General features: G+C 37.2%; 59 protein-coding genes and 3 pseudogenes. 46 read left to right on the top strand and 16 right to left on the bottom strand.

Features of this window, described 5'->3' with window-relative positions:
• The 3 genes and pseudogenes from BAU27_RS13295 to BAU27_RS13280 form a co-directional block, all read left to right on the top strand.
• Positions 1 to 1,209: pseudogene (locus tag BAU27_RS13295) on the top strand (BclA-related collagen-like exosporium protein); the annotation flags it as partial.
• A gap of 201 nt (positions 1,210 to 1,410) precedes the next feature.
• A complete protein-coding gene (gene moaA / locus BAU27_RS13285) occupies positions 1,411 to 2,424 on the top strand; it encodes a GTP 3',8-cyclase MoaA (protein WP_071748384.1) in 1,014 nt (337 codons plus the stop codon).
• 16 nt (positions 2,425 to 2,440) lie between these two features.
• Positions 2,441 to 3,454 carry a molybdopterin-synthase adenylyltransferase MoeB gene (locus BAU27_RS13280; protein WP_071771080.1) on the top strand — a complete coding sequence of 338 codons (1,014 nt, stop codon included), beginning with the start codon at positions 2,441 to 2,443 and terminating at the stop codon, positions 3,452 to 3,454.
• Positions 3,455 to 3,496: 42 nt separating this feature from the next.
• Here the strand turns inward: BAU27_RS13280 and moaC are convergent, their stop codons facing one another.
• Positions 3,497 to 3,982 carry a cyclic pyranopterin monophosphate synthase MoaC gene (gene moaC, locus BAU27_RS13275; RefSeq protein ID WP_000094156.1) on the bottom strand — a complete coding sequence of 162 codons (486 nt, stop codon included), beginning with the start codon at positions 3,980 to 3,982 and terminating at the stop codon, positions 3,497 to 3,499.
• An 83-nt stretch (positions 3,983 to 4,065) separates the two neighbouring features.
• Between moaC and BAU27_RS13270 the strand changes: the two genes are divergently transcribed.
• The 7 genes from BAU27_RS13270 to BAU27_RS13240 all read left to right on the top strand — a co-directional run bounded on the left by BAU27_RS13270 (position 4,066) and on the right by BAU27_RS13240 (position 8,748).
• The gene (locus tag BAU27_RS13270; protein ID WP_071771079.1) at positions 4,066 to 5,355 is read left to right on the top strand and encodes a molybdopterin molybdotransferase MoeA; all 1,290 of its coding nucleotides are present in this window, start codon (positions 4,066 to 4,068) and stop codon (positions 5,353 to 5,355) included.
• Positions 5,319 to 5,840 (top strand): molybdopterin-guanine dinucleotide biosynthesis protein B, encoded by a 522-nt coding sequence (mobB, locus tag BAU27_RS13265; protein WP_002094381.1) that lies wholly within the window; start codon positions 5,319 to 5,321, stop codon positions 5,838 to 5,840. The genes BAU27_RS13270 and mobB overlap by 37 nt, the downstream gene beginning before the upstream one ends.
• Positions 5,837 to 6,301 carry a molybdopterin synthase catalytic subunit MoaE gene (moaE, locus tag BAU27_RS13260; RefSeq protein WP_071748380.1) on the top strand — a complete coding sequence of 155 codons (465 nt, stop codon included), beginning with the start codon at positions 5,837 to 5,839 and terminating at the stop codon, positions 6,299 to 6,301. Before mobB ends, moaE begins: the two co-directional genes overlap by 4 nt.
• 2 nt (positions 6,302 to 6,303) lie before the next feature.
• Entirely contained in the window at positions 6,304 to 6,537 is a 234-nt protein-coding gene (gene moaD / locus BAU27_RS13255) for a molybdopterin converting factor subunit 1 (protein WP_000621795.1), read from the top strand.
• A gap of 99 nt (positions 6,538 to 6,636) precedes the next feature.
• The gene (locus tag BAU27_RS13250; RefSeq protein ID WP_071748379.1) at positions 6,637 to 7,059 is read left to right on the top strand and encodes a DUF3888 domain-containing protein; all 423 of its coding nucleotides are present in this window, start codon (positions 6,637 to 6,639) and stop codon (positions 7,057 to 7,059) included.
• A gap of 33 nt (positions 7,060 to 7,092) precedes the next feature.
• Entirely contained in the window at positions 7,093 to 7,950 is an 858-nt protein-coding gene (glcU, locus tag BAU27_RS13245) for a glucose uptake protein GlcU (RefSeq protein ID WP_071748378.1), read from the top strand.
• Positions 7,951 to 7,962: 12 nt separating this feature from the next.
• Positions 7,963 to 8,748 (top strand): glucose 1-dehydrogenase, encoded by a 786-nt coding sequence (locus BAU27_RS13240; protein ID WP_071748377.1) that lies wholly within the window; start codon positions 7,963 to 7,965, stop codon positions 8,746 to 8,748.
• Between the two features lie 75 nt (positions 8,749 to 8,823).
• On the opposite strand, the gene BAU27_RS13235 is transcribed toward BAU27_RS13240, so the two are convergent.
• Positions 8,824 to 9,318, bottom strand: a complete 495-nt coding sequence (locus BAU27_RS13235) for a CarD family transcriptional regulator (RefSeq protein ID WP_083595994.1) — start codon at positions 9,316 to 9,318, stop codon at positions 8,824 to 8,826.
• A 267-nt stretch (positions 9,319 to 9,585) separates the two neighbouring features.
• On the opposite strand from BAU27_RS13235, the gene BAU27_RS13230 reads away from it, so the two are divergent.
• Together BAU27_RS13230 and BAU27_RS13225 are read left to right on the top strand one after the other, a co-directional pair.
• Complete coding sequence (locus BAU27_RS13230) at positions 9,586 to 9,822, top strand: DUF2553 family protein (RefSeq protein ID WP_071748375.1); 237 nt, start codon at positions 9,586 to 9,588, stop codon at positions 9,820 to 9,822.
• Position 9,823: 1 nt separating this feature from the next.
• On the top strand, positions 9,824 to 10,006 hold the full coding sequence (locus BAU27_RS13225) for a sporulation protein Cse60 (RefSeq protein WP_000621746.1): 183 nt from the start codon (positions 9,824 to 9,826) through the stop codon (positions 10,004 to 10,006).
• Positions 10,007 to 10,039: 33 nt separating this feature from the next.
• Here the strand turns inward: BAU27_RS13225 and BAU27_RS13220 are convergent, their stop codons facing one another.
• The gene (locus tag BAU27_RS13220) at positions 10,040 to 10,267 is read right to left on the bottom strand and encodes a DUF3973 domain-containing protein (protein WP_000498999.1); all 228 of its coding nucleotides are present in this window, start codon (positions 10,265 to 10,267) and stop codon (positions 10,040 to 10,042) included.
• Positions 10,268 to 10,689: 422 nt separating this feature from the next.
• Here BAU27_RS13220 and BAU27_RS13210 point away from each other — a divergent pair, with 422 nt between their 5' ends.
• Entirely contained in the window at positions 10,690 to 11,121 is a 432-nt protein-coding gene (locus BAU27_RS13210; protein WP_071748374.1) for an SRPBCC family protein, read from the top strand.
• Positions 11,122 to 11,445, top strand: coding sequence for an ArsR/SmtB family transcription factor (locus BAU27_RS13205; RefSeq protein WP_071748373.1), 324 nt, complete (start codon positions 11,122 to 11,124; stop codon positions 11,443 to 11,445).
• Positions 11,446 to 11,476: 31 nt separating this feature from the next.
• Here BAU27_RS13205 and BAU27_RS13200 read toward each other — a convergent pair whose 3' ends face one another.
• A complete protein-coding gene (locus tag BAU27_RS13200; RefSeq protein ID WP_071771077.1) occupies positions 11,477 to 12,916 on the bottom strand; it encodes an MDR family MFS transporter in 1,440 nt (479 codons plus the stop codon).
• 221 nt (positions 12,917 to 13,137) lie between these two features.
• On the bottom strand, positions 13,138 to 14,409 hold the full coding sequence (locus BAU27_RS13190; RefSeq protein WP_071771076.1) for a BaiN/RdsA family NAD(P)/FAD-dependent oxidoreductase: 1,272 nt from the start codon (positions 14,407 to 14,409) through the stop codon (positions 13,138 to 13,140).
• A gap of 294 nt (positions 14,410 to 14,703) precedes the next feature.
• On the opposite strand from BAU27_RS13190, the gene BAU27_RS13185 reads away from it, so the two are divergent.
• On the top strand, positions 14,704 to 16,356 hold the full coding sequence (locus BAU27_RS13185) for a putative polysaccharide biosynthesis protein (RefSeq protein ID WP_071748370.1): 1,653 nt from the start codon (positions 14,704 to 14,706) through the stop codon (positions 16,354 to 16,356).
• 42 nt (positions 16,357 to 16,398) lie between these two features.
• The gene (locus tag BAU27_RS13180; RefSeq protein WP_001234930.1) at positions 16,399 to 17,127 is read left to right on the top strand and encodes a pseudouridine synthase; all 729 of its coding nucleotides are present in this window, start codon (positions 16,399 to 16,401) and stop codon (positions 17,125 to 17,127) included.
• An 83-nt stretch (positions 17,128 to 17,210) separates the two neighbouring features.
• Here the strand turns inward: BAU27_RS13180 and BAU27_RS13175 are convergent, their stop codons facing one another.
• The gene (locus BAU27_RS13175) at positions 17,211 to 17,432 is read right to left on the bottom strand and encodes a DeoR family transcriptional regulator (RefSeq protein ID WP_000805512.1); all 222 of its coding nucleotides are present in this window, start codon (positions 17,430 to 17,432) and stop codon (positions 17,211 to 17,213) included.
• A 357-nt stretch (positions 17,433 to 17,789) separates the two neighbouring features.
• Here BAU27_RS13175 and pepV point away from each other — a divergent pair, with 357 nt between their 5' ends.
• The 4 genes from pepV (at position 17,790) to BAU27_RS13155 (ending at position 23,218) form a co-directional block, all read left to right on the top strand.
• A complete protein-coding gene (gene pepV / locus BAU27_RS13170; RefSeq protein ID WP_071748369.1) occupies positions 17,790 to 19,196 on the top strand; it encodes a dipeptidase PepV in 1,407 nt (468 codons plus the stop codon).
• Between the two features lie 103 nt (positions 19,197 to 19,299).
• On the top strand, positions 19,300 to 19,845 hold the full coding sequence (gene thpR / locus BAU27_RS13165; protein ID WP_071748368.1) for an RNA 2',3'-cyclic phosphodiesterase: 546 nt from the start codon (positions 19,300 to 19,302) through the stop codon (positions 19,843 to 19,845).
• 185 nt (positions 19,846 to 20,030) lie between these two features.
• A complete protein-coding gene (pulA, locus tag BAU27_RS13160) occupies positions 20,031 to 22,172 on the top strand; it encodes a type I pullulanase (protein ID WP_071771075.1) in 2,142 nt (713 codons plus the stop codon).
• Between the two features lie 248 nt (positions 22,173 to 22,420).
• Positions 22,421 to 23,218, top strand: a complete 798-nt coding sequence (locus BAU27_RS13155; protein WP_002077574.1) for a phosphotransferase family protein — start codon at positions 22,421 to 22,423, stop codon at positions 23,216 to 23,218.
• A gap of 3 nt (positions 23,219 to 23,221) precedes the next feature.
• On the opposite strand, the gene BAU27_RS13150 is transcribed toward BAU27_RS13155, so the two are convergent.
• Positions 23,222 to 23,500, bottom strand: coding sequence for a YtzH-like family protein (locus tag BAU27_RS13150; RefSeq protein ID WP_001122236.1), 279 nt, complete (start codon positions 23,498 to 23,500; stop codon positions 23,222 to 23,224).
• A gap of 232 nt (positions 23,501 to 23,732) precedes the next feature.
• Here BAU27_RS13150 and trmB point away from each other — a divergent pair, with 232 nt between their 5' ends.
• Positions 23,733 to 24,386 (top strand): tRNA (guanosine(46)-N7)-methyltransferase TrmB, encoded by a 654-nt coding sequence (gene trmB, locus BAU27_RS13145; protein WP_071748366.1) that lies wholly within the window; start codon positions 23,733 to 23,735, stop codon positions 24,384 to 24,386.
• A 70-nt stretch (positions 24,387 to 24,456) separates the two neighbouring features.
• Positions 24,457 to 25,311 carry a YtnP family quorum-quenching lactonase gene (locus BAU27_RS13140; RefSeq protein WP_071771074.1) on the top strand — a complete coding sequence of 285 codons (855 nt, stop codon included), beginning with the start codon at positions 24,457 to 24,459 and terminating at the stop codon, positions 25,309 to 25,311.
• 198 nt (positions 25,312 to 25,509) lie between these two features.
• Here BAU27_RS13140 and BAU27_RS13135 read toward each other — a convergent pair whose 3' ends face one another.
• Positions 25,510 to 25,821, bottom strand: coding sequence for a PepSY domain-containing protein (locus BAU27_RS13135; protein ID WP_000118537.1), 312 nt, complete (start codon positions 25,819 to 25,821; stop codon positions 25,510 to 25,512).
• A gap of 148 nt (positions 25,822 to 25,969) precedes the next feature.
• Here BAU27_RS13135 and BAU27_RS13130 point away from each other — a divergent pair, with 148 nt between their 5' ends.
• The 15 genes from BAU27_RS13130 (at position 25,970) to BAU27_RS13060 (ending at position 40,300) form a co-directional block, all read left to right on the top strand.
• Entirely contained in the window at positions 25,970 to 27,043 is a 1,074-nt protein-coding gene (locus tag BAU27_RS13130; protein WP_071748390.1) for a M42 family metallopeptidase, read from the top strand.
• A 149-nt stretch (positions 27,044 to 27,192) separates the two neighbouring features.
• Positions 27,193 to 27,702: a DUF84 family protein gene (locus BAU27_RS13125; RefSeq protein WP_071748364.1), complete on the top strand. Its 510-nt coding sequence runs from the start codon at positions 27,193 to 27,195 to the stop codon at positions 27,700 to 27,702.
• An 83-nt stretch (positions 27,703 to 27,785) separates the two neighbouring features.
• Complete coding sequence (locus tag BAU27_RS13120) at positions 27,786 to 28,100, top strand: thioredoxin family protein (protein ID WP_070806984.1); 315 nt, start codon at positions 27,786 to 27,788, stop codon at positions 28,098 to 28,100.
• A 79-nt stretch (positions 28,101 to 28,179) separates the two neighbouring features.
• On the top strand, positions 28,180 to 28,992 hold the full coding sequence (locus BAU27_RS13115) for a DUF1444 domain-containing protein (RefSeq protein WP_071748363.1): 813 nt from the start codon (positions 28,180 to 28,182) through the stop codon (positions 28,990 to 28,992).
• Positions 28,989 to 29,603: a YtpR family tRNA-binding protein gene (ytpR, locus tag BAU27_RS13110; protein ID WP_001006779.1), complete on the top strand. Its 615-nt coding sequence runs from the start codon at positions 28,989 to 28,991 to the stop codon at positions 29,601 to 29,603. The genes BAU27_RS13115 and ytpR overlap by 4 nt, the downstream gene beginning before the upstream one ends.
• A gap of 144 nt (positions 29,604 to 29,747) precedes the next feature.
• Positions 29,748 to 30,098: a thiamine transporter gene (locus BAU27_RS13105; protein WP_071748362.1), complete on the top strand. Its 351-nt coding sequence runs from the start codon at positions 29,748 to 29,750 to the stop codon at positions 30,096 to 30,098.
• Positions 30,099 to 30,138: 40 nt separating this feature from the next.
• On the top strand, positions 30,139 to 31,077 hold the full coding sequence (locus tag BAU27_RS13100; protein WP_071771073.1) for an N-acetylmuramoyl-L-alanine amidase: 939 nt from the start codon (positions 30,139 to 30,141) through the stop codon (positions 31,075 to 31,077).
• Positions 31,078 to 31,232: 155 nt separating this feature from the next.
• A complete protein-coding gene (locus tag BAU27_RS13095) occupies positions 31,233 to 35,207 on the top strand; it encodes a DNA translocase FtsK (RefSeq protein WP_071771072.1) in 3,975 nt (1,324 codons plus the stop codon).
• Positions 35,208 to 35,268: 61 nt separating this feature from the next.
• The gene (locus BAU27_RS13090) at positions 35,269 to 36,387 is read left to right on the top strand and encodes a nicotinate phosphoribosyltransferase (RefSeq protein ID WP_000658379.1); all 1,119 of its coding nucleotides are present in this window, start codon (positions 35,269 to 35,271) and stop codon (positions 36,385 to 36,387) included.
• A gap of 252 nt (positions 36,388 to 36,639) precedes the next feature.
• Entirely contained in the window at positions 36,640 to 37,950 is a 1,311-nt protein-coding gene (gene murC / locus BAU27_RS13085; RefSeq protein ID WP_071748359.1) for a UDP-N-acetylmuramate--L-alanine ligase, read from the top strand.
• A gap of 192 nt (positions 37,951 to 38,142) precedes the next feature.
• Positions 38,143 to 38,691, top strand: a complete 549-nt coding sequence (locus BAU27_RS13080) for a GNAT family N-acetyltransferase (RefSeq protein WP_071748358.1) — start codon at positions 38,143 to 38,145, stop codon at positions 38,689 to 38,691.
• On the top strand, positions 38,688 to 39,179 hold the full coding sequence (locus tag BAU27_RS13075) for a GNAT family N-acetyltransferase (RefSeq protein ID WP_071748357.1): 492 nt from the start codon (positions 38,688 to 38,690) through the stop codon (positions 39,177 to 39,179). Before BAU27_RS13080 ends, BAU27_RS13075 begins: the two co-directional genes overlap by 4 nt.
• A 74-nt stretch (positions 39,180 to 39,253) precedes the next feature.
• On the top strand, positions 39,254 to 39,658 hold the full coding sequence (locus BAU27_RS13070) for a PH domain-containing protein (RefSeq protein ID WP_071748356.1): 405 nt from the start codon (positions 39,254 to 39,256) through the stop codon (positions 39,656 to 39,658).
• A complete protein-coding gene (locus BAU27_RS32890) occupies positions 39,655 to 39,837 on the top strand; it encodes a hypothetical protein (protein WP_071748355.1) in 183 nt (60 codons plus the stop codon). The genes BAU27_RS13070 and BAU27_RS32890 overlap by 4 nt, the downstream gene beginning before the upstream one ends.
• A gap of 16 nt (positions 39,838 to 39,853) precedes the next feature.
• Entirely contained in the window at positions 39,854 to 40,300 is a 447-nt protein-coding gene (locus BAU27_RS13060; protein WP_071771071.1) for a hypothetical protein, read from the top strand.
• Positions 40,301 to 40,339: 39 nt separating this feature from the next.
• On the opposite strand, the gene BAU27_RS13055 is transcribed toward BAU27_RS13060, so the two are convergent.
• The gene (locus BAU27_RS13055; RefSeq protein WP_070180572.1) at positions 40,340 to 41,455 is read right to left on the bottom strand and encodes an aminopeptidase; all 1,116 of its coding nucleotides are present in this window, start codon (positions 41,453 to 41,455) and stop codon (positions 40,340 to 40,342) included.
• A gap of 187 nt (positions 41,456 to 41,642) precedes the next feature.
• Here BAU27_RS13055 and BAU27_RS13050 point away from each other — a divergent pair, with 187 nt between their 5' ends.
• The 5 genes from BAU27_RS13050 to ccpA all read left to right on the top strand — a co-directional run bounded on the left by BAU27_RS13050 (position 41,643) and on the right by ccpA (position 46,194).
• Complete coding sequence (locus tag BAU27_RS13050; protein WP_083595995.1) at positions 41,643 to 42,152, top strand: DUF948 domain-containing protein; 510 nt, start codon at positions 41,643 to 41,645, stop codon at positions 42,150 to 42,152.
• A 2-nt stretch (positions 42,153 to 42,154) separates the two neighbouring features.
• Positions 42,155 to 42,481: a bacillithiol system redox-active protein YtxJ gene (gene ytxJ, locus BAU27_RS13045; protein ID WP_071748352.1), complete on the top strand. Its 327-nt coding sequence runs from the start codon at positions 42,155 to 42,157 to the stop codon at positions 42,479 to 42,481.
• 112 nt (positions 42,482 to 42,593) lie between these two features.
• Positions 42,594 to 43,610, top strand: a complete 1,017-nt coding sequence (locus BAU27_RS13040; protein WP_071748351.1) for a CamS family sex pheromone protein — start codon at positions 42,594 to 42,596, stop codon at positions 43,608 to 43,610.
• Between the two features lie 235 nt (positions 43,611 to 43,845).
• Positions 43,846 to 44,919, top strand: a complete 1,074-nt coding sequence (locus tag BAU27_RS13035; protein WP_071748350.1) for a bifunctional 3-deoxy-7-phosphoheptulonate synthase/chorismate mutase — start codon at positions 43,846 to 43,848, stop codon at positions 44,917 to 44,919.
• A 276-nt stretch (positions 44,920 to 45,195) separates the two neighbouring features.
• Positions 45,196 to 46,194 carry a catabolite control protein A gene (ccpA, locus tag BAU27_RS13030; protein WP_071748349.1) on the top strand — a complete coding sequence of 333 codons (999 nt, stop codon included), beginning with the start codon at positions 45,196 to 45,198 and terminating at the stop codon, positions 46,192 to 46,194.
• 34 nt (positions 46,195 to 46,228) lie between these two features.
• Here the strand turns inward: ccpA and BAU27_RS13025 are convergent, their stop codons facing one another.
• Both BAU27_RS13025 and BAU27_RS13020 read right to left on the bottom strand, forming a co-directional pair.
• The gene (locus BAU27_RS13025) at positions 46,229 to 46,591 is read right to left on the bottom strand and encodes a DUF4288 domain-containing protein (RefSeq protein WP_071771081.1); all 363 of its coding nucleotides are present in this window, start codon (positions 46,589 to 46,591) and stop codon (positions 46,229 to 46,231) included.
• Position 46,592: 1 nt separating this feature from the next.
• Positions 46,593 to 46,829, bottom strand: coding sequence for a DUF3949 domain-containing protein (locus tag BAU27_RS13020; protein ID WP_071771082.1), 237 nt, complete (start codon positions 46,827 to 46,829; stop codon positions 46,593 to 46,595).
• Positions 46,830 to 46,985: 156 nt separating this feature from the next.
• Here BAU27_RS13020 and BAU27_RS13015 point away from each other — a divergent pair, with 156 nt between their 5' ends.
• The gene (locus tag BAU27_RS13015; protein ID WP_071748348.1) at positions 46,986 to 47,258 is read left to right on the top strand and encodes a DUF3917 domain-containing protein; all 273 of its coding nucleotides are present in this window, start codon (positions 46,986 to 46,988) and stop codon (positions 47,256 to 47,258) included.
• Between the two features lie 47 nt (positions 47,259 to 47,305).
• On the opposite strand, the gene mscL is transcribed toward BAU27_RS13015, so the two are convergent.
• From mscL to BAU27_RS13000, 3 genes are all read right to left on the bottom strand, one after another.
• The gene (gene mscL, locus BAU27_RS13010) at positions 47,306 to 47,707 is read right to left on the bottom strand and encodes a large-conductance mechanosensitive channel protein MscL (protein WP_071771070.1); all 402 of its coding nucleotides are present in this window, start codon (positions 47,705 to 47,707) and stop codon (positions 47,306 to 47,308) included.
• A 128-nt stretch (positions 47,708 to 47,835) separates the two neighbouring features.
• The gene (locus BAU27_RS13005; protein ID WP_071771069.1) at positions 47,836 to 48,762 is read right to left on the bottom strand and encodes a Gfo/Idh/MocA family protein; all 927 of its coding nucleotides are present in this window, start codon (positions 48,760 to 48,762) and stop codon (positions 47,836 to 47,838) included.
• Between the two features lie 77 nt (positions 48,763 to 48,839).
• Complete coding sequence (locus tag BAU27_RS13000) at positions 48,840 to 49,520, bottom strand: ankyrin repeat domain-containing protein (RefSeq protein ID WP_071771068.1); 681 nt, start codon at positions 49,518 to 49,520, stop codon at positions 48,840 to 48,842.
• Positions 49,521 to 49,753: 233 nt separating this feature from the next.
• On the opposite strand from BAU27_RS13000, the gene BAU27_RS12995 reads away from it, so the two are divergent.
• The 3 genes from BAU27_RS12995 (at position 49,754) to BAU27_RS12985 (ending at position 52,313) form a co-directional block, all read left to right on the top strand.
• Complete coding sequence (locus BAU27_RS12995) at positions 49,754 to 51,208, top strand: sensor histidine kinase (RefSeq protein WP_071771067.1); 1,455 nt, start codon at positions 49,754 to 49,756, stop codon at positions 51,206 to 51,208.
• A gap of 1 nt (position 51,209) precedes the next feature.
• Complete coding sequence (locus tag BAU27_RS12990; RefSeq protein WP_071748343.1) at positions 51,210 to 51,899, top strand: response regulator transcription factor; 690 nt, start codon at positions 51,210 to 51,212, stop codon at positions 51,897 to 51,899.
• A gap of 126 nt (positions 51,900 to 52,025) precedes the next feature.
• Positions 52,026 to 52,313, top strand: a complete 288-nt coding sequence (locus tag BAU27_RS12985) for a hypothetical protein (RefSeq protein ID WP_071748342.1) — start codon at positions 52,026 to 52,028, stop codon at positions 52,311 to 52,313.
• A 69-nt stretch (positions 52,314 to 52,382) separates the two neighbouring features.
• Here BAU27_RS12985 and BAU27_RS31820 read toward each other — a convergent pair.
• Positions 52,383 to 52,526 (bottom strand): annotated as a pseudogene (locus tag BAU27_RS31820) (alpha/beta fold hydrolase); the annotation flags it as partial.
• A gap of 193 nt (positions 52,527 to 52,719) precedes the next feature.
• Positions 52,720 to 52,972, bottom strand: a pseudogene (locus BAU27_RS12975) (acetoin utilization protein AcuC); the annotation flags it as partial.

Here is a 52,972-nt window from a genome sequence, read left to right as displayed (position 1 = left end):
GGTCCAACAGGGCTATCAGGCCCGACAGGAGTGACCGGTCCATCCGGTGGACCACCAGGCCCGACAGGAGAAACAGGAGATACCGGTGCGACAGGTTCAACTGGAGTGCCAGGAGCGACAGGAGCGACAGGAGAAACAGGGGCAACCGGAGTGACGGGTTTACAGGGTCCACAAGGAATACAAGGTGTGCAAGGAGAAATAGGTCCAACAGGCCCACAAGGAATTCAAGGTCCACAAGGAATACAAGGTGTAACAGGAGCAACAGGAATTCAAGGTCCACAAGGGATACAAGGTCCACAAGGAATTCAAGGCCCAACCGGTCCACAAGGAATTCAAGGAGCACAAGGCCCACAAGGGATACAAGGAGCAACCGGAGCAACCGGAGCACAGGGCCCACAGGGAATTCAAGGGATACAAGGAATCCAAGGTCCGACTGGTCCACAAGGCCCAACTGGCATTCAAGGTGTGCAAGGGGAAATAGGTCCAACAGGTCCACAAGGTGTGCAAGGCTTGCAAGGCCCACAAGGCCCGACAGGGGATACGGGAGCTACTGGTTCACAAGGACCGCAAGGAATCCAAGGTCCACAAGGCCCAATGGGAGCCACTGGAGCAACCGGAGCGACAGGTCCACAAGGAATTCAAGGCCCGCAAGGAATCCAAGGTCCAACGGGGGCTACTGGAGCAACCGGTTCGCAAGGTCCAACTGGAGATACCGGTCCAACAGGTTCACAAGGAATCCAAGGTCCAACTGGCCCAACAGGAGCTGGAGCCACTGGAGCGACCGGAGTGACTGGAGTTAGTACAACTGCAACGTATGCATTTGCGAATAATACATCAGGAACAGCTATTTCCGTTTTATTAGGTGGTACGAATATCCCATTACCGAACAATCAAAATATTGGACCAGGAATAACCGTTAGTGGTGGAAATACTGTATTTACAGTTGCGAATGCAGGGAATTATTATATAGCCTATACAATTAATCTAACGGCAGGATTAATTGTAAGTTCTCGTATAACTGTAAATGGCAGTCCGCTTGCGGGAACGATAAACTCTCCGGTAGTGGCTACTGGTTCATTTAGTGCACCAATAATTGCTAACTTGCCTGCTGGAGCTGCTGTTAGTTTGCAATTATTTGGATTAGTTGCAATAGCTACATTATCTACGACAACGCCAGGAGCTACTCTAACTATTATTAGATTAAGTTAATAAGTAGAAAACCTTGGAACTTTTATGTTTCAAGGTTTTTTTATCCCGGTATTTGAGAGTCATCTTCGCTAATCAGAGGGGAATTGATAACTTTCTATTATTTAAAGTTTCACTTTATTCACGTGAGCAAAAACATCGCAGTTCGAAAATATATTATAATAGAATGAAAAGAGAGAAATTTGGCAGAAAGGGAGGGTGGCGATGCAGGAGATGGTTAAAGACTTTTTTGGACGCCCACTTCAAGATTTACGCATATCTGTCATTGATCGTTGCAATTTTAGATGTACATATTGTATGCCAGCGGAAGTATTTGGGCCTGATTATGCTTTTTTGAAAGATGAGTTTTTACTAACGTTTGATGAAATCGAACGTTTGGCAAAAGTGTTCGTTAGCATCGGTGTACGAAAAATTAGACTTACTGGTGGTGAACCACTGCTTCGTAAAGATTTAACAAAACTTATTGCACGTCTCGTGAAAATTGACGGGCTAGTAGATATAGGATTAACGACAAATGCTATTCATTTAACGAAACAAGCAAAGGCATTAAAAGAAGCTGGATTACATAGAGTAAATGTTAGTTTAGATGCAATAGATGACGATACATTTAGGGACATTAATGGTAGAAATATTAATACGAAACCTGTGATTAAGGGAATTAAAGCAGCAAAAGAGGCAGGGCTTGAAGTGAAAGTAAATATGGTTGTGAAAAAAGGGATGAACGATCATCAAGTACTTCCGATGGCTGCGTATTTTAAAGAGCGAGGAATCACGCTTAGGTTTATTGAGTTTATGGATGTTGGTAGTACGAATGGATGGAATTTCGATCAAGTGGTTACAAAGCGAGAATTGATCGAGATGATTCATAAAGTGTATCCGCTTGAGCCAGCTGAAGCGCATTATTTCGGTGAAGTTGCGAAGCGATATCGGTACGTTGGAACAAATGTTGAAGTCGGTTTTATTACTTCTGTTTCTGAGTCATTTTGTTCCTCTTGTACGAGAGCGAGAATTTCAGCAGATGGAAAGTTTTATACTTGCTTATTTGCGACAGAAGGATTGGATGTAAGGAAACTTCTTAGAGGAAACCTTTCGGATGATGAGTTATTAAGCGTTATACAAGATGTGTGGATGAATAGAAAAGATAGGTATTCGGATGAACGGACAGAAGAAAGTGCAAAGAATCGTCCGAAAATTGAAATGTCTTATATAGGAGGATAAGAAAGGAGGCTATCGTATGCAGGAGCGATATTCAAGACAAATATTATTTTCTGGTGTTGGAGAAGAAGGGCAGCGAAAAATAAGAGGGAAGCATGTGCTTATTATCGGCGCTGGTGCTCTCGGCGCAGCGAATGCAGAAGCAATTGTTAGAGCAGGTGTTGGTAAAATAACGATTGCTGATCGTGATTATGTAGAATGGAGCAATTTACAAAGGCAACAATTATATACAGAGGAAGATGCGAAACATTATAAGCCGAAAGCGATAGCGGCAGCAGAACATTTAAAAGCGATTAATTCTGAAGTGGAAATTATCCCGGTTGTGACCGATGTAACGGTTCAAGAAATGGAAGAGTTAATTAAAGGTGTAGATTTAATATTAGACGCGACGGATAATTTTGAAACGCGCCTTCTTATTAATGATATATCTCAAATGTATAACGTTCCGTGGATATATGGGGGATGCGTTGGAAGCTACGGAGTAACTTATACAATCTTGCCAGGAAAAACGCCATGTTTTCGATGTTTAATGGAGCATCCAGCGAGCGGAGCGACATGTGATACGGCCGGTATTATACAGCCAGCAGTGCAATTAGTAGTTGCGCATCAAATAACGGAAGCTTTAAAAATATTAGTAGAAGATTTTGAGGCACTTCGTGAAACGATGCTATCATTTGATCTTTGGAATAATCAACAGATGGCATTTAAAGTGAATAGACAGAAAAAGGATACATGTTTATCTTGTGGAAAGCTACGTACATATCCGAGTTTAACATTTGAAGCACAAACGAAAACAGAAGTATTATGTGGACGAAATACAGTTCAAATCCGTCCAGGTGTGCGACAGGGGTTTAATTTAGAAGAAATTAAAAAGCGCTTACAAAAAAGTGTGGATGTAAAGGAAACACCTTATTTATTATCATTTCCGGTGGGAAAATATCGTTTTGTTTTATTTACAGATGGTAGAGCATTTATTCATGGGACGAATGATATGAATGTGGCGAAACGCTTATATGCAAGATATATAGGGTGAACCTAAAGGAGAGTCCTTTAGGTTCAAAGGGAAAAGGTAGTATTAAGAATTTCTAATATAATCTCCATTTTTTCCGCCTGTTTTTTCAAGTAAGTACGTTTCACCAATAATCATGCCTTTATCAACAGCTTTACACATATCGTACACGGTAAGAGCGGTAGCGGAAGCAGCTGTTAAAGCTTCCATTTCAACGCCGGTACTACCTTCTGTTTTAACTTTTACTTCAATAAGTAGTCGATATTGTTCTTCTGACTGTTTCCAATCGAAAGAAACATCAACACCTTTTAACAATAAAGGATGGCACATTGGGATAATATCAGAAGTGCGTTTTGCAGCCATAATGCCTGCGATTTGTGCAACAGCCAATACATCACCTTTACCAATTTCATTGTGAGAGATTTTGTCGAAAATTTCTTTCGTAACGAGAATGCTAGAGCATGCAATTGCTGTTCGAACAGTTACTTTTTTGTCGCTTATATCAACCATTTTAGCACGCCCTTGGTCATTGAAATGTGTGAATGAAGACATGGAATTCCTCCTTGAAGTAATTACGATTTAATATATAAAGTGTAATCGAGATTAGATATTTTGCAAATATGAGGTGAGAAACAATGGTAGAAAAACGAATCCCGATTCAAGTTGCTGAGGCAGTAGAGCGGGTGATGAAATACGCTAAGCATGGTGAAGTTGAAGAAGTTTTTATTACAGAAAGTTATGGGAGGATTCTTGGGGAGGATGTTGTCTCAGATCACGACGTTCCTCACTTTGATCGTTCTCCTTACGACGGTTTCGCAATTCGAGCAGAAGATACGAAAGAAGCGAGTCAAGAGCACCCGGTTGAATTTGAAGTAATAGGAGAAATCGGAGCAGGTTCTGTTTTTTTAGAAGAAGTAGGAGCTTTTCAGGCGGTTCGTATTATGACAGGAGCAGCTATCCCAGAAGATTGCAATGCAGTCGTAATGCTAGAGTTGACGGAAGGATTCGAGAAGAACGAAAGTACATATATGAAGTTGAAACGTTCTTTCCAAAATGGTGACAATGTGTCATTTAAAGGAGAAGATATAAAACAAAATCAAGTCCTTGTTAACAAAGGTGTTGTAATCAATCCAGGTGTTGCCGCACTGTTAGCGACGTTTGGATATAGCACTGTGAAAGTTGTAAAACAGCCTGTTGTCGGTATTGTAACGACAGGAAGCGAATTACTTGAAGTGCATGAGTCGCTAGAGCCAGGCAAAATTAGAAATAGTAACTCTTATATGATTGCAGCTCAAATTATAAAAGCTGGCGGGAAAGTGCGTTACTATGGACAACTTGCCGATGAGTTAGATGCATGTTTTACAGCTGTTAAATCAGCGATGGATGAGGTTGATATTTTAATTACAACGGGCGGTGTTTCAGTAGGAGATTACGACTACTTACCGGCTATTTATGAAAAGTTACAGGCAAATGTGCTTTTTAATAAAATAGCGATGAGACCCGGAAGTGTAACGACAGTAGCTGAAGTTGATGGAAAGTTACTTTTCGGTTTATCAGGTAATCCATCAGCTTGTTATGTAGGTTTCGAATTGTTTGTGCATCCGGTTATAAAAACGTATTTGTATGCGAAGGAGCCTCACATATATAGGGCAGACGCTATTTTGCAAAAAGACTTTCCGAAACCAAATCCGTTTACTCGTTTTGTAAGAGCGAAAGCGAGCATTGTTAATGGGGCACTACAAGTGACGCCGGTCGGTTTAGATAAATCGAGTGCGGTATCTTCACTCGCAGATGCGAATGCTTTTATCGTGTTGCCCGGAGGAACGAGAGGATTTGAAGCAGGGATGAAAGTATCTGTATTATTGTTAGAGCACTCCGAGGGATGTGATTGGCCATGGGCAACGCCCCTTCAATCTTACAAATAGTAGGGTATCAAAATAGCGGGAAAACAACACTTGTAGAGAAAATTGTGCATGCATTAGCTGAAAGTGAAATGAAAGTTGCTACAATTAAGCATCATGGTCATGGTGGTTTTCCTGAAGTAGCGCAAAAAGATAGTGAAAGGCATCGGAAAGCTGGTGCTGTCGTAAGTAGTGTAGAAGGCGCTGGATTACTATCTCTGTCTTCATTACGAGATGAATGGTCCTTGCAAGAAATTATCCGCTTGTACGAATTTTTTGAAGTGGATACGATTTTAATAGAGGGCTATAAAGCTGAGAAATATCCAAAAGTAGTTTTACTTCGTTCTGCGGAAGACATTGAACTTTTACATAAGGTAGAAAACGTAGTAGCAATTATTACGTGGGATAATGTCCTGTCAAATTTAAGAGAAGACTATAAAGTATTTCATATAACAGAAGAAAAATTGTATGTAGACTGGTTTTTACAAACGGTTAGGAGTGCAAAATGATAAATACGTATTATGAAGTAATTGATACAGAAATCCAAATTGAAGAGGTGGCAAAGAAAGTAATTCGACGTGAATGTGGTGCTGTTACAACATTTATTGGAACGGTTAGGGAGTTTACGAAAGGGCGTCGTACATTATACTTAGAGTATGTTGCTTATAAGTCGATGGCAGAAAAGATGCTACAGAAAATCGGCACAGAAGTGAAGGAAAAATGGCCTGGTACACATGTTGCGATTACACATCGCATTGGCACGTTGCAAATTTCTGATATAGCGGTTGTTGTTGCTGTATCAACGCCACATCGTAAAGAGGCCTATGAAGCAAATGAATATATTATGGAGCGTATTAAGCAAATTGTTCCGATTTGGAAAAAGGAGTTTTGGGAAGATGGCGACTCGTGGATTGGTGATCAATTAGAAAAGACACCATATCCAGCAGGAGAGCCTGGGAAGGAGCTATAAATATGATTCGAGTATTGTTATTTGCGAACTTGCAAGAAGAAGCAGGAACAAGTGAATTACAAATAGAGAAAGAAAATATTACGGTTGCAGAGTTAAAAGATATTGTCGCGAAGGAATATAATGTACCAGTATCAGCGCCAATTATGGTTGCGATTAATGAAGAATATGCAAATGAAGATGATACGATACAATCTGGTGATGTAGTTGCACTCATACCACCGGTGAGCGGTGGTTAATATTGGATTTGTACTAGAAAAAACGACTTTCCTAAATAGGAAAAGTCGTTTTTTTATGGGCATTTTGAGAACACTAACTTATAGAACAAGGAGGGAATTATGAAAAAGATATGTGTAATGATTACAATGATATGTTCTATTTTTTTCTCTTCTCCAAGCTATTCTTGGGCGAAAGAATCGAAGGAACAACTTTTAGAGAGTGCACTACTTAATCGATATTACTCAGTTATAAGGCAAGCGACAGAAGATCAGTATGAATGTGATTCAGTTACAAATATAAAGCGTCTAGGCAAGAAAGATGAATTTGTTCCTAGATTTGAAGTGACGCTACAATTTCTTACATTTCAAGGGGCGCATAATCCGCCGAATGACAAAGTTACACTTACTTTGGAAGACAATTTAGATCACATTAAGATAAAGAAAGTAGAGCGAGAAAAAAATGTGTCTAGTGCGATTGCAGAAAAGGTTTGCGCACGAGCGAAGGAAAAAATGAAAGCACACTCTAATGGTGTAGAGCGATAACTGATGATATTTAGTAAAGAAAGGTAATGAGCGATGGATATACTTTTAGCGATTTTACCAGCTATATTTTGGGGGAGTATTGTGCTATTTAACGTGAAACTCGGCGGAGGACCGTATAGTCAAACGCTCGGTACAACATTTGGTGCACTTATTTTCTCGATTGTTGTTTATATTTTTGTGAAGCCAGTATTAACTCCTACTGTTATTGGAGTTGGAATTGTATCAGGTTTATTTTGGGCACTTGGTCAGGCGAATCAATTAAAAAGTATTGATTTAATGGGTGTTTCGAGGACGATGCCAATTTCAACAGGACTTCAATTAGTTGCGACGACTTTATTTGGAGTCATCGTATTTCATGAGTGGTCCACGACAATATCAGTCGTCCTTGGAGTTTTGGCGCTCGGTTGTATTATTATCGGTGTTATTTTAACATCACTTCAAAATGAAGAAGAAAAAAATGCAGAGCAAGCAGCAAATTTTAAAAGGGGCATCATAATTTTATTAATTTCAACAGTCGGTTATTTAGTTTACGTAGTAGTTATTAGGCTATTTAACGTAGATGGTTGGTCTGCTTTATTACCACAAGCAGTTGGTATGGTGTTAGGAGGCATTTTACTTACGTTTAAACATCATCCATTTAATAAATATGCGATACGAAATATTATTCCAGGATTAATTTGGGCAGCTGGAAATATGTTTTTATTTATTTCACAGCCGCGTGTCGGAGTTGCAACAAGCTTTTCACTATCACAAATGGGAATTATTATTTCGACGCTTGGCGGGATTCTTATATTAGGTGAAAAGAAAACGAAACGTCAATTAACAGGTATCGTTGTTGGTATCGTTTTTATTATCGCAGCCGGAATTATGTTAGGGATTGCAAAAGGATAAGGAGGCATTGAAATGTATAGTGATTTAGAAGGGAAAGTCGTCGTTATTACAGGATCAGCAACTGGTTTAGGTAGAGCGATGGGAGTACGATTTGCTAAGGAGAAAGCGAAAGTGGTTATTAACTATCGCTCACGAGAGTCAGAAGCGAATGATGTGTTAGAAGAAATTAAAAGAGTAGGTGGAGAAGCGATTGCTGTAAAAGGTGATGTGACGGCAGAGGCAGATGTTGTGAATCTCATTCAATCTGCTGTGAAAGAGTTTGGTACGCTCGACGTTATGATTAATAATGCAGGGATAGAAAACGCGGTACCGTCGCATGAAATGCCGTTAGAAGATTGGAATAAAGTAATCAATACAAATTTAACAGGCGCTTTTTTAGGAAGTCGTGAAGCGATTAAATATTTTGTGGAACACGACATTAAAGGATCTGTCATTAATATGTCTAGTGTTCATGAGAAAATTCCGTGGCCACTATTCGTGCACTATGCAGCAAGTAAGGGCGGTATTAAACTTATGACAGAAACGTTAGCGTTAGAATATGCGCCAAAAGGTATTCGAGTAAATAATATTGGACCAGGTGCAATTAATACGCCGATTAATGCCGAAAAGTTTGCTGATCCAAAGCAGCGTTCTGACGTAGAAAGTATGATACCAATGGGCTACATTGGAAAACCTGAAGAAATCGCAGCAGTAGCAACTTGGCTCGCTTCATCAGAGGCGAGTTACGTAACTGGAATTACGTTATTTGCAGATGGTGGAATGACTTTATACCCATCGTTTCAAGCTGGGCGTGGATAATATGAAAAGGCCAAAGAGATAAATCTCTTTGGCCTTTTTAAGCAAAAAAAAAATAGCGGTCAGCTATTTTTAAAATTAATGATTGATTGTATCTTGAAGAAATTCTGTTGCTTGATGTTCTGAAACATTCTGTACGAGCGCAACTTCGCTAATAACCATTTTGCGCGCATTATCTAGCATTTGTTTTTCGCTCGCATTTAATGCTCTTTCTTTATTGCGACGAAGTAAATCACGAACAACTTCTGCACTATCTTGAAGATTGCCGTTCTTCATTTTTTCCATATTCATTGTATATCTTTGTTTCCAGGAAAGTGAGGGGTCTGATTCCCCATGATGAAATTCAAGAAGTATACCATCTAACGTACCTTTATCGACGATATAACGTATACCTGATTTTTGTAATTGATCCATCGGAAGCATTACTTGCATATCTTTACTAAGGATGCGTATCACACAATATTGACGCGAAGTACCTAATATTTCTTTCTCCTCAATCGCTTCGACGATCCCTGCACCGTGCATTGGATAAACGATTTTATCACCAATTTGAAACAAATCATCCACCTCCATATGTGGTAACCATCTTTAATGATAACACACTTAGATAAAAATGTCAAATTTTATATAATACCACATTGAATACATTCGAGTCAATATGGTAAAGGTCTTTTTTTTTATGTATTTTTTTGCGCTTTTATGTGAAATAAATATAGGTGACTTTTTTAGAAAAATAGTACAGGCGCAGAAAGAAGGCATATCCACTTATTTTTAAGCATAAAATGTAAAATCGCTAATACAATATACCTAAATCCGTTCTTTGCAAAGGAGGGAGAGAAGGTGGGACACACAATAAAAATTGATATTACAAATAAAGTTGTAGCTAAATTTAGATCAAATTATTTGGAATTATATACGAGTAAATTTATGATAGGTAAGTTTTATGTCTATACTGAAGATAAACAATATGTGTTAGAAGACGGATATATACATGAAAATGGAAAGTTTTATCGCATCATAGATACGCACCGTGGCAATAATCAAGCGGCGGAGGGCTGCGATCTAGGATGGTGTTAACATGATTCGTGTGAAAGTGTTTGATGAAAGTCACGAAAAAGACTTAGAAGACGCTGTAAATGTGTTTTTAAAAAAAATTGATGATGGAAATTTTGTAGATATAAAGTATCAAGTTGGTGTTTCGATTAATGATGATGAAAATCAAATTTATTGTTTTTCAGCGATGATTGTTTATAAAGCATAAAAAAGAGCTGGGGAGCCAGCTCTTTTTTATGCTTTATGTTGGGACAACATGTGTCGGTAAAATATTCATAATAGATTGTGTTGCGCCTGTTTTCTTTGCTGTTAAAAGAATTTCTCCTGTTTCATGCTCCTGAGCATCAGTACACATACCGAGGTGATAACGATCACCTAAAAATGGATCAATATAAAAACCGTTTTTGAATACTTTATCATTCGGATGTTTTTCATGGTGAATTTCAGAACAATTAATGCAATAGAACATAGCTTACATCCCCTTTTTATTTTTGTTTAAAAAAGTGAGTCGGTAGTCATTTCGCTCCTAAGGAAATGTTGAGGAGAAGAGAAATAACTACCTACTCAAATGGTGGGCATATTCCTTCTGATTTTTCATATCTCACGTATTGTCCCTGAGGGAAGGAGGCGAGACACAGTACGCGTGATATAAGTAAGGCACTTCTTTCAATATGAATGATGGAGTTTCATATTGAGAGAAGTTTTTATTTTTTATTGCCTTTGTGAGTATATTATGAGGGAATGCTGAGAGGGTGTTTGTCCTGTTGAAAAAATGTTGAGAATTTCTCAACAGTGAACATAGCCTTCCTTGACATGTAACCAAATGGTGTTATATTATCGAAAATGAAACTAAAAGGTGTTATTTTTTGCGCCGAATAGAGGAGAATGAAAATGGAACAACAAAATACATTAAATGATATTAAACAAACAATCGTTTTTAACGCGTCTATTCAAAAAGTATGGAATATAGTATCAACTGCAGAAGGGATTGCATCATGGTTTATGCCAAATAATTTCGAATTAGAGGTAGGTCATGAATTTCATGTGCAATCACCATTTGGACCATCACCATGTAAAGTGTTAGAAATTGATGAGCCAAACCATTTATCTTTCTCATGGGATACAGATGGCTGGGTTGTATCATTTGATTTGAAGGACTTAGGAGATAACAAAACAGAATTTACGTTAATTCACGGTGGCTGGAAACATCCTGATGAAATCCTTCCGAAAGCGAATGCGAAGAGCTCTATTATTCGCGATAGAATGCATGGGGGATGGGTAGCGATTGTAAATGAAAAACTGAAAAAGGTTGTTGAAGGTTAAATGTCTTCGTCAGCAGCGAAATATGATGTATTTCAAGCAATTGCTGATCCAACCCGCCGAGAAGTATTACGGTTATTAAGTGATAGAGAGTTACCAATTTCTAAAATAACAGACCATTTTCCAATGAGCCGTACTGCAGTTGTAAAGCATCTTCATATCCTTTCAGAAGCGAATTTAGTGAGTGGAAGAAAAAACGGGAGAGAGAAGATATATCGTTTGCAACCGGAGCCGTTAGAGGAATTACAGCAGTGGCTCTCGTATTATGAACGATTTTGGGATAATAAATTGTCCATGCTTAAGCATATTGTGGAGAATGAAAAATAAAAGAGGATGACCAAAATGGTCATCCTTTTTATTATTGCTCACTTGTTTGTTTAGCTGGCTTTAATAAGAGCCAAGCAATAATTAAAGTTAATACTGCTAATACGAAAGTACTCATATAAATAACGTGTACACTTGCTGCTAGTGCGGATTGCGATTCGGTTGCTACGTTTGCTGTAGCTCCCCCATGTCCGCTAGAAGATACAAGATCAAGATTTTTAATACCACGTGCATGAATCATCGTATTGAAGACTGTGCCGAAAATTGCAGCGCCTAGCGTTTGACTAAATGTACTAATAAATGTGTTTAAACCGACTGCCGTTCCGCGTGAATGAGCTGGTACAGCTGCTTGGATTGTGACCATGTAAATTGGTGTAACAAGCCCCATTCCTAAGCCGAATAATCCGACTGCCACATAAATAAGGAATGATGGTGACTCTGTTGATAATGTAAATAATAAGAAGGTAGCAACTGTTAATATGCTAGCTCCAAGTAAAATAATTTGTTTCGTTTTTAATTTACCAACTAAGTTACCAGAGAACATAGCACCGAATGTCCACATAACAGGAATCGGCATTAAAATAAGTCCAGCCTCTGTCGCATTTTTTCCTAAAACACCTTGGCTCCAAATTGGAAGGTATACAGTAATACTAATAATCATTGCGCCAGCAATAAGCGTTAATATGTTTATCGTAGATAATGTACTGTTAGAGAAAAGTGCTAGCGGAATTAATGGTTCCGGAGATTTTTTCTCGATGTATAAGAAAATAATGAATGAAATAGCGGCAAAGATTAATAGGCCGATAATTGTAATATCTCCCCAGTTTTGCTTACTGCTACCTGTTAATAATGCATATAGTAAAGCAATTGTACTTAATGAGAAGACAGTTGCACCTAGGTAGTCGATATGTTGCTTAGACGACTTAACTGATTCCTTATAATAGATGGCAATCATTAAGCAAGCGATAATTCCAAATGGAATGTTTAAGAAGAAGATGTAACGCCATGAAAGAGAATCAACTAAAAATCCTCCTACTAATGGTCCGATAACACCAGATACACCCCAAACAGCACTTATCCAGCCTTGTGCTTTCGCGCGGTCTTTCGCTTCGTCATATAAGTCACCGATGATTGTCATAGTAATTGGCATAACAGCGCCAGCACCTATACCTTGAAGAGCACGGAAGAAGATTAATTGTTCCATTGATGTAACGACTCCGCAAAGTGCAGAACCGATTAAGAAGATGGTTGCTCCGATGAGCAGAACTTTTTTACGGCCGAATAAATCAGCTAATTTTCCGTATATAGGAGTCGAAACAGCTGTTGCAAGCATATAAATTGCATATACCCAACTAACAAGTTCGACGCCTGACAAATCACTCGTTATACGAGGGATTGCTGTACTAACAATCGTTCCTTCTACCGCAGAAAGAAACGTCATTAGCATTAAAGACATCATGACTTTTTTCCTCATTTGTTTTCCCCTTACCCTTTTTTAAATATTCAACAATATAAAATATAAAGGTACTAAGGTATATAAAGCAACAAAAAAGCAATGGGAATTTAGAAGGAAGGGGATTTGTCGTTCTTTGTCGGTAAGTCGATATATTTGAGGAATCGCTGATATATCTTGCAGAATCGCTTATATAATTTCATGCACATATTAAAAAAGAAACAGGAAGCCCTGTTTCTTTTTTAATATTGCATTTTTGCATTTTGTCCAGCTGTCGTTCCGGCAATTCTACCAGTAACGAGAGCCGATGTAATGTTATAACCACCAGTATAACCGTGAATATCAAGAACTTCTCCGCAGAAGTATAAGCCATTCGTGAATTTAGAAGACATTTCTTTCGGATTAATTTCTTTAACGGAGACACCGCCGCCAGTAACGAATGCTTTTTCAATTGACTGCGTACCATTTACATTCACAGTAAATTCTTTAAAGTCTTTCACAAGTGCACGAATCTTCTCATGAGAAACTTGTCCAGCTTGTTCGCTACCGTCAATTTCATTTTTTTCTAATAAGAATAGGAAGTAACGCTCAGGAACGTAACCTTTTAAAACGTTTTTAATTCCTTTTTTCGGATCTTCCTTCATTTGTTTCAGCATGCGCTGGAATAGTTGTTCACTATTTTCTTCTGGCAATGCATCGATGCTCATTTGCACTGTATTCGTTTTGAACTTTTTCAGTGCTTTCACAACGAATTGGCTACAACGAAGAGCAGCAGGACCAGATAAGCCGAAATGAGTGAAGAGCATGTCCATTTTGTGAGAAATGATAGCTTTTCCTTTCGGGTTTAATACACTTAAGTTTACGTCTCGTAAAGCGAGACCTTGCAATGAACGGTCTCGGATAAATGGTTCGTTTGAAAGGATTGGTACTTCTGTTGGGAATAATTCTGTAATTGTATGACCAGCTTTTTCCGCCCAAGCGTATCCGTCTCCAGTAGAACCAGTTTGAGGAACTGATTTTCCGCCAACAGCGATAACGACGTGATTCGTTTCTAACACTTCGCCTGTTTGTAATACAACTGCTTTCGTTTGACCATTTTCATATTCAATTGTTTCAACAGGTGTATTCGTACGTATTTTTACACCTAAGTCTTTTAATCGTGTTAAAAGTGCATCTACAACAGATTGCGCTTTATTTGATACAGGGAACATGCGACCATGATCCTCTTCTTTTAATTTAACACCTAGATTTTCGAAGAATGTAATAATATCTTCATTATTAAAAATAGAAAAAGCACTGTATAAGAAGCGCCCGTTTCCTGGTATATGTTTAACGATTTCATCAAGTGGTAGACGGTTTGTTACGTTACAACGACCGCCACCAGAAATCGCAAGTTTACGTCCAAGCTTATTTCCTTTATCAAGAAGTAAGACGCTTGCGCCTTCTTCTGCAGCACCGATTGCAGCCATTAGCCCAGAAGGACCGCCACCGATGACAATAACATCATAATACATAATATATCGACCTCATTTTCTACATTTCCTGCCTAAAAGAATAGCATGTTTTCTCTTAAAAGAAAAATAGGGTGAAGTACTGCTTGATGGGAGAATTGTGGTACAATACAAAAGTTAGAGTTCAGCACTATCCTGCTATTTGTGGGCAATAAGACTAAAACCTTAAGACTTAAGAGAAGTAAAAAGGGAGGTCACTGGCCCGTAAAAGCTCGAATGGTTCAACTAATAAGGAGTAGGAGAGGAGTCTCCTGCTAGTAATAGTTTCACTTTATCTAGATGTAGGAGGATTTTTGTATGTCCGATTCAAAATTTCTGCGCGGAACGCTTATTGTGACGTTAGGGACATTTTTAGTAAAGTTCTTAGGCATGATTTACGTCTTTCCGTTTCATGCATTAGTAGGCACAGAAGGCGGAACGCTCTATACATATGGATACATTCCATATACGATATTTTTAAGTATTGCAACGGCAGGGGTGCCGCTTGCTGTTTCGAAGTTTGTTTCCAAATATAATGCACTTGGCGATTATAAAACGAGCCGGAGAATGTTCCGCTCAGGAATGGTTATGATGATAGTAACCGGAGTTCTTTCGTTCCTAGTTCTATACATGACCGCACCATTATTTGCGGAAGCAATGCTTGGTAAACAAAGTTTACAAAATAAGATCGAAGAAGTTACGACGATTATTCGCCTCGTAAGTTTTGCGCTTATTGTTGTGCCGGCAGCAAGTTTGATCCGTGGTTATTTCCAAGGTCACCAATCGATGGGACCGACTACGGTGTCACAAATTATTGAGCAAATTATTCGTATCGTCTTTTTATTAGCGGGTAGTTTCATCGTTATTAAAGTACTTGGCGGTACAGTAGCAACGGCAGTTGGGGTTGCGACATTTGCTGCATTTGTTTCAGCAGTTGGAGCACTTGGCGTATTAATTTGGTACTGGTTAAAACGTAAAAAATATTTGGATCAATATTTAATTGAGCAAACTGTACCAGAATCGACGGTAAGTACCGCTCAATTGTTTAAAGAGTTGTTTGCATATGCAATTCCTTACGTTGTAATTGGATTAACAATTCCTTTATATCAACAAATTGATACATTGACATTTAACTCTATTATGCAGGCGATTGGTCAAGGAGATATCGCAGAGCGAGCACTTGGTATTTTCACGATGTGGACGCATAAATTAATTATGATTCCAGTATCACTTGCAACAGCGTTTAGTTTAACGCTCGTACCAGCGATTACAAAGTCGTTTACTGAAAAGCAATACCGTTATTTAAAATTACAAATTACACAAACATTCCAGGCAAATATGTTTTTAACATTGCCAGCAGTTATCGGTATTTCTACACTTGCGTACCCAATCTATACTGCTTTCTACGATTCAGATCCACTAGGTGGACAAGTATTAATGTGGTATGCGCCAGTTGCGTTGTTATTCGCTTTATTCACAGTAACAGCAGCAATCTTGCAAGGGATTAACCAACAAAAACATGCGATTGTCGCACTTGTTATGGGTGTTATTTTGAAATTTGTATGTAACGTAATCTTTATTCGTTATTTCGGTACAGTTGGGGCGATTTTGGCTACTGCAGTCGGCTTCTTAGTTTCTGTATGGTATACGAATAGACAAATCAAAAAACATGCAAACTATTCATTTGGTGTTGTATATAAGAGAACATTCCAAATTGCAATATTAACACTTGTAATGGTTATTGCTGTAAAACTATCACAATGGCTTCTATCCTTCATGATTTCGCCTGATGGCCGTATTGGCGCTCTTATTACAGTTGCGATTTGTGCAGGTATTGGTGGACTTGTTTACGTAGTATTAGCGATTCGCACAGGAGTACTAGAAAGAGTATTTGGCGGAGAAGCTTTAGAGAAAATCCAGCGTAAACTTGGTAGTCGATTCAAAATAAAGTTGAAATCAAAAGGGGCGTAAATACGTCCCCTTTTCTTATGATAAATAAAGAAGGTGAAGAACATGAGATTAGATAAATTATTAGCGAACATGGGACACGGAAGTAGAAAAGAAGTAAAGAAATTACTGAAAGACGGCGTTGTGAAAATTGATGGAACGCCAGTGAAAGATCCGAAGTTTCATGTGAATGTAGAAGAACAAGAGGTTATGATTCACGGTGAAGTTGTGGAATATAAAGAGTTTGTTTATTTAATGATGCATAAACCACAAGGTGTTATTTCAGCGACAGAAGACGATAACCACGAAACGGTAATAGATTTATTAGAATTAGAAGATGCGATTTTTGATCCATTCCCTGTTGGGAGACTTGATATTGATACAGAAGGTTTCTTATTGATTACAAATGACGGGAAGTTAACGCATCAACTATTATCTCCGAAAAAGCATGTGCCGAAAAAATACTATGCACACGTTTCAGGAGTTGTAACGGAAGAGGATGTAAAAGAATTCGCTAAAGGTGTTATTTTAGAAGATGGCTATGAAACGAAGCCAGGCGAACTTACAATTTTAAAAAGTGATGATATTTCTGAAATTGAGCTCGTGATTACAGAAGGAAAATTCCATCAAGTGAAGCGTATGTTTGAAGCGGTAGGGAAAAAAGTAGTGTACTTAAAGAGAACAGAGATGGGACCTTTAGTGCTAGATGAAGAGTTAGAACTTGGGCAATATCGTGAATTAACAGATGAAGAAGTAGAAATGTTAAAAACATATCAAGTAGATAACGAAAAGTAACGCCAATTTCAGAGCATAGAAAAGACCCCTTTCTAATGAGTTAGAAAGGGGTATGTATTTATTTACATACAATTATTTTTTTGTTATGAGGTCATTCTCACTTTCTTTCCTGTCGTTGTCCACTTGCCGCGGCAAGGGCTATACACGAGTTCATTAAACTGCAACACATTTAGATCACGTTGTATCGTTCGCGGTGTGATCCCGAACTCATCTACAAGGTCTTTCGTTGTTACCGTACCGTTTTCATTGATGTACATATAAATCGATTTAATGCGTGTTAGCATACGAGTAGTTGTAGGTTTCAAGAGAAAACCACTCCTCTACTAGTTTTTTTGACCCCATTCAGGAAAGAAGGTCGTTACTACCATTGTACTCTACATGATAAAATTCATGCTTTAATCTACTTAAATTTTACAAAAGTTTAACAAATATTCATATAGAAAAATATTGGTAGTTGACATTGTATATTTTGTCAGTCAACTAACTCATAAATTTCTACGTAAAACGCCAAATTCCTGCAAATTTTTTTGAGAAAATAAAAGAAAAACTAATGAGAAATATCTGAAATATTACAATTGTTCGTTATTAGGTTTTCATGTATGGCATAAGAGATTTCGGTTTGCTATGATGAAAGAGATAATATAGTGAAGGATGGATGCGTGATGTCAACGATTAATTGGACAGAAGAAGTTATGAAACGAAAAGATGATTTAATTCGTGATACACAACAATTTTTGCAAATTAAAAGTGTATGGGAAGAAGAATCAGCGAAAGAGGGCGCACCATTCGGTGAAGGTGTAGAAAAAGCTTTATCTTTCATGTTACATAAAGGAGAAGCTGAAGGTTTTGCTTCTAAAAATTTAGAAGGGTATGCAGGCCATCTTGAAATGGGACAAGGAGAAGAATTAGTAGGTATCCTTTGTCACGTTGATGTTGTACCAGAAGGAGATGGCTGGACAACTCCTGCGTATAGTGCGGATATTCGCGACGGGAAGATTTTTGCACGCGGTGCGATTGATGATAAAGGGCCGACAATGTCAGCTTATTATGCAATGAAAATTGTAAAAGAATTAGGCTTACCTCTTTCTAAACGTGTTCGTATGATTTTAGGAACAGATGAGGAAAGTAATTGGAAGTGTGTAGATCATTACTTTAAAAATGAAGAAATGCCAACAATCGGTTTTGCACCAGATGCAGATTTTCCAATTATTAATGCGGAAAAAGGAATTTCTGACATACAAGTTGTTCAAAATGGTAGCGAAGAGAAAGAAGGCGCATTTAAGCTGATTTCATTTGAGTCAGGTCGTCGTTTGAATATGGTTCCTGATTATGCAGAAGCGATTATTACAGGAGAAGATGTAAATGCACTTACAGTAGCATATGAAGAGTATTTACAAACTGCTAAAAAAATGGGTAAAGCAATTGTAGAAGGAAATACGGTGACGTTACAAATCAAAGGGATTTCAGCTCACGGTTCTACTCCGGAAAAGGGAGAAAATGCAGGTTTATTATTGGCAAACTGCTTAACGAAAGTTTCTCTTGATGGAAAAGGGGCTTCGTTTGCATCGTTTGTAACAGAAACATTTACAGGGGATATTTTGGGCGAGAAAGCTGGTATTGCTTATAAAGACGATATTAGCGGCCCGTTAACAGTTAATGTTGGTCGCCTGTCTTATTCGCAAGAAAACGGTGGTAATTTAGGATTAAATGTACGCTATCCAGTTACGACTAACTTTGAAGAAATGATTGCAAAGTTAAAAGAATATGTCGGTACTCATGGATTTGAAGTGGCGGATTATTCGAACTCTCGCCCGCATCACGTTGATAAAGATCATGTATTAATTCGTACTTTGCAACGCGTATATGAAGAACAAACAGGTGAAAAAGCTGAATTGTTAGCAATCGGTGGTGGTACTTATGCTCGTTCATTAAAAGCTGGCGTTGCATTTGGCCCGCTATTCCCTGGAAAAGAAGAACTTGCGCATCAAAAAGATGAGTACATTGAAATTGAAGACTTATTAAAAGCAACAGCGATTTACGCTCAAGCAATTCATGAATTAGCGAAATAAGAGATATGTAAATAATGACCGCTCTCTACTTTAGAGGGCGGCTTCTTTTTAGCTGAATGAGAAAAGAAAGAAAAGCAACAATAAAAGGAAGGAGATGATGTAAATGGATCTGCATTATTTTGTCGCAATCACTTTACCAAATCATATAAAAGAAGTGCTATCTAACTATAAAGAGGAAATGAAAGATGAATTACCATTTCGCTCGTGGGTGCATGAAGAAGACTATCATATTACCCTTTCCTTTTTAGGAAGTGCGACAGAGGAACAGTTAGCAGGAATAAAGAATGGATTACAAACACTTAAAGAAACAAAAGAACTAACTTTCACGTTACAAGGGTTTTCAACGTTTGGTAGGGAAGATCAGCCCCGTATTTTTTGGGCGAAGGTAAGTGAGAATCACGATTTGCTTCAGTTACAAAAGCAAGTTCATGCCATTTGTGAAGAAAATAGATTTTCTCTAGAAACACGCCCATATCATCCCCATATTACTGTTGCCCGTAAATGGGTAGGAGAAGAACTGTTTGATTTAGAACATATAAAAGAAGTGCCTGAAATATCATTTCAAGCGGATACGATCACTTTATACGAATCTCACGTGAAGGAAATGCCGAAGTATAAATCGATTGCTGAAATAAAACTACAAAAATAGAATGTATGAAAACGTTTTTTATACAGGTGAATATACTATAGAGAATAATGGATTTACTGTATAGGGTCTTGTTGATAAGAAAAACCGTATTATTTGCAACTCATTTTATCCCGCAACTGTCCGGTTAGTGGGGGCTAATTAAAGATTTACTTTATTTTAATTTTGAGAATGATGGTGATTTTTTTATGTTGAAAGTAAAACGTCCATTTGATGCCTATTTAGATGAAATGAATAAAATTACAATTTTGCTCCCACATGCGTACGGAACAAGTCGGACATTTCGTTTGCAAGAAGGAACCAATGTAAAAGATTTACCGATTGCTCAGACGATTGCGCTTCCGGATGCAACGAAGTATGAGTGCTTTATAGAAGAGCCGCTAGATGTGGGGAAATATTATACAGTACGAGATGAACGGAACGAAGAAACGGATTTACAAATAGGCGCTGTGATTCGAACCGCAATTTTTGATGAAAAGTATTATTACGAAGGTACAGATTTAGGTGCTGTACATCAAAAAGAAGTAACAACATTTAAAGTATGGGCTCCAACTGCAAGGCTTGCGAAAGTAAGAATTTATAAAAGTGATAAAGAATATACCGATCATGAAATGTACAGAGGAGAAAATGGAGTTTGGACTCATACATTACAAGGTGATTTAGATGGAGCGCAATATACATTTCTTGTTTGTATTAATTTAATATGGAATGAAGCGGTAGATCCTTACGCAAAGTCGGTGACTGCAAATGGGAAATACGGCGTTGTGATCGATTTGGAAAAGACGCATGTAACAAAACGAGAGGAATTACCACCATTACAGTCAATGACAGATGCCATATTGTATGAACTGCATGTTCGTGATGCGACTATTCATCAGGGCAGTGGAGTGAATCAAAAAGGAACATATAAAGGGTTGATGGAAGAGGGGACAACGGGACAAAATGGGACGTTAACGGGATTATCTCACATAAAAGATTTAGGTGTTACACATGTTGAACTATTGCCTTTACATTGTTTCGGTGGTGTAAATGAGGCGAACCCTTCCTTCGCATACAATTGGGGTTACAATCCACTATATTACAATGCACCAACGGGATTTTATGCTACAAACCCTTCGGACCCGTATAACAGGATTGTAGAGTGTAAACAACTGATTGAAACATTTCATGCGTACGGCATGAGGGTGATTATAGATGTTGTATATAATCATGTGTATGAAAGAGAGTTATCGTCATTTGAAAAGCTTGTCCCGGGATATTATTTTCGTCATGGTGAAGATGGTATGCCTTCTAATGGGACGGGAGTTGGAAATGATATAGCATCTGAACGGAAAATGATGAGGAAATTTATTGTAGAATCTGTTCTATATTGGCTTACTGAATACAATGTTGATGGATTCCGATTTGATTTAATGGGAATTTTAGATGTTGAAACGATGAATGTGTTAGAAAAAGAAGTGCGAAAAATAAAGCATGATGCGTTGTTATTAGGTGAAGGATGGGATTTACAAACACCCCTTCCTCTTGAAGAGAAAGCCACGTTAAATAACGCGAATAAAATGCCATGTATCGCACAGTTTAATGATCAATTTCGTGATGGAATAAAAGGAAGTACTTTTAATATAAATAAACGTGGCTTTGCATTCGGTGGGCATGTAGACTGTAATCATTTGCAGTATATAGTAGCTGGTAGCCTTTTAAGTATGAAAGAAACAGGATTGTTCCTAGAGCCATCGCAAAGCATTAACTATGTAGAATGTCATGACAATATGACGATGTGGGATAAACTAGTGCAAAGTAATCCAGAATCAGAAGAAGTTTTGAAAAGACGTCATCGATTAGCAACTGCAATAGTTATTCTTTCGCAAGGGATTCCTTTCTTACATGCAGGGCAAGAGTTTTATCGTACGAAGCTAGGAAACGAAAATAGTTATAATGCAAATGATGAAATCAATCGATTAGATTGGGATCAAAAAGAAACAGAGATGGAGACAGTTAATTATATAAAAGGTTTAATCGCGATTCGGAAGAAGCATGGGGCATTCCGATTAAAAAGCGCTGATCTTATAAAAAAGCATATGACTTTTTTGCAAACATCAAAGGAAGCACTTGCATACCATTTGCAAAATGTAGAATCTTTCGGACCGTGGAAAGAGATTGTTGTGCTATTCAATAGCGGTTTGCAAAATGAAATAGTTCAGCTCCCGAAAGAAGAAACGTGGCATGTATTAGTAAACGAAAAGCAAGCAAAAATACAGCCAATTTCTTCATTTAGAGGAAAGGAACTTCAAATGACTCCAACTAGCACGTATATATTGGCGATAATGTGACAAATCGCTACTTGACGGTGAGAATATAATAAATGTAGAATTGACAAAGGTGACGATTTTGATAAGTTGTCATTCTATGAGTGATTTTGTAAAATAAACTAGAAGAGCAGGGGATTTATCCTGTTTTCGGCTTATGCCAAGTTTTCTTTTCATTCAACTACAGTAAAATATATGAATCCACAACATGTGTAGAAATGTTGCGGTTTTTCTTTTCATAACTATAAAAGATAAGGATTTGTTAACGGGTAATGAATATGGAATGGTTGGAACAATTATTAGGAAAAGAGTGGAGTCTTATACCGGCTGGTGGAGTAACGGGCGATGCATATATTGCGCAAAACGGACAACAAAAGTTATTTTTAAAGCGGAATACATCGCCCTTTTTAGCGGTATTGTCAGCAGAAGGAATTGTTCCAAAATTACTTTGGACAAGAAGGGTAACGAACGGTGATGTAATTTCTGCTCAAAAATGGCTTCCGGGACAGAAGTTAGAGCCAGAGGATATGAAACTAGAACGTGTTGCGAAACTTTTGAAGAAAATACACTCCTCTAAAGCGCTTGTGCAGATGATTCAAAGGCTAGGAAAGCAGCCGCTTCATGCGCAAGAGTTATTACAACAATTACAACTTGTTTTAAGAGGAGATATAAGAGTTGATGAAACAATTCAGCAAGGTCTTCAATATTTAACAGAGTCATTAAAAGATATTGAGTACGATGAATTCGTTGTATGCCATTGTGATGTAAACCATAACAATTGGATATTGTCGGATGAAGATGAATTGTTTTTAATTGATTGGGATGGAGCTGTGATTGCTGACCCAGCTTTAGACCTTGGTATGTTATTATATTGGTATGTTCCGCGTCATGAATGGAGTGAGTGGCTCGGATATTATGATGTTGAACTAGATGAATCATTGCTTAGGCGTATGAGATGGTATGTTATAGCACAAACGATTTTGTCTATTCAATGGCACACAACAAAAAAGCAGCAAGCAGAAGCTAAATATTGGCATCAATATTTACAGCAACTACTTGCTTCAGAATAATACTTAAGAAAAATTGTCCATTCCAGCAATCCACTGAGTAAGTTGTTCTTGATTATTGGAAATATGGTTGTCCAAATTAGAGGAAGATTTACCCGATTGACTATAAGAATATACATCGTTTAGCATTGCTTTAGCGTCACTACTTATACTATCGTTTGCGAGTAACGATTGAATGAGGCGCTCTAATTGCTCGCATTCAGAAACTGTCCCGCAGCAATCACTTTGATGGTTGACTAAAATATCTTTTAACACTTCTAATTGATGCTGTTGATTAATTGGCATGAACGGATCATCCTTTCGAGTGTTTTTCTCTCACTGGAAATGTAAGAGAAAAAGCTGTTTCGTCATGGAATGTTTAATGCTTTATGTAGTTTTTATCAAAATGGTACATCTTATACTTGAAAGAAACGGACCGAGTGCTCGTACGTGCTTGGTTTTTTGTTTGATAGATTGATTAAAACAGAAAGAAGGAATTTTTCCTTTAAAATAGTTTTGTAAAGAGAGGGAGACATCTATGCGTTTAAGACATAAACCTTATGCAATGGATCGAATTAATGAATATTCACATATCGTAATCGGAAACCCAGAAGAGCGCGCTGGTAACTGGAAAGAAGTATTTGGAAATGAACAACCAATTCATATTGAAGTAGGTACAGGACGTGGCCGCTTTATGTATGATATGGCAAAAGCGAATCCACATATTAATTATATTGGAATTGAAAAATTCACAAGTGTTGTTGTAGATGCACTTGATAAATTAATTGAAGAAGAATTACCGAACTTAAAGTTAATTAATAAAGATGCTGAAGATTTAAAAGTTTTCTTTGCAAAAGGTGAAATTGACCGCGTTTATTTAAACTTCTCAGATCCATGGCCGAAGAATCGTCACACGAAACGTCGTTTAACGTATAAAACATTTTTACGCAATTATGAGGAAGTGTTAGTAGAGGGCGGAGAAATTCACTTCAAAACTGATAACCAAGGCCTATTTGAATACTCTCTTATGAGTATGGCTGAGTATGGTATGTTATTAACTTACCTTAGCCTAGATCTTCATAATAGTGATTATGAAGGAAACATTATGACAGAATACGAAGAGAAATTCTCTAGTAAAGGTCATCGTATTTACCGAGTTGAAGCGAAATATCGCACAGAACCTATGCAGTAATGCATAGGTTTTTTTGTAACTAAAAAAATCAGAATCTTATGTTAATATTAAAAGGAAAGGGGGATGAAAGATGGAACAGCTACAAATTGGAAATATAAAAGTGACATGGCTAAAAGGTGGGAATACACATTTAGATGGAGGTGCAATGTTTGGAGTTGTGCCGAAAGTACTTTGGTCACGCAAATATCAACATAATGATACAAACCATATTTATTTACGAACAGATCCGTTACTTTTGCAAACGAAAGAAGGAAACATGCTTATTGATTCTGGAATAGGAAACGGTAAGTTGAATGAGAAAATGAAGCGAAATCAAGGTGTAACAGAAGAATCATCGGTTTACGAATCGTTAGAAAAACTGGGTCTAAAGCCTGAAGATATTCATTACGTCTTAATGACGCACCTTCATTTCGATCATGCATCTGGTTTAACAAGGCGGGAAGGAGATCACCTTGTGCCGACGTTTCCGAATGCGAAAGTTTACGTAAGTGAAACGGAATGGAATGAAATGAGGAATCCAAATATTAGATCGCGTAATACATACTGGACGGAAAATTGGGAGCCGATTGTAGATAAAGTTGTTACCTTTCAGCAAGAAATAGAAATTACGGATGAAATAAAAATGGCGCATACGGGTGGTCATAGTGATGGACATGCCGTTGTCGTCCTTGAAAGTCAAGGGGAAACGATGCTTCATTTAGCGGATCTGTTGCCGACGCACGCACATCAAAATGTATTATGGGTAATGGCTTACGATGACTATCCAATGACATCGATTGAACATAAACAAAAGTGGATGAAGTATGGTGCTGAGAAAGAAGCATGGTTTACTTTTTATCATGATGCATATTACCGTGCCATAAAGTGGAATGAGGAAGGGCATATCGTAGAAAAAATAGAGCGGAAAACGAGTATAGAAGCTTAAAAAGAGGAGGTTGTTCAACAATATTGGTTGGAGCAGCCTCCTTTTTTATTGTCGGCTTTTGTCGGTAAGTCGATATATTCGAAAAATCGCCGATATAATTTGAGTTGCGCTGATATATTTGAAAAATCGCTGATATAATTTCAAGCAATATCCTCGATTCTTCAAAAAAAAGAGGTTCACCTAATGGGAAACCTCTTTTTATGCAGCTATAACCTCTAAAACAGTGCCTGTTTTTGCATCAACTAAAAATTCAAATCGTTCTTGTATATCATCCAACATTGTTGTAAGACCGCCGCGATAAACTTCGTATGCGACATCATATTTTTCAAATGTCTCTGGAACCATATGTACCCAAGAGCCAGTAATTTCACCTTTATGACTTAATGCTTGTTTCACCATTTTCAATGCTTTTTCTGAAGAAATATGGGATTGTTCTTGTACTTTGTTTGCAACGAAATAACCAGCTGCGAACCCAACGCCAAGACCTGCTACTAAACCTTTCCAGCTCATATATTCACCTCAATTCTGTAAAATAAAAATAGTGTACCGATAATAATTATAATCCAAATGCAACTAAAAAAGAAGAAACTAGAAACATTTCGAAAATTTCGTTACAATAAAAGAGGTATTCTACTAAGGTTTGAAAGAAGGGGACTTCGTGAATAAAGAGACATTACAATTATTTCGTACGTTAACAGAATTACAAGGTGCATCAGGTTTTGAACATGATGTGCGCCGTTTTATGAAGCAAGAATTAAGCAAATATGCTGATGAAATTGTGCAAGACGGTTTAGGTAGCGTATTTGGTCTGAAAAAAGGGGACGAAACTGGCCCACGCGTTCTTGTAGCAGGTCATATGGATGAAGTAGGTTTCATGGTTACCCAAATTACGAAAAATGGGATGCTTCGTTTTCAAACGTTAGGTGGCTGGTGGAGCCAAGTGTTATTAGCGCAGCGCGTACAAGTTATGACGAAGAATGGTCCTATTATTGGGGTTGTTGGTTCAATTCCTCCTCATTTATTAAGTGATGCGCAACGTGCAAAACCGATGGATATAAAAAATATGTTAATTGATATAGGTGCAGATAGTTATGAAGATGCGATTGAGATTGGTGTAAAGCCTGGACAACAAATCGTGCCAATCTGCCCATTCACGCCGATGGCAAATGAAAAGAAAATTATGGCGAAAGCTTGGGACAACCGCTATGGATGTGGCCTTGCAATCGAGTTATTAAAAGAATTAAAAGATGAAACATTACCAAACACATTATACTCTGGTGCTACTGTACAAGAAGAAGTAGGTCTTCGCGGAGCCCAAACTGCTGCAAATATGATTCAGCCAGACATTTTCTATGCGCTTGATGCAAGTCCAGCAAACGATGCGTCTGGTGATAAAACGCAGTTCGGTCAATTAGGAAAAGGTGCTCTTCTTCGTATTTATGACCGCACAATGGTAACTCATAGAGGAATGCGCGAATTCATTTTAGATACAGCTGAAACACATAACATTCCGTACCAATACTTTATTTCACAAGGTGGTACAGATGCAGGCCGTGTACATACAAGTAACTCTGGTATCCCATCAGCAGTAATTGGTGTTTGTGCACGCTATATTCATACACATGCTTCTATTTTACATGTTGATGATTATGCAGCTGCGAAGGAACTAATTACGAAGCTTGTGAGAGCGACGGATAAGACGACGTTAGAGACGATTAAGAATAACGCATAAAGAGGAAGGGCTGAAGAGCCTTTCTTTTTTTAGGTTGAATAGATGACCCAGTGATGAGTGGTAGCGGTTAGTTTTTAATAGATGCTCGTACCACGTATAAAGAGTGGTTTTATTAAGACGAAATGATGAATTTTATAGAGGTGAAAGAAATGAAGGTAGTAGTTGGATCGAAGAATAAAACGAAGGTTGGGGCTGTGGAGAAGGTTTGGAAAGATGTTACGATTATGTCTCTTTCTGTTCCGTCGGGAGTATCGGCACAACCATTTTCAGATGAAGAGACGATGCAAGGAGCGGTAAATAGAGCGAAGCGAGCGCTGCAGGAAGGAGAAGCTCAAATCGGTATTGGGCTAGAAGGCGGCGTAATGAAAACAGCGCACGGTTTATTTATGTGTAACTGGGGCGCGCTAGCGACAAGTGATGGGAAAACATTTGTTGCTGGCGGGGCACGTATTAAGTTACCGGACGATTTTTTAGCACCTCTTGAAGAAGGAAAAGAGCTAAGTGAAGTGATGGAAGAGTTTGTAGAGCGAAAAGATATTCGTAGTCACGAAGGTGCTATCGGTATTTTTACAGATGATTATGTCGATCGGACTGAATTATTTGTGCACGTTGTTAAGTTACTTGTTGGGCAATATAAGTATGATGAAAAGCAAGCATAAACCTTGCACCATGCGCGATGTATGGTAGTATAAAGAAAAGATTATAGTGTGAAAAAGTGCACTCGTTAGAGGAGGAAATATAGATGAAATCATTAGAAAGCATGGAACAATTCCAAGAATTAAAAAATGAAGAGAATGTAGTCTTCATGTTCTCAGCAGAATGGTGCCCAGATTGCCGTTTCGTTGATCCGTTTATGCCAGAAGTAGAAGAGAAGTATAGTGATTTCTCATTTTACTATGTAGATCGTGATGAGTTTATTGATCTATGCGTGAAATTAGACGTATTTGGCATTCCGAGCTTTGTAGCGTACAATAAAGGTGAAGAAACTGGACGCTATGTAAACAAAAATCGTAAAACACAAGAGCAAATCGAAGAGTTTATTGAAGGTTTAAAATAAAACAATTAGCCAATTGAATTGTAAAAACAACCTCTACCTTCGCGGGGGAGGTTATTTTTTTGGAAGGGAGGAAAAAGAGATGAAAATGACAAGTAAAAAGATGAAAGACGAGTTAATGAAGAAATTATCTCGACCAGAATGGGATTTTCATTATGATAGCGAGAAAGAAGTCCTTCGTATTGAACAAACAGACTCGAAAAAAGGTATTAACGTATCACTTCCAGGAGTAGTAGCAAAATGGGAAGTGAACAAAGAAAAAGCGATTGAAGAGGTCGCTTATTACGTACAAGAAGCGCTAATTGCAATGCATAAAGAAGAAAATAGCACGGCGAAAATTTTACCTGTTATTCGCTCTACTTCTTTCCCGAAACAATCAGAAGAAGGAAATCCGTTTATTATGACGGACCACACGGCGGAAACACGTATTTACTATGCGCTAGATTCTAATAAAACGTATCGATTAATTGATGAACGCTTATTGCAAAAATTAGAGCTTACAGAGCAACAAGTACGTGAAATGGCATTATTTAATGCTCGCTCATTAGGTTATGAATTTAAGCAGGAAACAGTAGCAGGTAACACATTCTACTTTTTAAACACAAATGATGGGTATGATGCGACTCGTATTTTAAACGAATCGTTACTACAATCGATGCGTGAAAAGATCTCTGGTGACATGGTTGTGGCAGTTCCTCACCAAGATGTATTAATTATTGCTGATATCGTCAACGAAATCGGTTATGATATTATTGCACAAATGACAATGAAATTTTTTGCCGAAGGGCATGTTCCGATTACATCACTTTCATTCGTATATGAAGATGGGGACTTCGAACCAATCTTTATTTTAGCGAAGAATCGGAAGAAGACAGATGGAAAAGAGAAAGGATGAACGAAGTGAACGTTTTTTACAACCTTGAAGGAATTGGTGACACTTTAATTGTTACCTTACAAGATATTACTTTAGAAAACCGTACATTTGACCGCAAAGGAGATGTTGCTCGCGTATACGATCGTGAAAGCAACGTAACAGCAGGATTCAACATCTTTAATGCATCTTCTTATGTAGAAGTAACAGATAACGGAAACGTTACATTAACAAAAGAATTTGTTGAAAAAATTAACGACATTTTAGCAAAGAATGGCTTTGAAGAAAAAGTAGAAGCTGATTTCACGCCGAAATTTGTTGTAGGCTATGTAGCTGAAAAAGAGAAGCATCCAAATGCTGATAAATTAAACATTTGTACAGTAGAAATCGGTACAGAAACATTACAAATCGTATGTGGTGCACCAAACGTTGATGCAGGACAAAAAGTTGTCGTTGCAAAAATTGGTGCTGTAATGCCAAGCGGTATGTTAATTAAACCAGCTGAACTTCGCGGTGTTCCTTCTTCTGGAATGATCTGCTCTGCACGTGAATTAGAGCTTCCAGACGCTCCACAAGAAAAAGGTATTCTTGTATTAGAAGATAGCTTTGAAGTTGGACAAGAATTTAAATTTTAATTGATATAAGAAAAAGTAGTCTCACAATATGTGGGGCTATTTTTTTATGCGAAATTCTTAGAATTGTAACGTTTCTCTTCAAAATCTATATTGTATTTTGAAAATGTATTAGGTAAAATTTAGAAAAAAGAAGGGGATAGACGTATGAAACAACAACCAAAAATTGCAGAACTTCTGAAACGAATTGAAACTTCAAAACAGCAAGATATCGAGTTAGGTTCCTATGAAATTTATTTGTTTAGCGAAAGTGAATTAGAAAAAGGGCAAGTCGGTTACCGATATGATAAACATAAAAATTCATTAATAAGTGAAGGAAATGGGAAGTGGCAAGAAGGATGGATTGCGATCGGATATGAAACGGATATGGGCGATCCAGTTTTCGTGAATGTGAATGTGGATGATGACGTTTATCCGGTTTATACTGCAGAGCGTGGTACAGAAACGTGGCAGCCTGTTTATATTGGAAATATGGATGATGTTATAAAACAATTATAAGAAGAACTTTGAGCCCGGTGCAAAGTGATGGGAGAGAAGCATGAGGTATATAAAAATAATGAGCATGATTGCATTCATTGGAATATATATGGGAGGTTGTTCGCAAGAAGAGCCGAAAAAAGAAACAACATCTTCTGTACAACAAAAAAATGATGATAAAAAGGAAGACGCACCGGTAGAAAAGCAGCAAGAAGAACCGCAGGCAATTCAAACGAATGAGCAAGTGGAACATAAGCAGGAGGAAGTGCCGACCGAGGAAAAGAAAGAGGAAACTACGCCAGTGCAACCAACAGAGCAACTTATGCAAAATAATGAACAAAAAGTAGAGAGTAAGGAAAAACAAGAAAAGTTTCTCGTCGTTATTGATCCAGGGCATCAACAAAAGGCGAATTTAAATTTAGAGCCGATTGGACCAGGAGCAACAACACAGAAATATAAAGTGACAGATGGTACAACAGGTGTTGTGACGAACAAGAGAGAGGCTGTCCTTGTATTAGAAATGGCTTTTATATTAAAAGAAAAGCTTGAAGCAAAAGGAATGCACGTATTGATGACGCGAACGTCGCATGAAGTTGATATAAGTAATAAGGAACGAGCAACATTCGCGAATGATCATAAAGCGAATTTATTTTTGCGCCTTCATGCAGATGGTTCTGAAAATCCAAATCAAAGTGGATTTGCTGTATTGACGCCGGCAGAAGGAAGTCCGTTTACGAAAGAGATTTATGCGGAAAGTCTTCAAATCTCTCAAACGATTGTAAATAAAATGAGAGAAAACAATCAGGTGAAAGTAAATGGGATTAAATTCAGGGACGATCTTTCTGGATTTAATTGGGCAAAAGTTCCTGGTGTACTATTAGAACTTGGATTTATGTCAAACCCTGAAGAAGATAAAAAATTATCTGACCCACAGTATGTAAATTCTTTATTGCAAAGTGTAACGGATAGTGTAGATGAATATCGAAAGAGTAAAGCTTAAACGCAGTCTTACATGAGAGGTTGCGTTTTTTTATATGAAAACACTCGTAAATTAGAATATTATGGATAAATATGACATGCTTAATTTTACCTGCACTTTTTGCCGAATGCTGATACAATAAAGGATGTTACTATTTAGTAGAAAGAGTGGTAAGCATGTTAGATTGGATGAAAAAGCTGTTTAACAAAGAGGAAGAACAAACAGCGATGAATAAAGAAGTACCAAAGCAAACTGAAAGTCAGCCGAAAATTCCTCGTGTAAACCACTACACTGAAGCAAGAGAAGCACAAATGGCAAGTAGGAACGCAGGTAAATGCCGTTTTCCATTAATACCAGATGATGGATTTGAAGAGGATGATGTAAAAGAATTACCCCACTTTGAAGAACAACCTGTTCAAAGAGGAGTATATGAAAATCAGCCGACTCAAAGAGGAATAAAAGTGGAAAGAAGTAGGCGACCATATGTGGAGAAGGTAGTTTCTACATATGAAGAGCCGGAAGTGCAATATGAACCGCAGCGAGAACCTGTCGTAAAAAAAGCATCCGTACCGTCGCAAGAAAATAACCGTAGACCATTTCGTCCAACAGAAATGATTTCGCCAATTTACGGATATAATCGTCCTTCTGTAGAGAAAAAGGTAGAAAAGCAGGAGGAAGAACAGGAAAGAGAAGATCTTGAAATATCTGTAGAGGGCAAATCAGTCGTTGATGCATGGTTAGAGAAAAAAGGATATACATTATCTGATTTCTCAGAAGGGCAAGCAACGAATTCTTCTCCTAGTCATGAAGGAGTTAGTCAACAAGGTAAAAAGAAAGAAAAATCAGTTGTTGATCAATGGTTAGAGAAAAACGGTTATGAAATTGAACGCCAAGAGCCTTTAGTAGAAGAGGAAGAAGTAGTTCAAGAAATAAATACACCGCAGGAAGTTTCAGTGGATGAATTACTTCGTAAAACGGTAGCTGAGCGTACGGGAGATGCAAAGCAAGAAAAAGATGTAGTGGTGTTAAACGAAAGCATTCTACAAGAAGAATTAGTAGATTCTAAAGTAGAGCACGAGGGTACAATCTTATCAGAAGAAATTAAACGTAATACAGAAATAGAAGAAGCTACTATTGAAGTAGAAAAGAAAATTCCAGAAGAAGCAGTGATTGTCAAAGCAGAAGAAAAACTTGAAGAAACAATTATTGTGGAAATACCAGAAGAATTTGAAGAAGTTACAGAAGCCGAAGAGCCAGAAGAAGTGGAAGTAATTGCAGAAGCCGAAGAGTTAGAAGAAGTGGAAGTAATTGTAGAAGCCGAAGAGCCAGAAGAAACGGAAGTAATTACAGAAGCCGAAGAGCCAGAAGAAGCGGAAGTAATTGCAGAAGCCGAAGAGCCAGAAGAAGTGGAAGTAATTGCGGAAGCCGAAGAGCTAGAAGAAGTGGAAGTAATTGCAGAAGCCGAAGAGTTAGAAGAAGTGGAAGTAATTGTAGAAGCCGAAGAGTTAGAAGAAGTGGAAGTAATTGCGGAAGCCGAAGAGCCAGAAGAAGTGGAAGTAATTGCGGAAGCCGAAGAGTTAGAAGAAGTGGAAGTAATTGCGGAAACAGAAGCGCCAGAAGAAGCGGAACCTGTAGCACTTGAGGAAACGCAGCAAGAAATGTTGTTAAATGAAGCAATTGAACAAAAGAATGAATTCATACATGGTGCTGATGCTGATGAACAAACGAAGAAAGATGTTCAAAGCTTTGCGAATGTTTTAATTGCAGAAGAACAACAAGTTGTAGAAGAAGCACTGATTGCGGAAGAACAACAAGTTGTAGAAGAAGCGCCGGTTGTGGAAGAACAACAAGTTGTAGAAGAAGCACCGATTGCGGAAGAACAACAAGTTGTAGAAGAAGCACTGATTGTGGAAGAACAACGAGTTGTAGAGGAAGCACCGATTGCGGAAGAACAACGAGTTGTAGAGGAAGCACCGATTGTGGAAGAACAACAAGTTGTAGAAGAAGCACCGGTTGTGGAAGAACAACAAGTTGTAGAAGAAGCACCGATTGTGGAAGAACAACAAGTTGTAGAAGAAGCACCGATTGCGGAAGAACAACAAGTTGTAGAAGAAGCACCGATTGTGGAAGAACAACCAGTTGTACAAAAAGAAGAGCCAAAACGTGAGAAAAAGCGTCATGTACCATTTAATGTTGTTATGTTAAAACAAGACAGGACACGATTAAGGGAAAGACATGCGGCTAGAATGAATGCAATGCAACCTTCTATGAGTGAACGAGTAGAGAATAAGCCTGTACACCAAGTAGAAGAACAGATGCAACAAGAGATAATAGAATCACAAGTGGAAGAAAAGCCAATGCAGCAAGAGATAATAGAATCACAAGTGGAAGAAAAGCCAATGCAGCAAGTGATAGTAGAACCACAAGTGGAAGAAAAACCAGTGCAGCAGGTAGTGGTAGAACCACGAGTGGAAGAACGTCCAGTGCAGCAAGTAGTAGTAGAACCACAAGTGGAAGAACGTCCAGTGCAGCAAGTAGTGGTAGAATCACGAGTGGAAGAACAACTAATGCAGCAAGTAGTAGTAGAACCACAAGTGGGAGAAAAACCAGTGCAACAGGTAGTGGTAGAGCAAGTACAAAAGCCAAATTCAAGTACGGAAGTACAAGAGAAAGCATATGTTGTAAATCAAAGAGAGAACGATATGCGAAATGTATTGCAAACACCACCGACATATGCAATTCCGCCATTAACATTGTTGTCAATTCCACAGCAAGCAGCGTTAGATAATACGGAATGGTTGGATGAACAGAAAGAATTATTAGATACAACGTTTAATAATTTTCATGTTGGTGCACATGTTATTAACGTATCGCAAGGTCCAGCAGTAACTCGTTTTGAAGTACAGCCAGACCCAGGTGTGAAAGTAAATAAAATTACAAATTTAAGTGATGATATTAAGTTAAGCTTAGCTGCGAAAGATATTCGTATTGAAGCACCAATTCCAGGGAAGAGTGCGATTGGAATCGAAGTTCCAAATAAAGAAAGTAAGCCAGTATTTCTTCGTGAAATTTTAAGAAGTCCTGTGTTTACAAAGAGCGAATCACCGCTTACAGTTGCGCTCGGGCTTGATATTTCAGGCGATCCAATTGTAACTGATATTCGGAAAATGCCACACGGACTTATTGCGGGTGCAACAGGTTCTGGGAAAAGTGTGTGTATTAACGCAATTTTAACGAGCATTTTATATAAAGCGAAACCGCATGAAGTGAAGTTAATGTTAATCGATCCGAAGATGGTTGAGCTTGCACCATACAATTCTGTTCCACATCTTGTAGCACCTGTTATTACTGATGTAAAAGCAGCAACAGCTGCGCTAAAGTGGGCAGTTGAAGAGATGGAACGTCGTTATGAATTGTTTGCGCATGCTGGTGCTCGTGATTTAACTCGTTACAATACGATTGTAAGTGGGAGAGAAATCCCAGGTGAGACGTTACCTTATATTGTAATCGTCATTGACGAGTTAGCGGACTTAATGATGGTTGCTCCTGGTGATGTTGAGGAAGCGATTTGTCGTATTGCACAAAAAGCTCGTGCTTGTGGTATTCACTTATTAGTTGCGACGCAGAGACCATCTGTAGACGTTATTACAGGTTTAATTAAATCAAACATTCCAACGCGTATTGCGTTTACAGTATCATCTCAAGTTGATTCGCGTACGATTATCGATATTGGGGGCGCGGAGAAATTACTTGGTCGTGGTGATATGTTATTCTTAGGAAACGGTACGTCTAAACCGGTTCGTGTACAAGGTGTATATGTATCGGATGATGAGATTGAGAAAACAGTTGATCATGTGAGAAAGCAAATGAAGCCGAACTACTTATTTAAGCAAGAGGATTTATTAGCGAAAACAGAACAAGCTGAGTCGGAAGACGAATTGTTCTTTGACGCATGTCAATTTGTTGTAGAACAAGGGGGAGCGTCCACATCTTCTGTACAGCGAAAATTCCGCATCGGTTATAATCGCGCGGCACGTCTAATTGAAGAGATGGAATCGCAAGGGATTATTTCTGAAGGAAGAGGAACGAAACCGAGAGATGTCCTTATTTCTGAGGATGAATTCGCTGCTATGCAGGAAACAAATGTATAGTAAACGGTTTTGCTGTATACTAATAGAAAATGTTGGATAGTAAAGTAGGGAGTAAAGCGACATGAAAGAAATTGAATTAAAATTAAAAGGTGAAATAAATCGACTAACAAATAGAACATTTAAATTTGACGAGCGAGTTGGAGAAGGATGGTTCTCTGCCGTTTACTTTTTAAAAACTAGAGAAATCATTGAAGAATTTCGCCCGAAAAGTGTTGTAACAATGCAGTTCTTCCAAAAGGAACATGCAGTTCTTTGCGGAACAGATGAGGTAATCGCATTGCTACAAACATTTGCCAAAAATCCTGAGGAATTAGAAATTCATTCTTTAAAGGATGGCGATAATATTAGTCCGTTTGAAACAGTTTTAACAATTCATGGTCCTTATGAAAATTTCGGATTTTTAGAAGGTGTAATTGATGGGATTTTAGCTCGTCGTACATCAGTTGCGACAAACGTATATAACGTTGTCCAAGCTGCACGTAGTGTAGATAAAGAAAAACCAGTTATTTTCATGGGAGATCGTGATGATCATTATACGCAACAAGCTGGTGACGGTTATGCGGCATACATCGGAGGTATGAGCGCACAAGCGACGCATGCAATGAATGAGTGGTGGGGCAGAAGTGGTATGGGGACGATGCCTCACGCATTAATTCAAATGTTTAATGGTGATGTTGTTGAAGCTGCAAAAGCGTATCATAAGAAATTCCCAGAAGATGAATTAGTTGTATTAATTGATTACAATAATGATGTCATTACAGATGCACTTCGCGTAGCTCGTGAATTTGGATCAACATTAAAAGGTGTGCGTGTTGATACGTCTCGTACAATGATTGATCAATACTTCATTCGTCACCCAGAAGTACTTGGAACATTTGATCCACGTGGTGTAAATCCATCGCTTGTATTTGCACTTCGTAAAGCTCTTGATGAGGAAGGGTTCCAACATGTAGATATCGTTGTAACTGGTGGATTTGATGAGAAGCGTATTCGTGAATTCGAAGCTCAAAATGTTCCTGTCGATATATATGGAGTAGGAAGTAGCTTATTAAAAATGAATATTGGCTTTACTGGTGATAACGTAGAATTAAATGGAAAACCAGAAGCAAAAGCAGGTCGTAAATACCGTCCAAATCCACGTCTAGAGCGTGTTCAATTAGAAACAAAAGAAGATATGTAAAAATGAGAAAAACTGATAGGTGATTGACCCTATCAGTTTTTCTGTTATCATAGTATAACAGCTGGTTTTTTGCTATAATAAGTTTGTTATGGACATAAAAAGAAGTACGTACGTGGTTATCCTGATAAGTGAAGATTAAAGAAAACTTTGCTTCATCAGAAATGTATGATGATTACCAAAATAAGAAAAGATTCATATACTGTCTTATAGATAGGCCGTTGTATTAGTTCGAAATGTTGGAGGTTCTTTAAGATGACAGTTTACCATTTTGTAGGAATTAAAGGAACAGGAATGAGTTCATTAGCGCAAATTCTTCATGACATGAAGCATACTGTTCAAGGGTCTGATTATGAAAAGCGTTTCTTTACACAAACAGCATTGGAAAAGCGTGGTATTTCCATCCTTCCTTTTGATAAGAATAATATTAAAGAAGGACAAGTGATTATCGCAGGAAATGCATTTCCTGATACGCATGAAGAAATCGTAGCAGCAAAAGAATTAAATATCCCAGTACATCGTTACCATCACTTCTTAGGTGATCTTATGGATCAGTACACAAGTGTTGCTGTAACTGGTGCACATGGAAAAACATCAACTACAGGTTTGTTAGCCCATGTAATGCAAGGCGCACACCCAACATCTTATCTTATTGGAGATGGAACTGGGCATGGGGTAGAAAATAGTAAGTATTTTGTATTTGAAGCTTGTGAGTATCGTCGTCATTTCTTGTCTTACTATCCAGACTATGCAATTATGACAAACATTGATTTTGATCATCCAGATTATTTTACAGATGTCAATGATGTATTCAGTGCATTCCAAGAGATGGCATTGCAAGTGAAAAAAGGCATTATTGCATGTGGAGATGATGAAGAACTTCAAAAAATTCAAGCGAAAGTACCTGTTATTTTCTATGGATTTGGAGAAGATAATGATTTCCAAGCACGTAACATCCAAAAGAGAACAGATGGTACTATATTCGACGTATTCGTTCGTAATACGTACTATGACACGTTCAAAATCACAGGATATGGCGATCACAGCGTATTAAATGCATTAGCAGTAATCGCGCTTTGCCATTATGAAAACGTTGATGTAGAAGCAGTTAAGCATCAGCTAACAACTTTTGAAGGCGTAAAACGTCGCTTTAATGAAAAGCCAATGGGAGAACAAGTTATCATTGATGACTATGCACACCATCCGACAGAAATTAATGCAACGATTGAAGCAGCTCGTCAAAAACATCCAGAGCGAGAAGTTGTCGCTGTATTCCAGCCACATACATTCTCACGTACAGAGAAATTTTTAGATGAGTTCGCGGAAAGCTTAAGTAAAGCTGACCAAGTATACTTATGTGATATTTTCGGATCAGCACGTGAAAACAAAGGTGAATTAACAATTGAAGATCTGCAGAAGCGTATTGACGGTGCAGAACTAATTACAGATACAACAACGGATGTATTAAAGAAACATAAAAACGGCGTTCTTATCTTCATGGGCGCAGGAGACATCCAAAAATTCGAAGCAGCTTACGTAAAAGAAGTTCAAGTTGCAGAGAAGTAATAGAAAAGACGCATAGCTTGGCTGTGCGTCTTTTTTGTGCTGTTTTGGGTGAACAGCGTTGTCGAATCTAGTCGGTAAGCCGATGTAACTGCCTTTGTGTTCGATATATTTTAAAAATTGTTGATATATTATGGTGCATTCCTTCAAATTAAAATGTTAGAATAATAAGAAAACTAAAAGGGGCTAAAAAACATGTTCACACTTCGAGTAGATGATGAAATTGAACTACAACTATTAGAAAAACATCATAAAGAGGAACTATATGAATTAATAGATCAGAATCGTACCTATTTAAGAAGATGGCTTCCATGGGTGGATGGGACGAAATCTGCTGATGCGTATAATGAGATTTTTCCGATGTGGTTAAAGAAATTTGCAGAGGGAGACGGTTTTGAAAGTGGCATACGTTATAAAGGAAAGCTTGTTGGTATGGTAGGTATTCATCCAGTGAGTTGGGGGAAGAAAGCAGCGAGTCTCGGATATTATCTTGCAGAAGATGCTGGCGGGAAAGGTATTATGACGCGTAGCGTGAAGGCTGTACTTCACTATGCATTTGAAAATCTAAAGCTGAATAAAATTGAAATCAGATGCGGTGTTGAAAATGCAAAAAGCCGCGCTATTCCAGAGCGTTTAGAGTTTAAGTTAGATGGTATTTTAAGAGATGAAGAATGGCTATACGATCACTTCCACGATATTGCTGTATACAGTTTACTAGCTTCAGAATGGAAGGAGATTCGATGAACGAGAAGATTCATATTGTTCCGTATGAAAGTAAATTTCAAGAGGAAGTAGTAAATCTTATCGTTCATATTCAGCAAAAAGAGTACAATGTCCCAATTACGAAAGAAGAGCAACCTGACTTACTTGAAATAGAAACGTTCTATCAAAGGAATCACGGAAGCTTTTGGGTAGCAACGTACGGTGGAAAAGTAGTTGGAACAGTAGCTTTATTAGATATTGGGGGTCAGCAAGTAGCGCTAAGAAAAATGTTCGTAAAAAAAGAGTTTCGCGGAAAAGAATGGGGCGCATCACATATGCTACTTCAAAAAGCGATTTCGTGGGCTGAGAATAAAAAGCTGAAAGATATTTATTTGGGAACAACAGTGAAATTTTTAGCGGCGCATCGTTTTTATGAAAAGAATGGTTTCCAAAATGTGAATGTAGAAGAGTTACCAAAAAGTTTTCCAGTGTTAGAGGTAGATAAGAAATTTTATAGGTATACTATTTAAAAAGGTCATTCATAAATGATTTTTTTATGAACTAAAATGGAAACAATGGTATAATTTGGATAGGGGGTGTGGGTATGAACTTTCCGATTCAAAGAAGTAAGTCTGCGATAATTCTCGTTAGTCTAACGTTAGCTTTTATGGTGGTATATCCGATTGTAATGTTCTTTACAAGAAAAGGGGATTGGGTTTCAGCTCTAATTGGGATGGGGTTATGCTTCATTGTAAATGGCCCTCTCGTTTGGGAAATATTTATTAAAAAACATAAAGTAGAAAATGGTGTGCTAAAATACGGCGTTTTAAATGAAGATGTTATATTGAAAGATATTATAATTATTCGCCAAGTTGGGAAGTCTCTTGAAATTACGACGAATGCATATAAGGTACATATGATTGGGATGCCGCAAGATATGAATGAATTCTTGGCGCTTATTGAGAAAGAAAATCCATATGTGAAAATAGAAATGGTAGGTAAGAAATGAAATATGTAAAATCTTTATTTTGTTTGGAAATTTTGCTGGTGCTTGCTATTTGCACTAGAGTATATATTAAGTGGGACTTGCCTTTATATGTCCCAATATTAATAGGGATTATTGCAGTGACACTTTTATTTTATTTCCATTCGCAGCAAATGAAGAATGAGAAACATAGCTCTTTATAGTGCAGGGGGATTAGAAATGAAAAAAATCTGTATGTTATTTTTGCTTCTATTAACGGCATCTGTTCTTTTCATAGGATGTAGTGCGAAGAAAGAGAAGTCTGACGTTAGCTTAGAAAAGGCACAAAAAATTGAAGTTGAATCCCTTATTGATTCGAGTGATAAAAAAACAATTACCGATAAGAAAGAAATCAAAAAGTTGTTTGAATCAATCAAAATGGATGAGTGGGAAATGGAATCGGCTCCTATGGATACTCCGCAAGGGAAAACGTTTAAAATGTATCAAGAGGATACACCAAAATTATTGGATTCGAGTAAAGATAAAAAAGAGTTACATGAAATTGGTACTATGACAGTATATAAAGATGTTCCTTATGTTGAGGTTGAATTGAAAATTAATAAGCTAAAAAATAAAAATAGTTTTAAAGTACCAGAAGATGTGGCTAAAAAATTATTAGAGTATTAATGAAAAAGCGCTCGGATAGAATTCCGAGCGCTTTTCATATTATTTTAAGTTCTCTGGGTTTAAAGCTTCTAATTCAGGTACAACGAAGCGTCCGTCTTTACGGATTAGTACGTCGTCGAAGTAAATTTCGCCGCCGCCGTATTCAGGGCGTTGGATGCATACTAAATCCCAATGGATGTTAGAGTTGTTACCGTTCCATGCATCGTCGTAAGCTTGTCCAGGAGTGAAGTGGAAGCTGCCATCAATTTTTTCATCGAATAGAATGTCTCCCATTGGATGTAAGATGTATGGATTTACGCCGATTGCGAACTCACCAACGAAGCGTGCGCCTTCGTCTGTATCGAAGATTTTGTTAATGCGCTCTGTATCGTTTGCAGTTGCTTCAACGATCTGGCCATTCTCGAATTTAAGTTGTACATTTTCAAATGTATAACCGTTGTAAGGAGATGGTGTATTGTAAGAAACTGTACCGTTAACAGAATCACGAACTGGCGCAGAGTATACTTCACCGTCTGGAATGTTTAAATGACCTGAGCATTTAATAGCTGGAATGTCTTTAATAGAGAATGTTAAGTCAGTTCCAGGACCAGTTAGGCGAACTTTATCTGTTTTATTCATTAATGTAACAAGGCTATCCATCGCCTTATCCATTTTACCGTAGTCTAAGTTACATACTTCGAAGTAGAAGTCTTCGAAAGCTTCTGTGCTCATTTTAGCAAGCTGCGCCATAGAAGCATTTGGGTAGCGAAGAACAACCCATCGTGTTTTCGGAACACGGATGTCTCTATGAACTTTCTTACCAACTGTTTGACCGTGAACTTTCATGCGCTCACTTGGCACGTCAGCTTGTTCGTTAATGTTATCGCCAGAGCGAAGACCGATATAAGCGTCCATATCTTTCATTACGCTTGCTTCATATGCAGCGATTTGTTCGAAATGTTCTTCAGTAGCCCCCATTAATAAAGAGCGATCTACTTGATGATCTTTTAAAGAAACGAATGGGAAACCACCAGCTGCATATGCTTCTTTTACAAGTGCAGTTACAAGCTCTTTTTGTAAGCCAAAGTTTTCAATTAATACTTTTTCGCCTTTTTGTAAGCGGATAGAGTAGTTAATTAAATTGTATGCTAACTTTTCAATGCGTGGATCTTTCATATGTAAAGCCTCCCTACTAATTATGTATCCTCTCCTATTGTAACCTACTTAGTGGAATTTGTTGAATCATTTATGTTAAAGTTAACGAATAAGTATGAAAATTCTAATGAAAAGATAGGGATTAGAACGAAACGGAAAATGATTGTATAATGGGAGAAAGTATGAAAAAGATAAAGGAAGTGATGAAATGCAAGTTCTTTTATATGTAAGTGCGGCTATTATTGCGGTTGCTTTCGCTGTATTAGTAGTGTATGTATGCAGAACGTTGTTATCGGTTCAGAAAACGTTAGAAAATGTTGCGAGCACGTTAGAGGGTTTAGAAAAGCAAATGCAAGGAATAAGTGTAGAGACGGAGCAATTATTACATAAGACAAATGCGTTAGCTGATGATATTCAACAGAAGTCACAGTCGCTAAATAAAGTAGTAGAAGGTGTGGATGGAATCGGAACGACGATTCACTCTTTAAATACGAAGCTTCGCAATGTATCAGAGTCTGTTACGGACGAAATTGAAAATAATGCAGATAAAGTAGCACAAGTTGTGCAATGGAGCAGTGCAGCAATTGAAGTATACAACCATTACCGTGCTACGAGACAAGAGAAAAAGGTTGAAAAAGAAGAGCGTAAACTTGAGAGAGCTGAGCAGAAGGCTGAAAAGAGAGAAAAACGCTCTAGACTTCGCATGAGAGGTGAGTAACGATGAGTATGATGAAGATTGAAACGATTGAAGAACTTGAAGCGTTAGTAGAAAAGAACGAGCCTTACGTTCTTTTTAAGCATAGTACGACATGCCCAATTAGTCACGGTGCATATACTGAGTTTCAAGCGTATTGCCGTGAAGAAAGAGAAGTGCCAGCATATTATTTATACGTACAAGAGGCGAGAGATGTTTCGAACCATGTTGCAGAGCAGTACAGCATTAAACATGAATCTCCGCAAGTGCTATACATAAAAGATGGAATGGTAGTATGGCATACATCGCATTGGAATATTAAAAAAGAAGCTTTAGAAGAGAATGTAAAATAGAGAGAGGCAAGCGAAGGGCTTGCTTCTTTTTTATTTTGTTGCAATATATTTATGGTACACTATAGATACTTTAAAACTAAGTAAATTGACTTTTGAAAGTGGGTTTTAAGCAATGAAGAAAATGGCGTTATTCATCGCAAGCTTAAGTTTATTACTGGGGGCTTGCAGTAATAATACTATTGAGAAGAAAGATGAAGTTGTACAGAAAGATACGAAAGAAAAAAGTATGATCCCAAGAACTGCTGTTTCTAAGGATTACTATAGAACTGTTATTCCTTTAAAAGAACAAAAGGTAATTAATACAGTTAATGTTAAAACTAATTCTAAACTAGATTTAGCAGAATATGAAAATGGTTTAATGAATATTGCTTCAAAACAATTCGATACAGAAAATTACGTATTACAATTAAATCAATATATTCCAGAGAAAACAATTGATGAATTAGTTACGAAACAAGGAGTACCAGTTTTGACTAATATTATAGAACAGGACTACTTCGGCAAACAGAATTCAAATGAACTAAGCTTATCTGGTGTAGTTATTGGTTTATCTATGTCTTCAAGTGTATCTAATGAGGAAGCTATTTCTAAAGGGACTGAAGTTGCCAAGCAACTTATAGAAGCAATTAATAAAAATGATAAATATAACAAATCTCCGATTACGTTTGCTATATTTAAGCAAGAAAGTACAAGCTCTTTAAAGAATGGTACTTATATTTCAAGCGCTACGGTTCAAAAGAATGAGACTAACCTTGGAAATTGGGATACTATTGATGAAAAATCGTATTCGTATCCTTCTCAAGAATTTGCGGGAGCACAAGGAGAAGACAATAAAAAGTTAGATGATTTTTCAGAAGCAATAAAGAAATTCTCTCCAGGAGATTATATCCCTGTTAATGCTAAGATTTCTTATAAGCAAAATAAGATGGATAAATTAAAGATGGATATTGTCGTTAAATATAATGGTAAGTCAGAATTAATGGCGCTTTCTCAAATGGCTGCTCAAAGTATGGTAGAAAAATTCCCTAAAGATGCTAAAGTTCAATTACAGATAAAGTCTGAGAGTAAAATCGAGGCTGTTATTATAAAAGAGAAGAACAGCGATAAACCGTTCGTTTCTTTCCTATAAAATAAAAAAGACAGTTTTTAAGCTGTCTTTTTTATTTTATAAATTTTCCGGAATACAGTAATTTAAATTTATACTACGGATTTTCTGCTTTCTTATTATGCTATTTCCACGTCTTTTTTCTATCTGTTTCATACAGTATTCTATGTTGTATATCGTGTGACAACCTCGTATGTATCAGCTATAATAAGTTATCTTAAAAAAGTTAATGAAGAAATTTAAAAGAGGTGGCTTTCTTATGGCATCACAAGAGTTAGATCGATTACGTTCTAGCATCGATCAAATCAACCTACAATTATTAGAGTTATTGAATGAAAGAGGCCGTCTCATGCAAGAGGTTGGAAACTTAAAAGAAGTACAAGGTGTGAAACGTTTTGACCCTGTACGTGAAAGAGAAATGTTGAATTTACTTGCGGAGAATAATAATGGTCCATTTGAAACATCGACCTTACAACATATTTTTAAACAAATTTTTCAAGCTGGTTTAGAACTACAAGAAGACGATCATCGCAAAGCGCTACTTGTTTCTCGTAAGAAAAAAGCAGAAGATACGATTGTGGAGATTAATGGAGAGAAAATTGGCGATGGAAACCAACATTTTATTATGGGACCATGTGCTGTAGAAAGTTATGAACAAGTACGCCAAGTTGCAGAAGCAATGAAAGAGCAAGGTCTGAAACTAATGCGTGGTGGTGCTTTCAAGCCTCGTACATCTCCATATGATTTTCAAGGTCTTGGATTAGAAGGATTGCAAATTTTACGCCAAGTTGCAGATGAATATAATTTAGCTGTTATTAGTGAGATTTTAAATCCGAATGATATTGAAATGGCATTAGATTATGTTGATGTTATTCAAATTGGCGCTCGCAACATGCAAAACTTCGAGTTATTAAAAGCAGCTGGTGCTGTAAATAAGCCGATATTATTAAAGCGTGGTTTATCCGCAACAATTGAAGAATTTATTAATGCGGCAGAATATATTATGGCAGAGGGGAACGGTAATATCATTTTATGCGAACGAGGTATTCGCACATATGAAACAGCAACGCGTAATACGCTTGATATTTCCGCTGTGCCAATTTTAAAGAAAGAAACACATTTACCTGTCGTTGTCGATGTAACGCATTCTACAGGGCGACGTGACCTTCTATTACCAGCTGCAAAAGCGGCTATGGCAATTGGTGCTGATGCTATTATGGCTGAAGTACATCCGGACCCAGCAGTTGCATTATCAGATGCATCACAACAAATGGATATTCCAGAATTCAATGAGTTTATGAAAGAATTAAAAGCATTCGGAAGTAAATTATAAAAAGATTTTTTAGTCTATGTAGCCTTTGTTACATAGACTTTTTACAAAAATTGCCCTTTTTTGCATAAAAAATACGAAAATACGAGAAAAGAAGCGAATTTTTTCGAAACTTTTGCGGGAAAATATTGTATGAGCCTGCGTTTTTATCGTATCATTAGTAAAAGGAAGAACTCGGGACGATTGTTGGCATCTGCAAATAGAGTTGATGTCTTTTTTTCATTCAAGTGAACCGATACATAAAAATAGATAACATAAATAGAAGGAGTGTACGAAGAGATGAACGTAACAATCTATGATGTAGCTCGTGAAGCGAACGTTTCAATGGCTACCGTATCACGTGTTGTGAACGGTAACCCAAATGTAAAGCCTACAACAAGAAAGAAAGTATTAGAAGCAATTGATCGTTTAGGATACCGCCCAAATGCGGTAGCACGTGGACTAGCAAGTAAGAAAACAACTACAGTGGGTGTTATTATTCCTGATATCTCAAATACGTTTTATGCAGAACTTGCTCGTGGAATTGAAGATATCGCAACAATGTACAAATATAACATCATTTTAAGTAACTCTGATCAAAACAAAGAGAAAGAGTTCCACTTATTAAATACGATGCTTGGGAAACAAGTGGACGGGATTGTTTTCATGGGTGAAGATATTACAGATGTTCACATTGAAGAATTCAAAAAATCTCCAGTACCGATTGTATTAGCAGCATCATTTGATGAGCAAAATGAAACGCCATCAGTAAATATTGATTATACACAAGCAGCTTACGATGCAATGAAGCATTTTATTGAGCAAGGACATAAACGTATCGGTTTCGTCTCTGGTCCTTTCATTGATAAAGCGGGAAGCGCGAAGAAGTTACAAGGTTATAAAAAGGCTTTAGAAGAAGCTGGTATTTCATATGATGAAAATCTCGTAATCGATGGAGATTACACGTATGATTCAGGTATCGAAGCATTCGAAAAACTTTGGAGCATGGATGAGAAGCCAACAGCAATCTTCGTATCTTCTGATGAAATGGCACTAGGTGTAATCCACGCAGCACAAGACGCTGGATTAAACGTACCAACTGATATAGAAGTGCTTGGCTTTGATAACACACGCCTTGCATTAATGGTACGCCCGCAGCTTTCAACAGTTGTACAACCAATGTATGATATCGGTGCAGTAGCAATGCGTCTATTAACAAAGTATATGAACAAAGAAAAAGTGGAAGATCACACTGTTATTTTACCTCACCGTATCCAATTTAGAGATTCAACGAAGTAAGAATAAAAAAGCTCACAGCGATTGCTGTGAGCTTTTATTCATATTCAGGGTAGTATTTTTTTACTACTGTATCTACAGTTTCATTTTTCTTAACATGTAAAAATCTTGCGTATAACTCTGTTCCTGTTTCAAATGATGTATCATTTAATTCAAACACATGTAACACTTTTTGAAACTTCCATGTGACTTGTTCACCGTACATATTATCGTACGGTTCTTCAGAGTGCATAGCGATTTTTTCGCCTAATTCGTGAGCTTCCTCTAGGTCGTTTGCTTTAACAAGGATAATACTTTCTTCAAAAAGTGTATCGTGATTTTCTTCATAATACTCATCAATTTTAGTAGGAGCAGGCTCACCAGAATGAACAGATTCAAACAATAATTTTACAGCGTACATATTATGCTGCATGTTTCACTTTATAAATAATACTTGCGACAAGCGAAGCAGGTATTGTAAATACGTTACTTTGATAATGATGATGTACTTGGGATTCTTCATAAGACATTTTGTCGTATAGTTCATTTTGTGACACATTCATTTTCTTTTGTTTGTCCTTGAGTACTTTAATGTAGTTGTACTGTATTGGGACGAGAATGATGAAATAAGCTAATATAATTAGTGAAATCCAGAGCATTATGAACACTCCCTTACAAAGAATATTTTCATGTTGTAATGCTTTCGCTATATTTGTTAGTGATTCCTTGTTATATGTCACATAAATGCAAATTCACCTATTATAGGGCAATGTCATGTATAATAGAAAGAAAAGGCTTGTGAGGGGGGAAAAGAGATGATCGTTCTTTGGATAATTACGCTTTGTATGACTGCTATTTTTGCATATATGACGTTAAAACAAAATGGCTTAAAGCGATTTGTTCCAGGAAGTATTCTTGCAGGAATTGCCCTTATCACGTATGTAATTTCTATTTTTACTGAAAGTATTTCGATAGATGTAAGTACGAGCTTAATGTTTATTGGCATTACACTATTTGCAGGTAGCATTATGGTACTGATGGTTGCAGGTATTATTATATTTATTCATATGAATTCGGAAACGTTATAGCATAAAAAAAGGCATGCCCCTTAGGGGCATGCCTTTTGTCCGTTCAATTATGCTCTATCTTTAGAAGAGTTTTGTTGTTTTAGTAAGTCGCGAATTTCGCCAAGAAGAACTTCTTCTTTTGTTGGTTCTGGAATTTTTTCTGTCTTTTCTTCTTCTTCTCTTTTAGATGTTAGTTTGTTGAAAACTTTAACAAACATAAAGATAGCAGCTGCAATAATTAAGAAATCAAAAATAGTCTGGATGAAGTTACCATACATAATAGATGACTTACCAAATGTAAGTTTTAAATCTGTAAAGTCAACGCCGCCTAATACCATACCAAGTAATGGTGTGATGATATCTTTTACTAAAGAACTAACGATTTTACCGAATGCAGCACCGATTACAACCCCGACAGCTAAATCAATTACATTCCCTTTGAACGCGAATTTTTTAAACTCGTTCCACATGTGTCAATCCCACCCTTTCCACGATTCATTATGAAATTTATAATTCCTATCAACATATTCTATAGAAATTTGTGATAGAAATAAAGAGGAAATGGGAATGAAAGTAAATTCTGAAAAATGTATCCGTTTTAATTTTTGTTTACATCATCTAATAAAGATTGGAGCATTTGCTGCGTTTTTAATCCTTCTGCCCCATCTACTAACGGTTTCGTATCTCCATGTACACAGTCAATAAAATGATGAACAGCATCTTCAAAACCGCGCTGCTTTAATGTCGTTTCCCATGACGGAGAACCGCTTTGTGAAACAGAGTTTTCTTCTTCAACTTCAAATGTATTCATATTTTTTACACGAATGATTTTTCCTGTCGTTACAAGTTCAATTTGTTCTAAGTTTGTACCTGCATGACGGTGCATGGCTGTAGAGAGTAAGAGCCCGTTTGCGGTTGTATATGTATGATGTCCATAAAGGAGTTCATTTTTTTCGTTTATTTGCATCATATTATGAACGACGTTAAGGTTATCATTAGCTAACCAGCGAGCAGTATCTACAATATGTAAGTAATCATCTAGCATAGTAAAATCGTACGTATTTGGCCCTACTTTATTTGTGCGGTGCTTTTCAATTCGAATCCATGAAATATCATTAGCTTGTTCTTTGGCAGTGACGTACATAGGAACGAAACGGCGATTAAATCCAACCATTAACTTTCGATTATACTTTTCACTCATTTCGACTAGTTTTTCAGATTGTTCCACTGTAGCAGCTAGCGGTTTATCTACATAAACATCGATTCCTTTTTCAAGAAGTGTAGAAACGATTTCATAATGTGTAGCAGTTGAACTATGAACGAAGATTGCATCACATTCTGAAGCTAACGTTTCAATAGAATGAAAGTCTTGAATACGATATTGCTGGCAAATTTGTTTTCTTTTCTCTGCATTAGGTGTAAATGCCCCTACAAAATTCCAGTTTGTTTCACTTGTAAGTGTTGGGAGGTAAGCTTTTTGTGCAATACTTCCAAGGCCAATCATCCCGATTTTAGGTTTGTTCATGTTTATTCCCACCCTATCAATATTGATGTAACGGCTTAAATGTAGCATAGGGCGGGGGAGGAAGGCAAAAAGTAGGATTACTTCTGTCCCTCTAATAAAATCTTCTCTATCTCTTCAAAGTTATGAACACGGGCATGTTGCAATGGGGTAACACCATCGTTGTCTGGAATATTTACATCAGCGCCATGTTCAATTAGAAGGCGAATGACTTGTTGCTGTGTTTCATCTCCGTTACTTAGTACGATAGCTTCCATTAAAGCTGTCCATCCGAGGTTATTTACATGGTTTACATTAATATTTGTTCGAGTGAGGAGTTCTTCTATAACATCAATATAGCCATGTTCTGATGCGGGAATAAGAGCTGTTCCGCCGTAACGATTCGTAAGCGATGGATCTGCGCCGGCATCAATCGTTAGTTTTAAAATATCCAAATAACCTTCTGCACCGGCGTATAGAAAGGGATTGTTTTTCATATCATCTTGGATATTTACGTCAGCACCAGATTCGATAAGCGCTTTTGCGGTTTTTACATCATTTTTGTATGTAGCAATCATAAGAGGGGTACGTCCTTTATTGTCCGTTATATTTATGTCAGCCCCTTTTTTGAGTAATGATATAACAGTGTTTGTTTCCTGTTTCTCAGTAGCTGCTAGTAGTGCTGTTTCCATGTTTGTCATCTCCTTTTTAACTTCTTGTTCTTGCGAGCAACCTTGTAAAAAAATTACGCAACATATCATGCTTAATGTTTTTTTGAACATGGAATTTCAACCTCCTAATTTCAACTGTAGAATAAGAACATTAAATTTTTATAAACTGACGCTAAAATTACTATAAAATCGCTTGAGTATTTGAAAATATATTTTTATGCTTATGAATATGAAGGATGGGTAAAGTGAAACTTTAATCAGTGGGGAGGGTTCATCCCCCGCTGATTATTAGTTGAAACAATCGGACTGCCCGCAAATAGCGGGGTAAAGTGAGGATATAAATGATGTCTATTAAAACAAGGTTTTTATTTTCTTATATCGCTGTCATTTTCGTTTCTATTACGCTTATATTAGTCGCGGGATTTTTAATCGTTTTTTCGATAACAGGTGACTTGGAAGCAGTGAAAAATTTCTATAAAAGTTCTTACATTCAAAAGCCGCTTACACCAGAAGAAGAGAATGCCTATCTTGAGTTGAAGTCAGCCGCCAAACAGCATCAATCTCAATTGTTTGATGAGTCGTTTGTGTCAGCAATAGAAAAAGATGGTGTGAAAATAGTTGTAAGAAAAGGAGAAACACTTTCATATGCTTCAAACGTATTTGAAAGTGTTTCTTTAAAAGAAGCTCTTCCGAAATTTGAATCAGCAAATATTAATAGTCGTGGTACAACGGAACTAGGCGATACATTTTATCGATATGTAAAATTTGATTTTTATTTTCCACAGAAAGAAGAAGGAAGTATATTTGTATTAAAAAAACAAAGTTCGTTTGTAGATCTTACGCAAAAATTATTTCCAATTTTGTTCGTATCACTTTTACTGTTAGCCATTTTGCTTATTGGATTATTAAGTTATCTCGTCTCAAGAAGTGTAATAAAGCCAATCTTTGTATTGAAAGATGCGACTGAGAAGATTAAAGAAGGAAATTTAGATTTTCAAATGCCAGTTACATCGCACGATGAAATAGGACAATTAAATCAAGGGTTTGAGGAAATGAGGAAGAGGTTAAAAGAATCGATTGAAGTACAAACGCAGTATGAAGAAAATCGAAAAGAGCTCATTTCAAACATCTCTCATGACTTGAAAACACCAATTACATCTATTATCGGATATGTGGAAGGAATAAAGGATGGGGTAGCAAATACACCTGAAAAAATGGATAAGTACTTAACGACTATCCATACGAAAGCAAGACATATGGATACACTCATTGATGAACTATTTTTATTTTCGAAGCTTGATTTGAACCGAGTTCCCTTTCAGTTTGAAACGGTTGAATTAAATATGTTTATGCAGGAATTAATAGAAGAGATGCAGATGGATTTAAGTAAAGAAGGTATAGAAGTTAACTTACAATTACATGCGTCACCACTATATGTAACGGCTGATTGCGAAAAGATCAATAGAGTGATATCAAATTTAATTCATAATAGTGTGAAATACATGGATAAAGAAGAAAAGAAAATTACTGTAACAGTATCGAGTGATAGCAATAAAGTCATTGTGAAAGTAATGGACAATGGGTCAGGTATAGAAACTGATACGCTGCCGTATATATTTGAGCGGTTTTATCGTACAGAGCAATCGCGAAATTCTAGCACAGGTGGAAGTGGACTTGGTTTAGCGATAGCGAAGCAAATTGTTGAAGAACATGGTGGAGGAATTTGGGCGGAAAGTAAGCTTGGGGAAGGTACAAGTATTTTCTTCTCATTGAAAAAAGTACAGGAATGTGGTGAGTAGAATGAAGAGAATTTTACTAGTAGAAGATGAAATAAGTATTGCAGAATTACAGCGAGATTATTTAGAAATTAGTGATTTTCAAGTTGATGTAGAGCATTCAGGAGAAGTAGGTTTACAAATGGCCCTGCAAGAAGACTACGATTTAATTATTTTAGATATTATGCTTCCGAAGATGAATGGATTCGAAATTTGTAAACAAATACGTGCTGTAAAAGATATTCCGATTTTACTTGTTTCAGCAAAGAAGGAAGATATAGATAAAATTCGCGGACTCGGATTAGGTGCGGATGATTATATAACGAAACCGTTTAGTCCAAGTGAATTAGTCGCAAGGGTAAAAGCACATATTTCTCGTTATGAAAGATTATCAGGAAATATAAGTAAGCAACGTGATACGCTATATATACATGGAATCTCTATCGATCAACGAGCGAGGAAAGTTTTTATAAACAATGAAGAAATCGCGTTTACAACGAAGGAATTTGATTTATTAACCTTTTTTGTAATGCATCCAAACCAAGTGTTAAATAAAGAACAGTTATTTGAACGTATTTGGGGATTAGACTCAGCTGGCGATTTAGCAACGGTTGTTGTTCATATAAGAAAGCTACGTGAAAAAATTGAAAGAGACCCTGCTCACCCGCAATATATTGAAACAGTTTGGGGAGCTGGTTATCGTTTTAATGTGTAGGGAACCTGTCAAATTGTTGACAGGTTTTTTTGTATGTTATTCGAATTGAAAGGGAAAAATAGGTAATTCGTGTTAAGATATAAAGAGAAATAAAACATAGGAGAGTATGAGAGGGTGTGATATATTTTGGGAGATACATTAAAAGATAATAAATCAAACAAGGCTTTAAGGATTGGAACTAATGTCATACTTGTTTTATTACTAGTAGGTGCAATACAAATGTTTTACGATAAAGATAATACAAATGATCATTACGGTGGGTTATTTATGATGGTCTTTTGGATAATTAAAATGATTTCTAGTTTTACGATCAGTTTAAAAGAAGGAGATAAAAAGTCAGTATTCATTGATTTAGGTTTAGTGATTTTTTCTGTTCTTCTTTTGGTTGTTACTAGTGTGAAATATTTCTTTTGAAAAAGCTCATAGTCTTATAGAGGCTGTGAGCTTTTTATCAGTGTTTAGATTGCCTTAATAATAACGGTACTAGTGTAACGATTTATAAAGTTTCTGAGTAGTAGAAATAAATTGAGCAGCTTCTTCCAAAAAGGGATAATGGTTACTCTCTTCAAATGTTACAAAAATAGAATTACGTATACCCTCATGCATCTCGCTAGAATATTGAATTGGGCCAGTCCATTAGTACATAAAAATATATCAGCGATTATTAGAATATATCGGCGAATCTTGAAATATATCAGCGATTATCAAAATATATCGGCGCAACTCAAAATATATCAGCGATTATTAAAATATATCGACTTACCGACAGAAACCGACAATAAATAAAAGGAGGCTGTTCAAAAACGAGCCTCCTTTTTGTTTAGTACAAAGATTTTGTCATATTATTCCGAATAATTTCAAGGGATTTCGCTACAGTTAATGCGTTCTTTTCTTCAATTTCTGGTTTACGGGGGATAGGTTTATACATGTTGTCTGGGTCTTCCCATGTGAGGGGAAGTTCTGTTTCGGCTTGTCCTTTCCAAGCGTCAATCCATTCTGGAGGGAGATAACCTGAGATGTTTTGGATGTTGTTCATTTCGAGCCAAATAAGTGCCCAAGCTCTTGGGACGACG

This window comes from Bacillus sp. NH11B, assembly GCF_001884205.1.
Lineage (GTDB): Bacteria > Bacillota > Bacilli > Bacillales > Bacillaceae_G > Bacillus_A > Bacillus_A proteolyticus.
This window is presented reverse-complemented; position numbering and strand designations above follow the sequence as displayed.

Bases quoted from the DNA above. Each gene is read 5' to 3' on its own strand.
- BAU27_RS13050 (WP_083595995.1), top strand. From the start codon at position 41,643: ATGCAAGTTCTTTTATATGTAAGTGCGGCTATTATTGCGGTTGCTTTC.
- ytxJ (WP_071748352.1), top strand. From the start codon at position 42,155: ATGAGTATGATGAAGATTGAAACGATTGAAGAACTTGAAGCGTTAGTA.
- BAU27_RS13105 (WP_071748362.1), top strand. From the start codon at position 29,748: ATGAAACAACAACCAAAAATTGCAGAACTTCTGAAACGAATTGAAACT.
- BAU27_RS13155 (WP_002077574.1), top strand. From the start codon at position 22,421: ATGAATATGGAATGGTTGGAACAATTATTAGGAAAAGAGTGGAGTCTT.
- mscL (WP_071771070.1), bottom strand. From the start codon at position 47,707: ATGTGGAACGAGTTTAAAAAATTCGCGTTCAAAGGGAATGTAATTGAT.
- BAU27_RS13120 (WP_070806984.1), top strand. From the start codon at position 27,786: ATGAAATCATTAGAAAGCATGGAACAATTCCAAGAATTAAAAAATGAA.
- moaE (WP_071748380.1), top strand. From the start codon at position 5,837: ATGATAAATACGTATTATGAAGTAATTGATACAGAAATCCAAATTGAA.
- BAU27_RS13200 (WP_071771077.1), bottom strand. From the start codon at position 12,916: ATGAGGAAAAAAGTCATGATGTCTTTAATGCTAATGACGTTTCTTTCT.
- murC (WP_071748359.1), top strand. From the start codon at position 36,640: ATGACAGTTTACCATTTTGTAGGAATTAAAGGAACAGGAATGAGTTCA.
- BAU27_RS13180 (WP_001234930.1), top strand. From the start codon at position 16,399: ATGAGATTAGATAAATTATTAGCGAACATGGGACACGGAAGTAGAAAA.
- BAU27_RS13205 (WP_071748373.1), top strand. From the start codon at position 11,122: ATGTCTTCGTCAGCAGCGAAATATGATGTATTTCAAGCAATTGCTGAT.
- moaA (WP_071748384.1), top strand. From the start codon at position 1,411: ATGCAGGAGATGGTTAAAGACTTTTTTGGACGCCCACTTCAAGATTTA.
- BAU27_RS13150 (WP_001122236.1), bottom strand. From the start codon at position 23,500: ATGCCAATTAATCAACAGCATCAATTAGAAGTGTTAAAAGATATTTTA.
- BAU27_RS13220 (WP_000498999.1), bottom strand. From the start codon at position 10,267: ATGTTCTATTGCATTAATTGTTCTGAAATTCACCATGAAAAACATCCG.
- BAU27_RS12995 (WP_071771067.1), top strand. From the start codon at position 49,754: ATGTCTATTAAAACAAGGTTTTTATTTTCTTATATCGCTGTCATTTTC.
- BAU27_RS13140 (WP_071771074.1), top strand. From the start codon at position 24,457: ATGGAACAGCTACAAATTGGAAATATAAAAGTGACATGGCTAAAAGGT.
- pepV (WP_071748369.1), top strand. From the start codon at position 17,790: ATGTCAACGATTAATTGGACAGAAGAAGTTATGAAACGAAAAGATGAT.
- BAU27_RS13240 (WP_071748377.1), top strand. From the start codon at position 7,963: ATGTATAGTGATTTAGAAGGGAAAGTCGTCGTTATTACAGGATCAGCA.
- BAU27_RS13190 (WP_071771076.1), bottom strand. From the start codon at position 14,409: ATGTATTATGATGTTATTGTCATCGGTGGCGGTCCTTCTGGGCTAATG.
- BAU27_RS13250 (WP_071748379.1), top strand. From the start codon at position 6,637: ATGAAAAAGATATGTGTAATGATTACAATGATATGTTCTATTTTTTTC.
- BAU27_RS13015 (WP_071748348.1), top strand. From the start codon at position 46,986: ATGATCGTTCTTTGGATAATTACGCTTTGTATGACTGCTATTTTTGCA.
- ytpR (WP_001006779.1), top strand. From the start codon at position 28,989: ATGAACGAAGTGAACGTTTTTTACAACCTTGAAGGAATTGGTGACACT.
- BAU27_RS13055 (WP_070180572.1), bottom strand. From the start codon at position 41,455: ATGAAAGATCCACGCATTGAAAAGTTAGCATACAATTTAATTAACTAC.
- BAU27_RS13035 (WP_071748350.1), top strand. From the start codon at position 43,846: ATGGCATCACAAGAGTTAGATCGATTACGTTCTAGCATCGATCAAATC.
- BAU27_RS32890 (WP_071748355.1), top strand. From the start codon at position 39,655: ATGAAATATGTAAAATCTTTATTTTGTTTGGAAATTTTGCTGGTGCTT.
- BAU27_RS13025 (WP_071771081.1), bottom strand. From the start codon at position 46,591: ATGTACGCTGTAAAATTATTGTTTGAATCTGTTCATTCTGGTGAGCCT.
- BAU27_RS13115 (WP_071748363.1), top strand. From the start codon at position 28,180: ATGAAAATGACAAGTAAAAAGATGAAAGACGAGTTAATGAAGAAATTA.
- BAU27_RS13075 (WP_071748357.1), top strand. From the start codon at position 38,688: ATGAACGAGAAGATTCATATTGTTCCGTATGAAAGTAAATTTCAAGAG.
- BAU27_RS13100 (WP_071771073.1), top strand. From the start codon at position 30,139: ATGAGGTATATAAAAATAATGAGCATGATTGCATTCATTGGAATATAT.
- ccpA (WP_071748349.1), top strand. From the start codon at position 45,196: ATGAACGTAACAATCTATGATGTAGCTCGTGAAGCGAACGTTTCAATG.
- thpR (WP_071748368.1), top strand. From the start codon at position 19,300: ATGGATCTGCATTATTTTGTCGCAATCACTTTACCAAATCATATAAAA.
- BAU27_RS13235 (WP_083595994.1), bottom strand. From the start codon at position 9,318: ATGGAGGTGGATGATTTGTTTCAAATTGGTGATAAAATCGTTTATCCA.
- BAU27_RS13125 (WP_071748364.1), top strand. From the start codon at position 27,193: ATGAAGGTAGTAGTTGGATCGAAGAATAAAACGAAGGTTGGGGCTGTG.
- BAU27_RS13280 (WP_071771080.1), top strand. From the start codon at position 2,441: ATGCAGGAGCGATATTCAAGACAAATATTATTTTCTGGTGTTGGAGAA.
- BAU27_RS13135 (WP_000118537.1), bottom strand. From the start codon at position 25,821: ATGAGCTGGAAAGGTTTAGTAGCAGGTCTTGGCGTTGGGTTCGCAGCT.
- moaD (WP_000621795.1), top strand. From the start codon at position 6,304: ATGATTCGAGTATTGTTATTTGCGAACTTGCAAGAAGAAGCAGGAACA.
- BAU27_RS13210 (WP_071748374.1), top strand. From the start codon at position 10,690: ATGGAACAACAAAATACATTAAATGATATTAAACAAACAATCGTTTTT.
- BAU27_RS13095 (WP_071771072.1), top strand. From the start codon at position 31,233: ATGTTAGATTGGATGAAAAAGCTGTTTAACAAAGAGGAAGAACAAACA.
- glcU (WP_071748378.1), top strand. From the start codon at position 7,093: ATGGATATACTTTTAGCGATTTTACCAGCTATATTTTGGGGGAGTATT.
- pulA (WP_071771075.1), top strand. From the start codon at position 20,031: ATGTTGAAAGTAAAACGTCCATTTGATGCCTATTTAGATGAAATGAAT.
- BAU27_RS13020 (WP_071771082.1), bottom strand. From the start codon at position 46,829: ATGCTCTGGATTTCACTAATTATATTAGCTTATTTCATCATTCTCGTC.
- BAU27_RS13080 (WP_071748358.1), top strand. From the start codon at position 38,143: ATGTTCACACTTCGAGTAGATGATGAAATTGAACTACAACTATTAGAA.
- moaC (WP_000094156.1), bottom strand. From the start codon at position 3,982: ATGTCTTCATTCACACATTTCAATGACCAAGGGCGTGCTAAAATGGTT.
- BAU27_RS13000 (WP_071771068.1), bottom strand. From the start codon at position 49,520: ATGTTCAAAAAAACATTAAGCATGATATGTTGCGTAATTTTTTTACAA.
- BAU27_RS13270 (WP_071771079.1), top strand. From the start codon at position 4,066: ATGGTAGAAAAACGAATCCCGATTCAAGTTGCTGAGGCAGTAGAGCGG.
- BAU27_RS12990 (WP_071748343.1), top strand. From the start codon at position 51,210: ATGAAGAGAATTTTACTAGTAGAAGATGAAATAAGTATTGCAGAATTA.
- BAU27_RS13225 (WP_000621746.1), top strand. From the start codon at position 9,824: ATGATTCGTGTGAAAGTGTTTGATGAAAGTCACGAAAAAGACTTAGAA.
- BAU27_RS13005 (WP_071771069.1), bottom strand. From the start codon at position 48,762: ATGAACAAACCTAAAATCGGGATGATTGGCCTTGGAAGTATTGCACAA.
- BAU27_RS13185 (WP_071748370.1), top strand. From the start codon at position 14,704: ATGTCCGATTCAAAATTTCTGCGCGGAACGCTTATTGTGACGTTAGGG.
- BAU27_RS13060 (WP_071771071.1), top strand. From the start codon at position 39,854: ATGAAAAAAATCTGTATGTTATTTTTGCTTCTATTAACGGCATCTGTT.
- BAU27_RS13090 (WP_000658379.1), top strand. From the start codon at position 35,269: ATGAAAGAAATTGAATTAAAATTAAAAGGTGAAATAAATCGACTAACA.
- BAU27_RS13070 (WP_071748356.1), top strand. From the start codon at position 39,254: ATGAACTTTCCGATTCAAAGAAGTAAGTCTGCGATAATTCTCGTTAGT.
- BAU27_RS13040 (WP_071748351.1), top strand. From the start codon at position 42,594: ATGAAGAAAATGGCGTTATTCATCGCAAGCTTAAGTTTATTACTGGGG.
- trmB (WP_071748366.1), top strand. From the start codon at position 23,733: ATGCGTTTAAGACATAAACCTTATGCAATGGATCGAATTAATGAATAT.